Genomic DNA, 57,671 nt, shown 5'->3' on the forward strand with positions numbered 1-57,671 from the left:
TCAGCCCATGATGCCGACCCCGGATCCCAGGCAACCCGCCCGTGCTCAGTTTGCCAACGTCATGAGAGTAATGATTTTCATATGCTGGGGAATCCTGGCCGTTGGCTTTGTCGTCGTTGCATCTGCAGGCCACATGGGCCCCCCGTCCCTGCTCACCTTCTCCGGCGCCCTCGTCTGCTTCGCAGGCGTTTTCTTCATTTTCTTTCGAAGCCTGCCCAAATGGGTTGACGATGGTGCCGGACTCGCCGGCAAGGGACTGGCCCTCCTCTTTGCGCTCCTCGGCGCCACCTTCCTACTGATCGTGCTGTCCGTATTTCTGCGATAGAGCACGCCCAACCAGCAGGAGATCCTTTTATCGTCCGGTTTGTTGGGCGATGGTGTGGGCGAGGCGGTAGGAGTCGGTTCCGGTTTCAATGATGGTGCCGTTGAAGGTCAGGCGGTCCACGATCGCGGCGCACAGGCGCGGGTCGCTGAAGGTCTTGGTCCACCCGGAGAAAGACTCGTTGGACGCGATCGCAATGGAGTTCTTCTCTTCGCGTTCGGTGAGGACCTGGAAGAGGAGTTCGGCCCCGCGGCGGTCCAGTTCCATATAGCCCAGTTCGTCAATACACAGGAGATCAACGCGCCCGTAGCGGGCGATGGTCTTGGCCAGAACTTTCTCGTCGGCGGCTTCGACGAGTTCGTTCACGAGCCGGGTCGCGAGGGTGTATTTGACCCGGTAGCCCTGTTCCGCTGCCGCGGTTCCGAGCCCGATGAGCAGGTGGGATTTACCCGTTCCGGAGTCCCCGATCAGGCACAGGGGTGCGCCTTTGCGGATCCAGTCCCCGGTCGCGAGGGTGTGGATCGTGGCGGGATTGATGTTCGGGTTCGCGTCGAAATCGAAGTCCCCCAGCCACTTGTCCCGTGGAAAGTTCGCGGCTTTGACCCGGCGGATGGAGGAGCGCCGGTCCCGGTCATCGCACTCCGCCAACAGTAGTTCGGCCAGGAAACCCTGGTAGGAGAGCTGTTCCTTCCCGGCGACGGTGAGAGCCTCGTCCAGGACCGCCCGGACGGTGGGCAGTCGCAGTCTGCGGCAGGCCTGGTCCACGGCGGCGACCGCGGCCTGTTCAGTCAGGCCGCGCCGCCGGCGCAGGGTCGGGGTGATGGTGGCGGCCGGTGCGGTGGGACTCATGAGATGTTTTCCTTCGACTCGGTTCCTGCAGGGTGTTCGGCGCGTTTGGCCAGCAGCTCGTCATAGGCGCTGACCGACGGCAGCGGACGGGTATCACGGGGCAGCCCGGCGATGACCGCTGCGGGGTCCATCAGCCGGCGCTGGGTCAGGCTGACAACTCGTTGCACTTTCACTTCAGCATGAGCACCACGATGACGGTCCGAACCGGACCCACCCTCGGCGGCGAAACCGGCCGCGTGTCTGCGGGCTTCGACCGCGACGACGTCGGCGCTGACCGCACCCACGCCCAACGCCGCGGTAATCCCTGCCTCGATGTCTACCGCGTCCATCGAACGATGGAGCAGCAGGACGTCGATCAGTTCACGGGTCCCCTCGGCGTCGCCGTTGACCCGGCGCGAGGCAGACCAGAAAGCTTCATGGGCGCTGGTGAACGCCCCGGACTCCCGCGCCCTGGCCAAAGCGGTGGAACCAGGCAAAGCGCCGGGCTTGGTCTTGAGGACCTCCAGGTAATGGTCCAGCTGGACCGACTGCGCGCCCTTGGCAACGATCCGCTGATGCCTGGCCGCCACCGCGCGGCCGTCGAACACCACAAGCTCCGATGCCCGCAGGGACACCCTGACTCTTCTACCGATGAACCGTGCCGGGACCGAGTACTTCACCATCCGCACCGTGATCATCGAGGACCGGTCCACTCTCGGGTTCAGCAACAGACCGGGATCGAACTCATCGGCAGGCAACGGTGCCAGGAACGGGCGCTCGGCGGCGAGGTCCTGACCGATGGTGCGGATCCGGTCATTGATCCGCCGCTGATCGTCTTGGACCTCCCAATCCCGGATCCGGTCGTTGAGCTCCTCGAGGGACTTCACGACGGGCATCGGGGACAGCCGGTTGCGGCGGAACCAGCCCACTTCCCCTTCGACCCCGCCTTTCTCGTGAGCCCCGGCAATCCCTGGCTGGCAATAAAAAGAATCAAAACCATAGAACGAGCGGAACAACACCCACCGGTCGTTCTCGATGCGGTTCCGGCCCTGCCCGAACACCACGGCCCGGACGGCACGGGTGAGGTTGTCATAGCGGATGTGTTTGACCGGCACGCCGCCGATCTCGTTGAACGCCTCGACATGGCCTTCAAGAAATGCTTCCTGAGCCTGCGTGGGGTAAATCCGGTGGATGGCCTTGCCGGAATGGGACAACCGGAAGATGAACATGTGGCACTTCGTCTTCATCCCGTTCAACACGATCCAGACCTCGCCGAAGTCCACTTCCGCCTCCGCGCCCGGGGCGTGTTCTTGCGGGACGAACACCTCAACCCGGCGGCCGGCCTCGACATCGATCTGCGCCCGGCGGACCCGGACATAATCCCGCACCGTCGAATACGACAGCTCCTCCGCACCGTGCTCCTCAATGAGCCGGGCAAGAATCCTCCGGGCAGTATGGCGTTGCTTCCGCGGCGCCGTCGTGTCCTCAACCAACATCGCATCAATCGCCGGTTTGAACGGATCCAGCCGGGGCGACGACCTCTCGGGCGTCTTCCGCGCCGGAGGGACGGGATCCGACAATGCCTGCCGGACCGTGTCCCTACTAACCTGATACCTCTTTGCCAGACCACGGATCGATAACCCCTCAACACGGGCATCTCTGCGGATCCTGGCAAACAACTCCAAGCGCACCCTCATCCGGACCTCCAAACGTTGCTTTCAACAGATGAAAGCAACACTGAGGGTGGTCCTGATTCAGACCGTCACAACCAACCGGCGAGTCGTGGAGTGGTCCTGATTCAAGCCGTCATACCGGTCCTGAATCAAACTGTCATATTCATGCGGTTCGCCGTCAGCCCTATGAAGGACTCTTTCGCCCTCAGGTTCTACACGGCATGCACCCTCTTTATGAAGGGACACGAGTGGTACGACAACGGCGAAGCCTGCGCCCGTGCCATCGAGGCAGTGGCGGAGGTGGTGCACATGTTCTTGCCCTGAGCTTGCCGGCGCTTCCGGCAACTCACCCATTAGCGCTCGAAACCACCCTCACGTGAGTGGCCGGGGGCGGCTCCGGTGCGTCCTTGCGGCGTGGGGTGGGTGTGTTGCGGGTGCGTGTTTTTCGGAGCCGCAGGGAAGCTGGCGGCCTGCAGTCTGCGCAGCCGTGCCAGGGCCGGGTCAACCTCCACCTCCGTCACTGAAACCTCTGCCGATGGTGGTGGTTTGGGTGGGTCGATGGATGCCTGGAGTTTCCCCTCCAGCTCCGCGCACCTCACGCGCGCTGCGATGAGTTTGTCTTCGTATTTGAACGGCTTGCCGGCCTGGCTCTCGACGTCTGCCAGCACCGCCTGCTTTTCGGTAATGGTCTGGCGCAACTGGGCCTCGTAGTCGGGCAGCCCGGACACTTTGTTCTCCAGTCGGGTGATGATGCCGGCGCTTCCTTCCAGCAGCTCCATGCGGGTGAAGACCAGCGCAGGCGCCGGCACGTCCTTGAGGGTGATCGCGAGATCCTGGTAGGAGCCGAGCCTCGAGTCCTCGGCCGCGTTGCGGACCTGCAGCTCGTGGCCGCCCAGGGAAACCATGGTCCCGTAGTCCTGGTTCTGGCGGTAGTAGTTGCCGTATTCCGGCGTGTGCGCACGGACCCATTCCGAGATGGCGGCCACGGCCTCCGCGCGTTTCGTGTAGTTCCTGCCATCGATGCTCGCAGCAAAGGCCTCCCCCGCCGTCGGGATGATGCGCGGCAGCGCGGCCTGCACGGCGGGTAACTTGCTTTCGGCTTTGGTGATGCTGGTTTCGGCGGCGCCCCTGGTCCAGGCCAGGGTGCTCTGTCCCTTCTCGTGGGCGCGTTTGAGGCGTTCGAGTTTGGTCCGTGCGGCGTCGGCCTCGATCTTCTCCATCACCAGCGGGTTCCCGGAGGTCGCGGCTTTGATCTGCGCCGCGTTCAGGGCCAGGTCTCCGACGTCCTCGATCTCGCGGATATCCAGGCGCCCGCGAAGGACCTGCTGGATCATGGTCGCCTTGCGCTGGATCCCGTCCCACGCGGCGCTGTCGTAACTGCCGACCGTGGCGTACTGGAAGTTGTGGACCTCGGCGTTGGCGTTGCCCTGCCGGATGATGCGCCCGTCGCGCTGGGTCAGGTCAGCCGGCCGCCACGGGCAGGTGACGTGGTGGATCGCTTTGGCGCGGAGCTGGACGTTCGTGCCGGTCCCCATCATGGCCGTGGAACCGATCAGCACGGCCACCTCCCCGGAGCGGCATTGGGCAAAGAGCCGGGCTTTCTGCTCGGGCTTGGGCGAGTCCTGGATGAACCGGATCTGCTCCGCCTGGATCCCGCCGGCCACCAGCTGGTCCTTGAGCTGCTGGTAGGCCGTCCAGACCGGCTTCCCGTCGGGCCCGGTGTTCTTCGACGGCGTGCTCAGGTCACAGAAGATGATCTGCAGCGCCCCCTTGTTCGCCGAGGGGATGCCGGACCGGAAGCCGGTGTCATACTCGTTCTCCCGGTTCTCTTCCCAGACCGCCAGGGTCTTGGCGACAACCGCATCCAGCTTGGTCCCGGATTCGGGTTCGATGCCGACCATGCGCAGATCCAGGGCCGCTTTCCGGCCGTCGTTGTAAACGCTCAGGGCATTGTCCGCGCCCTTCTCCGCCCATCCGGACAGGGAGTCCAGCCGGTCCGCGAGGCCCTTCATGTACTCGGCAAGCTCCGGCGGCTGCGCAATCAGCACCAGCTCCGGTTGCCGCTCCCCGTCCTCGGGCCGGCGGGCCAGGTCCGGGGTTTTCAGGTTCAGGTCCTCGGAAAGCTTCACATCAGCGAAGACATGGAAGGACCGCAGCATTTCGGGGACGTTCTTGAACTTCGCGAAGCGCGGTTTGTTCTTCAGCCGGCCTCCGGCGTCCATCTCGATGGCGGTGACCGTTTCCCCGAACGTCGCGCCCCAGACATCGAAGTTCTCCACCCCCGCGGCGTGGAGCAGGTCCGGGCGCAGGTAGCGCTGCATCACGTGGGCTTCGGTGATGGAGTTGGCGATCGGCGTGCCGGTCGCCATCGTGACGACGCGCTCACCATGGACGCGGCGAAGGTATTCGAGCTTCAAGTGCATGTCCGTGGCCCGGATGGAGCCGGCGATTTCGGCGCCCTTGATGTTGGTGACTGTGCGCAGGTTCTTATAATCGTGGGCTTCGTCCACGAACAGGTAATCCACACCAGTGTCCTCGAACGTCAGTCCCGGGTCCGGGGCGGTGTCCATGAGGCGCTTCATGCGCTCTTCTTCGGCCTGGAGCTTGGTCTCCAGTTTCTTCACCGTGGTCCGGTCTTCGCCCTCGGCCTGGGCGTTGACGATGGTCTGCCGGACATCGGCGATGAGCGCTTCCTGATAGGCCTCAATGGTCTCTGCCTTCACACCGATGCTCTTGAAGGCCTGCTGGGTCATGATGATCCCATCCCAGTCATTCGCCGCGGCGCGGGCGACGAACTGCCGGCGCGCGGCCACATCCCCGCTCCTGGTCTTGATGTCATCGGACCCTGCCGAGAGCAGACGCGCCTGCGGGTACAGTTCAAGCCATTCGCGGGTGAACTGCTCCAGCATGTGGTTCGGGACGACCACCATGGGCTTGGAGGCCATGCCCAGGCGTTTGAGTTCCATCGCGCCCATCACCATCTCGGCGGTCTTCCCGGCCCCGACCTCGTGAAAGAGGCCCACGGCCGGTTCGGAGATGATCCGGGCGACGGCGGTGCGCTGGTGCGGGTGCGGGGTGAAGGACTTCGCCAACCCCGGCAGGCTCAGCCGGTGCCCTTCCTTCGTGTAATCGCGCAGGGCCAGGGAGTTGAAGCGCCGGTTGTACTCATCAAGGAGCCGGCCGGCACGTTCGGGGTCTTCCCAGACCCACTCGGCGAAACGCTCCTGCAGGGCTTCGGCCTTTTCCTGGGCTGCTTCGGTTTCTTCGAGATTGGCGACGGATTTGCCGTCCTCGTCCTTGTCCTCAACCTGGATGCTCTTTTGTTCCAGGATGCTTTGCAGCAGGTCCGGGGCAGGCCTTCGGGCTGTCCCCCACTCATTCGTGGAACGCACCGTTCCCCGGTTGGCTTTGACCCGCCAGATGCCGGCGCCGACGCTGCTCACGCTGGCGGTAGGGTCGGCCAGAATGTCCTTCACGAATTGCTGGTGCTCCTCGGGGGAAATCCAGACCGCGCCCAGGCGCGCCTCGACGTCTTCCATGCCGACCCGCGGCGGCTGGACTTCCTCCAGGGCGGTGACGTTAACGCTCCAGCGTGCCTCCCCTGCCGCGGCGGCCCGGGCAGCGTCGAGCTTGGTCCGCACGTTCCCGGACAGGTATTCCGGTGCCGTGACGAGCTTGCCCGTTTCCGGGTCATCGAACACGAGCGTGCCCAGCCGGTCGCGGGCCTCCTCCTCCGTCACGCCCAGCAGCTCCGCGATCTTCTCCAGTTCCGGGGCGCCATAAGTGTCCAGGGCGATGGCCAACGCTTCGTCAACGGTGTCCGCGCCCATCAGCGGTTTGCGGGCCACCACCTGGCGGTGCCGAAGCAGTGCCGCCGGTGTCGCCGTCTGGGTTTCCTCGTTGAAGTTCTCCAGAGCCGGCGGCAGGGCACCGAAGGGGTCCGTCTGGCGCAGGATCCGCACGGCCGGTGCTGCACGGCGGGCGATGATCTCCTCGCCGGATTCCTTGTCCGTACGGACCGTCTCAGTGAAGCGGTTCAAGGGTCCGTACTTGGCGGCATAGGCCGTGTACTTCTCAGCCAGGGCCGTTCGTTGGGCGGACAGTTCCGGGGTGTCTTCGCTGTCGGAAGCCTCCATCTCCAACAGGGACCGTGCCCCGTCCCGCAGCCCCAACAAAGCATGCAGTTCGGCCGCGTGTGCTTTGGGGACCGGGAAGGGGACCTGTTCCCCTGCCCGTGCCACCATGAAGGTTCCGTCAGGCCCGGCGGTGAGGGTGCCATCCCATTCCAGTCCGGGCTCCGACAGTAGCGCCGCGGGGGTCTTCCCCGGAGCCGGCTCGGCAGGGGCGTGGCCCAGGCCGGCCCCGAGCGCGTCCGTCACGATGACATCGAGCCGTCGTGCGAGCAGCTGCGGGACCGCGGTAAGGTCATCCGCTTTCACGGAGACCGTTTCCTCCCCGTACATGCCGTTTCCAACGGTAATCTTTCCCAGGACGTTCTGCGGGTTAAGGTCAAAGTAGTTGTTGATCTTAACGTTGCGGCCGGCGATGATGACGGGCCCCACGGTTTCCCAGTCCGTATTGGCAGGCTCCCGGCCCGGCTCGCGTTTGCGCAGCAGCAGCAGGTCGGTGAGCGCTTCGGTGCCGGCGGCGCGGCGGTGGGCGCCGGTGGGCAGGCGCACGGCGCCCACCAGGTCCGCCATGGCGCTCATCTCCCGTCTCGAGGCCGGATTGGCGGCGTCCAGGGTGAAGCTGGAGGTCAGCACGGCGACGTAACCGCCGGGCTTCACGGCGGCCAGGCTTTTGAGGATGAAGTGGTTGTGCATGGAGTGCCGGGAGTCGGCGTTGTGGGTCTTGTCGTAGAGCGCGTTCTTACTGAACGGGACGTTGCCGACGGCAAGGTCAAAGGAATGGGACGTGATCGGGGTGTCTGCAAAGGATTCGCTGCGGATGCTCGCGTGCGGATAGAGCTTCCGGGAAATGGAGGCCGTCAGCGGATCCAGCTCCACACCGGTCATCCGGGCGCCTTCCGGGGCGAAGCCGATGAACGTCCCGGCCCCCGACCCCGGTTCCAGCACCTCTCCCCCGGTGAAGCCGAGCCGCTCCACGGCGGACCAGATCTCCTTCACCAGCGCGGCGTCGGTGTAGTAGGCGTTGATCGTCGTCCGCGACGCGGCCGCGTACTCACGCTCGCTCAGGACCCCGGCCAGCTGCGTGCGCTCGGCCGCCCAGTCATCCTTGTCGAACAACTGGGGTACCGCTCCCCAGCTGGACCACTGCGCCAGGGAACGCTGCTCGGCCCCGGTGGCCGGGCGCTGCTGTTCCTCCAGTTCCCGGACGATGCGGATTGCTTCCAGGTTCGCCGCGAACCGGGCTTTCTGGCCTGAAGGGGCAAGGTCGGCCTGCGATGCAGGACGGAAACGTCCGGCCGTCGCCGGCCCAGGGATCTCTCGTTGCTGCGGTCCGGGTGCTAGTCCTGCTCGTCCTCCTGGCGCGCCGAGCTCGGCTCCATGTCCTCCGGCTCGGCGGGAAGGCCGGCGTAGATCATCTCCTGGTACACCATCTCCCGTGCCCGCAGCTTGGCCATGTTCACCAGCCCGATGTACTCCAGCGGCGGCTCCGAACCCCTGATCGGCGTCAGTTCCTCGCTCAGGTCCCGGATCGCCTGTTGAATTTCCTCCCCCAACATCGAAAAGTGCTTCTCCGGATCCACTATCTGCGCGAAGGCCTGCGGATCGTGCTTCTTCATGGTTTCCATGGCGTGTTTGCCGTGCTCGTTCATTGATTACCTCTTCCGGTTCGGCCCACAACGACTCCAGACTCAGCTGACCCTCAATGTGGTTCTTAGATTTCCTCGGTGCCATGTGCGCCGCTCCCCCTCCGTTTGCCCCCACGCTAGCGAAGGCCCCGGAGGACTCACAGTCACACGCTTATTCCTGCGGGGCCTGGAGGCTCTTCCGCTGCCGTGCGAGCTCACGGACCACCGTGGCCTCACTGACGTCGATGGTCTTGGCGATGTCCCGGATCGTCCGCTTTTCGCCGCGCATCCGATGCGCCGTGGCTGCCTTGTCCGGCGTCATCTTGGTCGGCCGCCCGCCCACTCTTCCCCTCGCCTTGGCAGCGGCAAGCCCGGCCATGGTCCGTTCGCGCAACCGGTTCCGCTCGTACTCGGCAATGGCAGAGAAAAAGTGGAACATCAGCACGCCCTGGGACGTGGTCGTGTCCAGCCACGTCTCGGTCAACGACCGGAGCCCGACATGCCGGTCTGCCAAAGTCTTCACGATGCCGGCAAGGTCGGCAGTGTTGCGCCCGAGCCGGGACAAATCGTTGACCACCAGGATGTTCCCGGGCTGCAGGTGATCCAGGCAGTCCTGCCACTGCGGCCGATCAGTCGTCGCCCCCGACGCAAAATCTGTCCAGATCCGGAAGCACCCGGCAGCGTTCAAAGCGTCCAGCTGCAAATCCACCGACTGCTCCGTCGTGCTCACACGGGCATAACCCAGGAGAGCCGGCGTCATGACGCCCCCGAACGTGAGCGTTCGAATTCCTCGAGCAAGTCTTCGGTTGGCGCATCTTTATGTTTTCCGACCCACCGTTGAACCACAACACTGATTACGACACCTGCCATCCCCACCCCGAGCAATACGAAGGACCAACCCAGGAACAACAAGGTAACCTCCCACGTACTTCCTAGATTGTGGATGACGTTAGGGATGTTCCATACGGCACCTCCCAACAGGACAAATATGGAGGCATACATCAATGCGTCGACCCAATGGATCTTCCGCTTGCCCCAAGGAACTTTCCTCAGGCGTGACTGCAACAAATCGAGGTATCGCTCGGTAGCTTTGTTACCCGAGTCCAGGAGGCGGACGCGGAGAGCAGCAGCCTCCTCCTCCTGTACAACTCTTCCCGACAAATCCCCCTGCTCGTACTGCTCGCCAATAGTCTTCGCTAGGGCAAACGCCCGAATGGCAAAACTGTGAGCCCGTATCTCCTGGTCGTTCTCAAACACCTTCCAAAAGGATGTTGCCATCACGCCCAGAGCTGCAATGACAACCCCCGCCACCTTCACCGCATCTACCGCATCCATGTCTCCCCTAACCTCTCATCAAAAACGGTAGCGCCACGGTTTTGACTCATTTTGTTTTCGCAGTCGAGTTATGAGCAAGTGTAACCGATCAAAACAGCTTGCCGAGAGTGCCATTTTCGAAGTCGTCTGCACGGCTACAGACGGTGGACGGGGGACCCCTGAGCGGACATCCCCGGGGCACCGATGACTTCCAGGCCGGCGCGTGCGGGTCCAATCCAAGTGCCGGAGCCCGGAGCGCTCAGCAGCATTTCGCACATCAGCGTTGGGCCATCGCTTGCTCACCAAGGCGGGAAAGGTGAAGGGCGGAGGGCCCCTTAATCCGCCATTACATCGACCTCCAGTCGGGTGACTTCCTGTCTAGTACTTGTCAGGTACTGAAGCGATATAGCGGTCCGGCCACTTTTTTGTTCGATAAATCGGGGTTCTACATCGAGGTATGAATCTCCAGCCAGGTCGCCCAAATTGTGCCACGGAGCCGTGGCCGCTCCCGACCTCGGCTGCGCGAAGCCTCGAAGGATGTCCACGCAACCCTCGGGTTGAATCCGTTCCGTTCTGATTATTAGCCCCTCGACGTCCTCGCCAAGGTTGCTCACCCGGATCAGGGGCGTGCCGTCACTATCTCGGAGGAACTTTGCCTCAAGCCTGTTGAGTGGATCGGAAGTAGGCCCTTGTTGCAGGGCCTCCAGTAGTTTCTCCTTGGCGGTGTTCCGTATGACCTTCATTCGGGGAGGACCGACCGGACCACGGAAAAACGTGCTTAGCAGTCCGTCGACAAGGTCCTTCTGAAACCCTTTGGGTTGCCTGGGCCAGGCCGGGTCTAGAACGGTTAGTGTCCGCGACCCGTCCGCGTTGATCCAATCCCTGATGACGCCGTTGATATGATCGTCACCGAACGAGTATCCGACGATCACAAGCCGATGCGCCTTCTCGAGCGATTCCTGAAAGCTACGCATTAGAGCCAAAGTAGGCCCGTCAGCGGTGAGCTTTTCACGGTCGCCGATAACGATTGCCGGAACTCGATTGTCGGCCGGTTCGCTCGTGGTTACGACCGAAGTTCTGATGAACCTGTTCTCGTCTCCGTTACCTGGAATTCGCGGCTGGTAGGACCAGTCAATGGACCCATGGAGTTTGACCAGGTTCAGTTTGGGGCCAGATCCGGGTTCGAATCCCAAAGGTTTTCCAGGTTCCCAATCGACAATACCCGTATCAAATTCGATCCCGACCTGTTGGCACATTGCTTCGACTGTGAGGTCATAGTTCAAGGTCGCAACGTCCAACACGCCCTGAGCTTCAGCGAGGCTTGCCAAAGGTCTTAGGTAGCTTACGTCGCCGTGGCTGGCCAGCAGAATGCATACCGCTGCCTTTAATTCGCGCTCCAGCCGTTCGTAGATAGCCCCGCTTCCAGGCTGCATCGCCGCACGTGAAATTTCAGCAACTGCCTTGGCCACGCCATCGCCGGATCCGGTACCTGATAGGGCCCGTGCGATTTCTCCAACCATGGAGCTACCTGAGGAGGGAACAGGGTGGTCATCAAAGGCTTCGACGCTGGGCAACCATGCCGTCACGAATGGTGATGCCTCGTGGTCAGACCGGGTTTTGAGTAGTCGAAGCGCCGAGAACATTCGCTCGACGTTAAGGGCACTGTACGGATTGCCGCCTGTATTGCCGCGGTGCCCGATCATCGCGCTGCAGACAAAATTCAACGTCTCCGCCAACCTCCGGCTTTCGTAATTCTGACTCTGTCCCATCAGGTCAATCAGATCTTTGGTCAGCTGGCCGGTCATTGGGAGACCAGCATCCGCGGATGCTCCAGCGCCTAACAGCACAGCGACGCGCGACTCTTTCAAGCTCTGTCCCTCTCTTCTCGGAAGGTCTAGATTCGGTCCCCAGAAATACTGGAAGCCTTCCTATGGATTGCCTCGCCAATTGGCGAGCGGACGGCGTCCTCGCGGCGGGTTTGACGTCCTCATTTCCTCAGGATACGGATCCCTACCGACACGCGTTCGGATTCGGATCGGGGTCTCATGACGTATTGTCGTTTTTCGAACATTCCGTGCAGGTCGAGTTCGAAAAAAGACGATGCTGTCTACGAGACGATGCGGCCGCTTCAAAAACGGTCGATTTTGAACGATGACGAAAACGGTCTGATGCAGGTGTGGCGCGTGCAAAGCAGATTGAGACCTAGAATCAACCGTATGACTGGTCTCGTAAGCGATCCCGCGGATTTACTGCGCCCAATTTCCACTGCAGTCAAAGTTATTGGAGCCCCAATACTGCAGAACGCACGGGATCACGAGAACTACCAACATTTATTGGTGCAGCAACTCGCACCGCTACTGAATGACCTAGAGGCACCTCTGCGCGCGATGAGGGCCGCTAGTCCCTATCTTGACAAAGAGGCAACGGACGAGCTCCACGCGGTAGCCCAGGACCTGAACCGTTTAGCTAGGTCGATGGCGGCACCAGCCTGGTGGAAGAAGCCAGTCTTCTGGATGCTTACAGACTGTCGACCAATCTTCAAGCAATTCACCTCGGACCTGTCTGCGGCGGCCACAGTTGCCATCTCTGCTCAGCCTAAGTTTGCCGACTGGCAAGCAAGCAAACCTCACCCTCAGTACATTGGCGATTTGGACCCACAGACCCTGAAAGAAGCGCAGGAGTTCTGGGCTAAGTCACAGGACTTGGAGGCGCTGAGGCTGGACTTAAACGCCCGAATCGACGCAGCGCGGGCTTCTCGCGAAGTAGCAGACGAGTTCTTCCACGAATGGATGCGAGGTAGAGGGTTCGTTAAGAAGTCGAAGCACTAGCTTCTTTGCGCAAGCGAGTGGGTCCACACACACCATTTCCTGCAGGATCCTGCTCAACGGGACGGAACTCATCAAACAGACATCTACCGGTCGGTACTCAATCGTTATGTGCAACAAAGGTAAGTGACGCATCTAGACCAGACACGAGAAGATGTCGGGCGTCCGAGGCGGGCTAGTTAATCCAGACTTCAGCACCCAATCCGAAGAGCAGATACGGGGGTTTCCACCTCGCAGCATTAACTTGGCCCTGGTCCAACGGGGTGTGGCTTCCTGAAGGTCAAGGTTCTGGTCACCCGTGGATACTCGCGCATTATGTGGACGCTTTTACGGGTGTCTCATGTCGTGGACCGGTGTCGCAAAAAACTACAGCTTTACAAGACACTGCACGCCCTGCCGGCCCAAATGACCAATGCCCCGGAATCACGCGGATCCCACCAGACGGCAAGTGTCTTGCAAAGTCGTCTCAATGCTCATCGTGTCTCGCGGCGTGTTTTGGGTATTTTCGAGACAGGATGGTGAGGTGACACAACTCGGGTACACCAGAATCAGCACCGCCGGCCAGGACGCCCAACTCCAACTCGATGCGCTCCTCGCTGCCGGCGTCCAGAAGCGCGATGTGTTCGCCGACGTCACCTCCGGAAGCAGAACGGCGATCGAGCGTCCCGGAATGAAAAAGCTGCTGGAGTACGCCGAAGACGGCGACACCGTGGTTGTGTGGCGGGTCGACCGCCTCGGCCGGTCCCTGATCGACGTTCTGAACACCGTCAACCTTCTGCGCGAACACGGTGTGCACCTCCGATCGATCTCGGACGGAATCGACCCGGCCACCTCAACTGGGCGGATGATGCTGAACATGCTTGCCACCCTGGCCGAGTATGAGCGTGAGCTGATCGTCGAACGAGTGAACGCCGGAATCGCCGCAGCCAGGCAAAGCGGCACACGTTTCGGCCGTCCGCCCGTCAATGCAGAGGTCATCGCGGAAAAGCTGGCAATCGTCGCCGATGCCCGCAAACGCGGACGCACCGCGGCAGACGCTGCCGCTCTCGTCGGATGGAGCCGCGCGACGCTGTACCGCCACCAGACGGCCATTAGTTCCGCTGGAACCCAGGCAACATAGCGCTGCAATTTCTACGCCATTTATCACTGCGATCCACAGCGAAGGTGGTCTCGTAACTGACGGTAGATGCCCCGATTCCACCAGAAGGTTTCGAGACATGGTTACGGGAATCCCTGACCGGGACCTACCCCGCCGCTTCGCGAAACTGGAATGCCGCCGCCACTGTGATCGCCGGGATTGCGAGACGCCTCGTATCTCGAGGGTTATGAGTCGGTTTCTACCCTCAATGGAAGGATCTGGATAAACATAGTGTTCCATAGTGTTTACATGAAGCACTATGGAACACTAGGCTGGCTCAAGTTAGGCATCATCGACAATGAAGGGTCCACTGCCATGTCTCGCCTCGATCTCACGAATCTGGCTATTACCGCCGCGCAGAACATTCAGACCGCCGATAAAGTCAGTCGTGACCCGGCCGTCGTCAAGGCCGCGAAACAGTTCGCAGAAGACGGCACCCGAGCCGTCCGCTCAGGCGGGGCCCTGATCCGCGAAACTCGATCCTCCTGGCACCGCAACAGCCGCTGACGGAAAGGGTGCCGAACAGATGAGCGATTTCAGCGCAGAGGCATTGGGTCTCGTGATCCACGAGCACCGCCAGGCTCAGACGCCTCCGATGACTCAGGAGGAGCTGGCCAAGCGGGCCGAATACGGCAAGGGGGGCGCGGTCTCAATCTCCCGGATCGAGCGCGGGCTCGTAAGTCCTGGTGAGTACCGTCTGGCTGCCATCGCCCTTGCGCTCCAAATGACGCCCGAATGGCTTAAGCAGGAGGCGAAGGACCTAACCGTGTCCCTCGCTAATCAGCGAGGCCAGCGGCCGGAGAGACTGCGTGACCAGGTCGCCGAGACGAAAAGGCGTCACGCCAGGGTCAACGAGATCGCGGCCGAGCGGTCGAGGATCACCCAAGAGCTGGGCGAGGCATTCAACAAGGTCCACGATGACGCTCGCGACAAGTTCTTCATGGCGTTCGTCGGGCTCGCCGAGAGCATCAGGGATGCGCCCGAACCCGGAAAGCCGAACGAGCAAGAGCTCGAGAGTACAAGCGAAACACCTGCTGCAATCCATATCGGGGCCATGTCGGTGGGGATCGCCAACGCGATTCGTGGTGCCGCCGCTGGTGGTGCGGTCGGGGCGGCCGCCGGCGGCGCCGCGGCCTATGGAGCCTTCGCTGCCGTCGCGATGTTCGGAAGCGCCTCAACGGGCGCGGCCATCTCAACGCTGTCCGGGGTAGCAGCAACCAACGCAACTCTTGCCGTTCTCGGCGGAGGCACCCTGGCCGCAGGTGGCGCAGGCATGGCCGGCGGAGCTCTCCTGCTCACAGGCATGGTCGCCGCTCCTGCGGCTGCCTTGGCCGCCGCAGGCTTCTACGTGTTGAAACAGCGTCGCAACAAGAAGGAGGAGGAGCGGTTACGAACCGAGGTCGAGGCTGCCGAGGAGGCCCTGGGCCAGTCTCAGCAAGGCTTCAACGTGATGATCGACGTGCTGGATCGTGCCGCGGAAATCATGGAATACGTCAGCATCCACGGCACCCACGCCCTCGGGAAGTGGAGGAAAAACCTACCGCCGGAACCCCGGGACTGGGAAGCGCTCGGGCACGATAGGCAGGAGCGGTACAAGGAGTTCCTAACCTTGGCGGGATGCCTCCTCGCCGTGAGCAGCATCAACATCAGCGCCCTCCTGACGGCAAAGCCCGACGCCTTGCGCGAGATGGACAAAGCCATCGATGAAACGCTGCGGTACGCCGGCCAGACCATACGGTCCATCATCTGAGGGCCGCAATTCCGAGTCTCGAAACCTTCCTGCCTCGCCACCCAAGGGATACGAGACGCTTGATGGGTTCCTGGTAGAAACGAAAAAGAAGCCGCCTAAGTCCCGCTAGTCTCATTCAGGTTGAAAAATTCCGCTACCGAAAGAAATCACCCAACCACGCTTAGAGACCAAGGGCCGCTTTTCGTGGTTTGCGCAGGTTGCCTGAGGATCCCGCTAAGTGCCTTTCTCGGCCGCCAAGCCTCCCTATAAACATGGCCTGGGGTCGCTTCCAGGCCGCTCGTCGACGACCTCCTGTCCCCGTGAGGCAACACATTGAGCCGCCAGTGCAGGTCGGCCGTTGTCCTGACCTCAATGTCTGACCTGCGGTGCATAATGAATCAGCGAATGGGGAGAGAGGGGACGTTCCATTGATGGGCAATAAACCTGGTACATATCGAGCTACTTCCGATGCCACCGGTTTCCGGCGGTCGTCCTTCAGTTACCCTCCCGGAAGGTCAGGACTTCAAAACCTCTCGCTTTGGTTCGTGGCTGAAACAGTAACTGGGCACAACGCGTTACCGACTTCAGCTTGCAATCTGGCTGAAATCGAAATTTGAACACACTAATAGAAATATGGGGAACAAATGTCACATCAACAGGGTTACCAGCAGCCGGCACCCGGGCAGCCTGAGCACCCCCCTCTCGCGCAGCCGGGTTATGGGGAGCCAATGCAGCCGCCGAAGCCGACGAAGGCGAAAAAGCAGCTGAACGTCCTCGGGCTCATCGCGCTCATCACAGCGGCGCTCGGCTTCATCTTCGCCTGCATCCCCGGCGCCCTCATCGTTGGCTGGATACTGCTGCCGATCGCATTCGTACTGGCCCTCGTTTCTCTGTTCCTCAAGGACAAGGCCAAGTGGATGGGCATCACCGCCCTGATCACCTCGATCGTGGGAACGATCATCGGCGTTGTCGTTTTCTTTGCCGTCGTCACGACGTCATTCAACAACTCCTTCGGCGGCGGCAACACCACAGTCGTCAAACCATCCGACGGCGCAGCTGCCAGTACTGGAGCAGCAGAGAAGCCGGCCGCCCAAACTGGGACCCGCGAGAACCCTTACCCGATCGGCTCGACTATCACGTCGAAGGACTGGCGCGTCAAGATCAACTCCGTCACCCTCGCAGCCACGGATGCCGTTGTCGCGGCCAACCAATTCAACAAGCCACCGGCTGAGGGGTCGCAATACATTCTTGTGAACTACTCCGCCACCTACATCGGCGATGACCCTAAAGGACAATCGCCTGCCTTCGTTTCAATCGAGTACGTCACAGCAAGCGGCAACACCGTCAATGAACTCGACAATCTCGTCGTCGCACCGCAACCCATCGACACCATGAGCACGCTCTACAAAAACGCCACCGCCACAGGGAACGAGGCCATTCAAGTGCCTACCGCAGCGGCTGGTCAAGGCGTCCTCGCCGTCAGGCCGGGCATGCTCGGCGACAAGATATTCGTCGCCGTTCAGTAACACTGACGGGAAACATGCAAAGCCCCCGGCACATGAACGGGGGCTTTGCCGTGCCGAGGAGCCATGGCCTCCCTGCTTGCGGTTCGCCGCTCCCGAAGAGCGCACGGGACGCAGACCTACCGCCCGACGCAACGTTTCCTGACGATGGCGGCGCGCACGCCGTGTATTCAGTCGCTTCTGTGGTCCCGCACGCTCGGCTCCCCGGTGGTCATAGTGCCTCCTCCGACTCGGCGTTTCGAAACCTCTAGGTCTCGGCCCGCTCAGGTGCGCTGGCCGGGCCTAGAGGTGGAATGAAGTGCCAGCTGCTTTGCCTTTGTAAGCCATGAGTTACGAGGCGGATCGGTTGCGAGACACTCTCGGTTGGGTCGCCTGGGAATTACGCGGCCGGTTTTGCTCGCGGCGTCACCGGTGCTGATGGGCCGGGGTCGGTTCCGCTTCAATAGATCGGTGACCCAGACGATCTTTCCTGTCGCCTTGACAGTGCAGAGAACGAACGTCGAACGGGTCCTTTCCACCTGCGCGACGGTCGAGGAAACCGCTCCTGACTCATAGGCGCGTCCGCGAGTCCTGCATCTTTCTGCAGATGGCAAGTGAAATCTGCTCCCGGCAGTCCGATGATTGGTCTACGTTCACACCAAGCCAAAGGAGACGCCGTGGCCGATCAGGTTGCAGTACTCACAGTATTCGCCGTGCTTGTGGCGGCGGGCTTCGCCGGTGGGATCGGTCTCTGTTGGTACATGTACAGGAACGAGAGCGTCGCATCGCCGCTTCGCCTGCTGGCCTCGAGGATTAGCTGGGGGAGAGTCGAAGAGCCAGCGAATTACGCACGGCTCACGAGGTCGATAAGGGCTGGGCTCAGACGTGCCTACACGATTGACATCGGAGGCTCCAGGTCGGCAGCCGGCGTCTTGTCGGTTTATGTCGCCCCTGAAGCGCGGGATGAGCTGTCACGCCACGAGGTCGCAGATCTCCACGAGCAGATTGCGCGTGCCTACGCCCGCGAGGCGCTTCGGGCGGGCTGGAGGCATCCTCCGGAGGACCAGTTGACCGTCTACGTCGTGGTCGACGAGTCGAGATATGCCAACCACGCCCGCGTTGATTCGCGTCGGCCCAATAACGGGCAGGGCTCGTGCAAGGTTGTGGACCTGCGGGCGGAGACGATCTCCTCCGGGGTCGCGCCTGTAATGGATGGCGGACCAAGTGTGACCAAAGAGTTAGGTGACGACACCACGGTCGACTACTCGGGCACGACTGCGACTCTTGATGATCTGGCCTCAGAAGACACCAACGATCCCCATGACCTTCCGGGCAGTCACGAAGAATCTACGGCGGCCGACCCTGAACGTGCCCTCGTGACGAATGGCGGAGTTGTGCTGGGCCGCGTCACCGTCTCGGGGATGAAGATTGGGAGGTCGTCAGAGACAGACCTCCTCGTAGACGACCGATCCGTGTCGCGGTATCACGCGATTTTGAAGACTGAGGGTCACGACCTGGTCCTAATACCCGAGCCCGGTAGAAGATGCTTCGTCAATGGCGTCCTAATCCAAGGACCGACGATGGTGAACCCCGGGGACAAGCTGAAGTTCGCACGCTCCCCAAAGGTCTTCACAATCGAGGGCGGGCGCGGGTGAGGCATCTGTCGAAGGTGTCGTACTTACGCAATTCCCGCAGGAGCGAATATCCTCACAACATTCGCTATCGGCTGCAAAGGGGGGACTGTGCTGTGAAAGTCTATGTTCGGCTCCAATCGCCCGACAACGGCGGCGGTGTACTTCTCGCAGGCCGGACTTTGCGGATCGGCTCAGATCACGATGCCGGAGGAGTCCCCCTGATCGCTGTATCAGGGCGGCGACGCCTTTCCCGCCGGGCGCTCGAGATGTTCAACACGGGCTCTAAGCTCGTGATCTCAAGCCACCAGCAAGCAAGATCGAGCACCGTAGCCGTCATCGACAGGACCGGCGGAAAAGGCCGTCAAACCTTGGGCAGGCGACCCCTTGAGCTGAGGCCGAGGTTCGACGTCGAAATCGCAATAGAGTTCCGCGATGCAGAGTCAGCTCGGATTCGGATCCGTGCCTTCGACGACGGCGGCGCGCCGCTTCCCGAATTCACAGATCCAAACAGGGACGTCGTGGACGAGAACGAAGAACTTCTCCTGCTAGTCAATGCCATCGCGATCGTGGCCGAGTCGGCACCGGGAAAGCTGCCGGCACCGACCCGCGTCCAAGAAGCATTCCTGCCCGCGGTCGGTAAGAGTGTCCACTCGAGCAACACCTTCCGGAAAGCCACCGAGCGGCTTGCGGGCGAGTATGGGCTGCGGGACCCCCGAGCCTTGGCTGACATGCTCGAACGTGGCCTCCTGAGAGGGCACGTGACCGAAGCGATGAAGGCAAGAGTACGAAAGGCAGGCGACAATGCCTGACCTCAGGCTACGCACCGGAACGGCCCTCGATCTCACGCTCAAAGCGCCGGGCAGCCCCATTACAGCGGGACGACGATTCCGGATCGCCGAGGGGGCCACAGTGGGGCACACCTCGCATTCTGTCGTCAACCGCGTGAGAAATGACGGTGGCACCGCTTCGTTCTTCAAGGTGCCTCCAAGGACGAAGCTGGTCCTCAAGTGGAGCGTTGAATCGAAGTCGATGAGCGGTCGCCGTGAGGCCGCACTGGCCGCGATGCGAGAGCTCAGGGAACGCACCCCGAGGTTGATGGTCGGCCTGGTTCCCGTGTACGGAGTATGCATCCAAACCGATGAATCGTCCCGCCAGAAGACCGCTGGAATTATGGATCCGGTCTCGTTCTACGAGCTCATGCCGCACGCCGGCAAGACCCTCGAGCGCTTCATCCAAGACGAAGGTGTCAAGGGGTGGGGCGGGACAGGGCAGCTTGCCGCGGTGTCGTCGATGATTGCCCCCGCTCGGGCCCTTGTGGAAATCCACGCACTAACAGGAACAGAGTCGTCATTCGGCGGGACCGCAGCACACCGCGACATCAAACCCTCCAACCTGTTCGTCCTGCGCGAAGGCGAACCGGGTTTCAAAGACGGGATCCATCCTTGGACGTCATATAAGGACGCCCATCTGGTGCGGATCGGAGACTTCGGCCTCTTCTACTTCACAAACCGTGACCCCGACGCAACCGAAACCACCAACGCAGCCTTCTCCGGCTACTGGACACCGCCCGAAGTCGTCGACCGCGAGGGACTGAAGAACCCTCAAGCCAGGGACGTGTGGTCGTTCGCGGCAACCCTGTTTTTCGCCCTCACAGGTGAGCACCCGTGGGCGAGCATCGAAAAGGGGCGCTTGAACGGGCTGAGCCGGCTCGAAGCTGCGCACATCATGCGGAGCGAGATCCCCGAGCCGGACTCACCTCGCTTCGACAGGATCAACCCTCGCCTGGCGGAGATAATTCGGAAATGCCTCGGTCCACCCAATCGGCGCCCGCGCATGCCGGAGCTTGTGTGGGTGATGCAGGCCTATGTACGCATCGCAGGCAGAACCCAGCTAGAGCAAGAATCCGCAGCCAGGAGGAAGGCTGCGAGTGCGGCCGACCAGATCCGGAGGCGAGAGCAAGAGAGGAAAGACAAAGCACGCAGGAAGTACACCGAAGGCGCGAAACGGATACTCGCATTCACCGGTGCCGGGGCCTTGGCGATCGGTGCATTGTTTATTATCGGTTCGATTGTCCTTGGAAGCTCTACTACGAATGGGTGGCGCCAGGTTGGTGACACGGCAGATTCCGTCTTGCACGTGATGACCGGTACGAGACCCCAGCCCGCGGACGGATTCGCCTCCACCTCTGATCAGACTTTCTTTTTCAGGTTCCCTATGTGGAAGAACCGTGACTTGTGCCATCCAGGTGACACTTTGTGCGCAAACGTTGAGCTTCAGGCCCGCAATGGGCACGAATGCCCTGATGGAGCAGTGTTTACTGCTGCTCTCCGTGACTCCAAAGGCAACTTCGTCTCGGGTATCGGGATGGTGAGGGAACCTGTGAAGTCGAGCGCGCCGACGACATTCTATGTGGGGTTCACCGGGGACATCCCAGGGGGCAGCGGCGTTGACGTCGCTAGCGCAACTTGCTTGCCTTAGCCCAGCAGCACACCGAGGATACAGCGCGCCCAGGCCTCCTCGAAACTTGGCTGGCTCGGTAAGGCGGACGTTGCCTTTCGGCACAGCTCCTTTTCCACATTCCACTGGGGGTACAAGGCCGACGGCGTCTGCAGTCGAGGTCAGATACGGCTCTGGCCTGTACAGGGCGCCCGGAAGCGAGTCGTCGTCCCACAGGGACGTCTCCTTCACCGGCTGCCGTAGCTACGGCAGCCGGTCGTCGCGAACAGGGCGTCGGTGTCCAGGGCCGGCCCCTGGGGGAGTTACGGTCCAGTGACACTGGCCGGGACGAGAGTAGCTGGAATTTGTCGCCGGTGATGTCATTTCCCTCTTTGGCGCGTCTAGGAACGCGGGGGGCGACGTCTCTCAACCCTTGGGATACGAGCCGTATCACCGACCCGGTGACCCTGCAAGGTTGGTGCTTCCAATTTTCGCGGAGTCGTGCGGGTTCGTCCGCGACCGGCGATTCTTGCAACTATGTCTCGAAACCTCATGATTGAATCGCCCGGCGTATCCACCATTAGTTACAAGACACCGGAGCCGCCCATGACGAAACTGATCGGCTACGCCCGCGTTTCGACGCGCCAGCAGTCCACCGACCGGCAGCAGGCAGACCTTCTGGCCGCCGGCGTCCGGCGCGATGACCTCTACGTGGACCACGGAGTATCCGGGGCACGTGCATCACGACCCGAATTCGATCGTGCACTCGACGCGCTCATCGACGGCGACACCCTGGTCATCACGACACTGGACCGGCTCGGACGATCCACCCAGAATATGCTCGCCTTCGCCCACGAACTCCGCGCCCGGGGCGCGGGCCTGCGCGTTCTGAACCTTGGCGGTGGCGACGTGGACACGAAAACACCCATGGGATCGATGCTGTTCACGATCATGGCCGCTCTCGCGCAAATAAAACACGAGATCAAACGCGAACGCGTCACCGACTCCATCAGCAAACGCAGAGAAGCCGGAAAGGACCTCGGCGGCCGACCGCGCCGGATCACCGACAGCCAGATCCGAAGCGCCCTCCGCCTCGTCGAAAGCGGTGAACCAGCTGCGCAGGTTGCCCGCGACCTCGGAATGTCACGCGCAACGTTTTATCGACGGTCCCGGGCACTCACTGCCTAGTTCTCGTTCCGACGCTGTATCCTGTGCTACTTCCCGCCGCATGTCCCTGGTCCGGGCGCTGCTCGGTCGTGGCTAGGGTTCAAGCATGGAAAGGGACGTGTCCGGGGAACTGCAAGGGCAGGGCTCGATCAGCGGGCCGCTCGAGGAGCCCGTCGGCAGCCCAGCTGTGAGGATTCAATCACCGTCTTTGGCGACAACACACGTGCACGAGGAAGATACCGGGGTGTCGGCGACCGGAACATCCCGCTCCTGGTTGTCGTCCGGTTTGAGTCTTGTCCGAAGGGTCGCTGCCAATTTTGACGATGAAATGGAGTAGATGCGTCTCCGGCCCTTCACTACGGACTCGACGACCCCGAATCCATGAAGTGCGGCCAGATGGTTCGAAGCTGTTCCTTGTGAGACCTGCAACTCGATGGCGAGTGAACATGGGGTTGTCGGGTGTTGTAACAGAATCCGGAGGATCCGGACCTTTGGCTGGCTGGAGAAGACGCGGTCAAGGGCGCCCTCTGCATTGATTTCCAAGAATTCTCCGATCGTCTCGTCGCGCCTTGAGAGACGCCAGATTCCCGAAGGGGCGGCGTCCGGCGGCTCAAGCGGCTTGGTCGGCAGTGATGACGCGGACATTGGCGCCAGCAAGTGCTTTTGCGATCGCGGGTGGCAGGGGTGCGTCGGTGACGAGGGTGTCGACGGCATCGAAGTCCATCAGATGGACGATGGCCGGGTGGTTCATCTTGCCGCTTGTCGCGACAACGACCACGTGGTCCGCTGCCCGGATCAAGGCCCTTTTGACAGGTAGTTCCAAATCCCTGTCGACATACAGTCCGTCTGCATGGAGGGCGGCAACGCCGAGAAAGGTCTTCTGGGCCCGCAGCCGGGTGACTGCAGCTACCGTCATGTCCCCGGCGAATGCCTGGCTGTCCTGGAGCAGTTCGCCTCCTAAGCAGATGGTTCGCGCGGATTTGAACTGGAGTCCTTGCTGGATCACAGGCGCCGAGTTGGTGATGATCGTGCCTTGGAAATCGTTGGGGAGCTGGTGTGCGACTTCGAAGCAGGTAGTTCCCGCGTCGATGATGATGCTTTCCCGTGGAGAGATCAGGGCTTGGCATGCGATGGCTATGCGTTCTTTGGCGTCTGCTTCATTACTGGCTCGTTCGGCGAAGTCCGTGGTGTGGAGGGCGCCGTGGGGCAAACTGACTCCGCCGTGCACTACCTTGACGATTCCGCGGGTTGCCAGGTCCCTGGTATCCCGTCGGATGGTCATGTCCGACACAGACAGCGACGTAGCAAGCTCGGCGGTTGAGACGAACCCGTGTTTGCCGAGCCTGTTGATGATCTCGGTCTGCCGGGAGCTTAGTCCCACCGTGTTGCTCATAGCGACGCTCCATGTCCGGATTGTGTTGAGGTTCAGGATATCCGGATCAACAAGGAATGTTTGAAGATCAACATTCCTTGTTGACCAGAACCGTAAGTACTAGCGGGAAAAGTTCAGTTCGACTGCTTTGCCTTCACGTGCGGATTGTTCCGCGGCAAGGCCCATCCGGACGGCACGGAGCCCGTCTTGCACGGTGACCTCGACGGCGGATTCGCCGAGGACGGCGCTACGGAAGCCGAGGTGCTCGTAGTAGGTCGAGCCATGGTGACCGCCGGCGGCGAGGATCTTCTCGTCCACTTCGATGGCCTTCCGTATGGGGCCAACCGGATGGCGGGGGCTGAGTACGATTTCGGCGGGAACGTCTTCGTGGCCGGGCCAGTGCTCAGGTGCGACGGGGACAAAGCATTCGACCTTTGCTTTGTCGCCGATGATTGAGAGGTGCTCGTGGAATTCTGATCCTTCTGCGAACATGCACAGATCAAACAGTGCGCGGGTTCCGCGTTCGAAGTCCACGATCACGTATGCGTTGTCGATGATGTCGGGAACCCGGCCGTCGTAGTTTTCGTCCTGATGGTTGACGTCCGCGGCTCCGGAGGCGTAGATGCGGACAGGTTCGTCTTCGAGGACATATCGCATGAGGTCGAAGAAGTGGCATGCTTTTTCGACCATGGTGCCGCCGGTGCGCTCGTTGAACCGGTTCCACTGCTCGACCTTGTCGAGGAAGGGGTGCCGGTGCTCGGTGAGGGTGAACATCCGTACACGGCCCAGCTCACCGCTCCTCACCGGCTCGAGCATCGCCTGGACGGGCGGCATGTAGCGGTATTCCATGGCAACCCACACCGGCGCTCCATAGCCCGCCGCCGCACTTTCGAGTGCGTCGCATTCCTCCGTGGAGGAGCACAGGGGCTTTTCGATGAGGATTGGAATCTTCCTCCCGCTTGCAAAAATGTCCTTCAAGATCGCCCAGTGCGTGTCGTTGGGGGTAGCGATGACCAGCGCGTCCACTGATTCCGAGTCCAGCAGCTCCCGGTGGTTGCGGTACTCCGCGACGGGATGGCCCAGTTGCCTCAGGGCCTCAGCGCGCGATGATTCGGCGGGATCCGCGATTGCCACGACTTCACTACCGGGAATCAGGGCAAGATTGCGGATATGTTCCTGGCCCATGCATCCGACGCCGATCAGCCCGTACCGCAGTGACCGCGACTGTTCCTCAGTTTTGGGTTCCGTAGGCATTTCCGTCCTGTCTCTCAGTTCTTGTCTGGAGTGGTCCAGCTCACATATCTAGATATACACATAAAATGTTGATTAGCCAACATAAAGTGTGATATTCATTACTCATGTGTTGCAGATCACGCCAGGACGCCGAACGTCGGATGGGCAGGCAGCTCTCCGATGAGGGTCCTGAGCTGGCGAGGAACGCGGCCCACCCCCAGTTCCCTTGCCTGGGGTGCGTGTAATTGTTTGTGCTCCCTTATTTAAGGATTGACAATGAAGTCTCGTTTAGCGTTCGTCGCGGCCGCTGCCGCTCTCTCTGTTTCCTTGGCCGCCTGTGGTGGCGGCAGCGCCAACTCCGGCGCGTCCTCCACTTTGGAACTCCAGACCGGCGTTGCCGCCGACACGAGCGAGATGGCCACGCTGAAGTCCATCGCCGCTGATTTCGAGAAGGCCAACCCCGGCAAGAAGATCAATCTTGTTGCTGCCGGAACGAACTATGAGAACGACATAAAGGTCCGGTTGTCCTCGGGAAACATCCCTGATATCTGGATGACCCATGGCTGGTCCTTGCTCCGGTACAGCAAGTTCCTCACCCCGTTGCAGAACGAGCCCTGGGCCAAGAACGTCGCCCCGGCCCTGGATCCGGTCATGAAGGACAAAGACGGCGCGTTGTACGCGATGCCCACCAACGTGGACATCACCGGCATCATGTACAACAAGGACGTGCTGGCAAAGGCAGGGTACAAGCCCGAAGACATCAAGACCTGGGATGACTTCATGAAAGCATCCCAGAAGGCGAAGGCCAACGGGGCCTCAGCGATTTACGCGGGCGGCAAGTCGATGGCCGGCACGATCCTGGACCACGTGATTTCCGGGGCCTACAGCCAGGATGACCTGGCAAAGATGACCTCTGGCACCTTCGTCGGCGACAAGTACGCCCAAGCCCTGGACCTGATCGCCAAATGGCGGGACGCAGGACTGTTCAACCCGGACTACTCCTCGGCCACGAAGACCGACATGTCCAAGGCCCTCGCACAGGGCCAGGCACTGTTCGAATTCGGTCCCTCACCCATCGCCGACGATGCCCTGAAGTTCAACCCCAAGGCGAACATCGGGTTCATCCCGATCCCGGCCCTTAACGGTGGTCCGGCTTACCTGGACACCGGGGAACGGACCGCTTACGGCATTTCGAAGACCTCCAAGGACGTTGCGGGTGCGAAAGCCTTCCTCGCATTCCTGGCCAAGCCGGAAAATGAAACCAAGATGGCCGCGGCGTCCGCGGCCCCTCCCGGGCTGACGGACGCCAAGATGTCCGAGGGTCCGCTCAACTCCAGCTATGACGCTTATGTCACGCAGGCGAAGACGCCGGCGGTGCCGTACTTCGACCGGGTCTATCTCCCCAACGGTGCATGGAGCACGATGGGCAACAACGCGGACTCCATCATCACGAAGCAGTCCGACGTCAACGGCGCGGTCCAGCAGATGGAAAGCACCTACAAGAGCCTGTTCGCCCAAGGCAAGTAAGGCCCAGTCCCGCCTCGGGGAGGGGTGTCGGCGACGTCCGGAGCCCCTCCCCCGAGAATCGATCATCCTAAGGAATCAGTCGCATGACTCAAGTTCTTGCCGCAGGAGCCGCTCAGGAAAAGCAAACCCGGCCCGCGCCGCGGCGCCGGCGACGCGGCGGTCTGGTCAACCTGCTGTACGCGCCCGCGCTGCTCCTGTTCGCTGTCTTCACCGTCTACCCGCTGCTGCGGGGTGTGGGCTTGTCCTTCACCAACTGGGATGGCTACAGCCCAGACCAGGCGTTCGTCGGCATGGCCAACTACCTGCGGCTTCTCACAGATTCCACGTTCCACGCTGTCCTGCTCAACACCCTCATCTACGGTGTGGGCAGCACGATCATCCAGCAGATCCTGGGGCTGGCCCTCGCGGTGGCTTTGGACCGTCCGACACGGAGCCGGAGCGTCGCCAGAGCCATCATCTATCTGCCGGTACTGGTATCTCCGGTGATCATGGGCACGATGTACTATCTGCTGTTCCAATACAACGACGGGACCTTCAACGACATCATGGTTGCCCTGGGCGGCCCGCGCACCGCATGGCTCAGCAACCCCGGAGTGGCGACCGCCATCATTGTAGTGGTGAACAGCCTCCAGTTCACCGGAATCTCGATGATCATCTACCTGGCCGGGCTCCAGTCCATCCCCGGCGAGTATTACGAAGCCTCCAGCCTGGACGGAGCGACCGGGTGGAAGCAATTCACCAACATCACCGTTCCGCTCCTGCAGCCTGCTTTCGCCGCCAGCATCGTGCTGAACCTGATCGGCGGCCTGAAGCTCTTCGACGTCATCAAGGTCCTGACCGCCGGCGGCCCAGGCTATTCCACCAATTCGGTCTCGACGCTCATCAGCGTCGCGTACTTTGATGACCAGACAGCAGGGTACGCCTCCGCCATGGGAGTGGTCTTGTTTGCCCTGATCATCGTGGTCAGTCTCAGCGTCAACGCAGCACTGAACCGCCGCCGGCTGGAGGCATGATGCAACTCACCAAGAAACGTCTCGCGGTCGCAGCCGCAGGAGCGGCTCTGCTCCTGATGGTCATCGTTCAGCTCCTTCCCTTCTGGGTGGCACTGACCACGGCGCTGAAACCGGTGACCGACCTGTCCCCGCAAATGTTCCTGCCTACGGAGATCTACCTCGGCAACTTCGCCACCGCCCTGGAGGACGGCAATATCCTCCAGGCCGTGCTGAACAGCGTCCTGGTCACGGGCGTGTCCACGCTGCTGGTCTGTTTCCTTGGCGCTCTGGCCGCCTACCCCCTGGCCCGCCGACTCACCCGGCTAAACAAGGGGGTCATGCTGTTCATCCTCAGCCTGCTGATGATCCCGCCCTTGAGCATCATGGTCCCCCTCTATTCCATGCTGACCCAGCTTCACGGCGTGAACACGTATTGGGGAATCATTCTGGTCATGGTCACCGGTCACCTTCCGCTGAGCGTCTTCCTGTATGCGTCCTTCCTGCGCAATGTTCCCGTGTCCCTCGAGGAGGCTGCGACCATCGACGGCGCAAACCTGATGCAGACCCTGTTGCGGATCGTGTTCCCGTTGCTCAAGCCGGTCAGTGCCACGGTGGCGATCCTGGCAGGGGTATCCATCTGGAACGACTACTCCCTCTCCGTGTTCATCCTCACAGACCCGGCTGTCCGTACCATCGCACCGGCCGTGGGGACCTTTTTCTCCCAGGAAAGCAGCAACCTGGGAGCAGCGGCCGCCGCTTCCTTGATGGCCTTGGCGCCGGTACTGATCGCCTACTTGTTCCTCCAGAAGTTCTTCATGAAAGGTATGGTCGCCGGTGCTGAAAAGTAATCCGCCCCGTAAAACTTCCCCACATGGACGCGGTCCGGAGCCGCGCGCCCTGACGGAGCGTGGCTGATGGACAACCCGGGCAAACGAACCCGTTCCGCTCTCGTCACCGGGGGCGCGGCAGGCATCGGCAGGGCCGTCGTTGAACGCCTCTGCCGAGACGGCTGGGCCGTCTCGTTCGCCGACATTGACCGGGCTGCAGGTACAGAGGTCGCCCGGATCATCACAGCGCAAGGCGGCACATGCCGGTTCCATCACATCGACCTGGCCGACCGGGCTCAGCGCGGATCACTCGTCAGCTCGGTGGCCCAGGAGTGGGGCGGCATCGATCTGCTCGTCAACAACGCCGCAGTGGTGGGCAAACGCCTCAGCCTCCTGGAGCTTACCGAGGAAGACTGGGATTCGGTCATCGAAACGAACCTCACGGCCACCGCCTTCCTCAGCCGGGACGCCGCCAGGAAGATGGCGGAGGCCGGGAACGGCGTCATCATCAACATGGCCACCATTCAGGAACGCCTGCCCCTGCCGACCCACGTGTCCTATGTCTCCAGCAAAGGCGGCATATCGGCGCTGACCCGTTCACAGGCCATCGAACTCGGGCCGTTCGGGATCCGCGTGAATGCCGTCGTGCCCGGGGTGATCCAGACCGAAGGCATGGCTGGAGAACGACTGCACGTTGGCCTGCAGTCCGAACCGGGCATTGAAACGCCTCCGACGCTTCTGCCTCGAACCGGCCGACCAGAGGACGTCGCAGCGGCGGTGGCTTTCCTGGCCTCCGAGGACGCCTCATTCATCACCGGCTCGACAATCACGGTCGACGGCGGCCGGAGCCTGAGCCGCAAGACAGACCAGCTCGCAGCCGGGCTGTTCAACCGCTCCTCCGCCGACCGGAACCAGTCCCGCCCTGCAAGTCCAGAAGGAGCCCTCCAGTGAGCGCCGACCAGATCCTGTCCGTTACATGCCACCCCGTGGCCCCGCGCTGGTTGTTCATCCGGCTCGAAACACGCCAGGGGCTTGTCGGCTGGGGCGAGGCCATCGTTCCCAAGCGCGCCCGCGCCGTCGCCGGCGCCGTGGCGGACCTCGCCGACAACATCGCCGGCTCCGACCCGGACCGCATCGAGGAACTGATCCTGAGGATGCGCAATGGAGGGTTCTTCCGGGACGGTTCCGTCCTGGCTGCCGCTGCCGCGGGCATCGAACAAGCCCTGTGGGATGTCAAGGGCCACCGGTACGGGCTCCCGGTGTACGAATTCCTCGGCGGTGCCGTCCGGGACCGCACCCGGCTGTACGCGTGGATCGGCGGCGACCGCCCACGCGGCGTCGTCGAGCATGTGCACCAGCGCATCAGCCAAGGCTTCACGATGGTGAAAATGAACGCCACCGAAGAACTGGACTTCATTGACACCCGGCCCCGGATCTCAGAGGTCATCGGTCGGGTCGGGGCCATCCGGGATGCGGTCGGCGACCAGGTCGAGATCGCACTGGACTTCCACGGACGCGTACACCGGGCCATGGTCAAGGTCCTGATCCGCGAGCTCGAGCCCTTCCACCTGGCCTGGATCGAGGAACCGGTGGCCCCCGGCTTTGAAAGCGAACTTGTCCACCTGATCTCCCCCGACTGCTCCATCCCCATCGCCACCGGAGAACGGCTGACCCACAGGACAGATTTCCGCACCCTCCTGCAGCAAGGAGTCGTGGACATCATCCAGCCCGACGTTTCGCTGACAGGAATCTTCGAACTGGCGAAAATCGGCCACATGGCCCAGGCCTACGACGTCGCCGTGGCACCACACTGCCCCAACGGCCCCATCTCCCTGGCAGCTTCCCTCCAGGTCGGATTCGCCGCCAGCAACGTCGTCGTTCAGGAACAAAGCGTCGGCCTGCACTACAACCAAGGGTATGGCGGCCTGCCCGCAGCAGAGATGTTCGACTACCTCTCCGACCCGGCACCCCTGACACCCGTCGACGGGCACTTGGCCCTGACCACCGGCCCGGGCCTGGGGATCACGGTCGACGAGGCGGCGGTCAAGGACTCCCCCGGCTGGTCGCTGCGCGACCCGGACTGGCGCCACGCCGACGGGAGGATGGCCGAATGGTGACCGCACCACTTCCCGCAGGAGCCATGGTGGCCCTCGCCACGCCCGTCAACCCCGACGGCTCGCTCGATCCGGAGGGCTTGGAACGGTTGCTCGGCCATGTCGTGGCCGGCGGGATTGCCGGAATATCCCCCTGCGGCTCCACCGGAGAAGGAGCACGACTCACCGCCGACCAACGCCAGCGCGTCGCCCTGCAGGTCCTTGAACAGGCCCCCGGCCTGCCGGTGATCCCGGGCGTAGCCGCGACCTCACTGGGCGAGGCCCGACGCGAGCTTGACCTCCTCGGTGAGCTCGGCGCGACGGCGGCACTGGTAGCGCCGCCGTCGTACTTTCCCTCAACGGATGCCGAAACCGAGGACCTGTATGTCCGGCTCGCGGACGAATCCCCCATCCCCCTCGTCCTGTACAACATCCCCCAGTTCACCAAGGCACCGGTGCGCCCGTCCGTCGTCGGGCGTTTGATGCTCCACCCGAACATCATCGGCATTAAGGACAGCAGCCGCGACCTGGAATACCTGCAAAACGTGATCAGTGCCACCGCGGAGGCGAACCTGATCGGGGATTTCCGCATCTACACCGGGACAGACACGATGCTGGTCGCCAGCGCCCTGGCGGGGGCGGACGGGACCATCGCCGCCAGCGCCAACCTCGTTCCCCACTTGGGCGTGCGCATCCTGGAACTTGTCTCCACGGACCTGCCGCAAGCATTGGAGCTGCAAAGGGAACTGGGAATCATAGTGGCCGCCTGCCGGAAGGGAAGTCCGCCCGCAGGATGGAAGGCAGCTCTGTCCCTGTCAGGCATTTGCGACCGCACCCTCGTCCCCCCCGCCAAGGGCCTATCCGAAGACCAAGTCGAGGAAATGTGGCGCAAGCTGCAGCAGTCCGCCGTATTCGCCTCCGGCCTTGGGGGCCCCAGTTGAGCGAATCATTGGAGGTCGCCCTCGACGCACACGCCCTTCTGGGGGAATGCCCTGTGTGGGACGACCGGACCGAGACGCTGCTATGGGTGGACATCCACCGCAACGAAGTTCACCGCTTCTCACCATCCACCGGGAGCGACCAGCGCGTCCTCCTCGAAGCAACACCCGGCGCCGTCGCCCTCCGGGCCGGGGGCGGCCTCGTTGCAGCCGTCGGCATGGGCTTCGGCGAGCTTGACCAAGACTCCATGGTCTACACCGAGTGGCAACGGGTAGCCCGCGGAGACCGGATGAACGACGGCGCTTGCGACCCGGCCGGCCGGTTCCTGGCCGGAACCCTCACCGAAGCACAAATCCCTGGGGCGGCATCGCTGTTCGCCCTTGATCCAGTCTCCCGGCAGGTGCGCGAAATACTCCCTGGAGTGACCCTCTCGAACGGGCTCGCGTGGAACCGGGACGGGACCACCCTCTACTTCGTGGACACGGTGCTGGAACGGATTGACGCCTTCGACTACGACGTCGGCACCGCACGCCTCAGTGCACGGCGCACCGTGGTGAACCTTCAGGATGCCGCCGGTCGCCCGGACGGGCTGTGCATCGATTCGGAAGGCAACCTCTGGGTAGCCATGGCCCAGGGCCGGATGATCCGTTGCTACGGCACCAACGGTCGGTTGCTGCATCTCGTGCGGGTGCCGTCGCCGATCGTGACCAGCTGCACTTTCGGCGGCCCGGGACTCGCGGACCTCTACATCACGACCGGCGAATGGCCCGCCTCCACGGACCAACTCCGCCGCTATCCGCACGCCGGCGCCGTTTTCCGGTTGGCCGGCACCGGATCCCACGGTCTCCCGGCACACCGCTTCGCAGGTTGAACAAACCGCCACTGCTGATCCTTGCCGCGGTAGATGGGGCCAGACAGCCTGGCAGAAATGAATGCCAGACTCTCAACAGTTTATGTTGATATTCGCACATGCACTGTGATATTTCTTACTTACCGTACCTATCGACTCCACGAGGGGATCCAATGAAAACACCAACGTCAGACGGGTTGCCGCTTCTGGTGTTCATTGGAACCGCGACGACGGACACCGTCGCCCTCGTCGAAGATTACCCGGAGCAGGACAGCCGGACGGTGGCCGAGGATCTGGTCATCGCCGGCGGCGGCCCTGCCGCCACCGCAGCGGTCGCCGCGGCTCGAACCGGTGCACGGACGGCTTTCATCGGAACTGTCGGGACCGACAGCGACGGGGAACGCATCGTTGCTGACCTTGAAGCCGAGGGCATCGACGTCAGCGCCGTCACCCGCTCAACAAGCCATCCATCCGGGGCCAGCATCGTGGTGGTCGCCCGGACCGGCAGCAGCCGTTCCATCATCACCCGTCCCGGCCCGCCCTTGGACCTGACCCGGGATGCTGCCCACGCCCTGATGTCCAAAGCAGCATGGATCCACGCCGATCACATGGGCTGGCCCGCCCTGGCAGGCCGCAAAGACATCGAAAGATCCTTCAGGCTTAGCGTGGACGGAGGCAACCCCATTCCCGGTTTCACACCGGACGGCGTTGATCTCTACGTCCCGACCATCGAACAGTTGGCGAAGACCTTTCGGGAAAAACCTTCTTCCGATCCAGACGTACTCCTTCGCTCGGCCCGGAACGCAGGCGCCCGGACGGTCGTGGCCACCGGAGGCCGCCACGGCAGTTGGGGCCTCGGGCCAGACGGCGCAATGGTTCACGTCCCCGCCTTCGCATCGAGCATCCGCTCGACCCTCGGCGCAGGGGACGTCTTCCACGGCGTCCTGCTTGCCTCCCTTGCGGCCGGACACAGCCTGCCGGAAGCGATGCAGGACGCGAGCGAGGCGGCGGCGAAGTCCTGCGAAGCTCTGGACGGACGTTCGGGAATACCGCGCCGTACTCACCCGCCCGTCTTCCAGTCAGAGCCGGCCAGCGGACAGCCGGGAGCAAGCCGTGCTGGATAATTCACGCCTAACTCAACTGCAGCGGCCATCAGGGGCCTTCGCGATGCTGGCAATCGACCAGCGCGAAGCGTTGCGGAACATGCTGGCCGACCACCGGCAGCGGACCATCACCAATCAGGAAGTGCAGGCCTTCAAACTCCAGGCTGCGCGCACACTGACCCCCTTCGCGTCAGCTGTGCTGATCGACAAGCAATTCGCCCTCGACGAAGCCATCGACCAAGGAGCCGTTTCGCCCGGCTGCGCACTGATCGCGGCGGCAGACCATTTCGAGAGCGCCCACGGCGAACTTGTCGGGCGGACACACATCGACCCCACTGTGAACCCGGCCAAATACGCCGCGCTCGGCGTCAAGGCCTTGAAGCTCCTGGTCATTTACCGGCCCGATGAAGAACCCGACCACCGCGTGTCAATGGTCCAATCGTTTGTGCGCGGATGCCGGGAGGCCGGACTGATCAGCATCATCGAACCCATCTCGCGCAAGCCCCTCGCCGGGACCGATTTCGACCGGGACGCCGGCATCATCCAAGCCGCCGCCGAACTCGGCAATCTTGGAGCCGACCTATACAAAGCGGAAGTCCCCTACCACGGCCAGGCACGCGAGACCGAAATCCGGAGCGCCTGCGCCCGGCTCACCGACCTGATCGCCAGCCCATGGGTAGTGCTCTCCTCCGGCGTTCCCGAACACCTCTTCCCGAGCGCCGTCCAATGGGCTTGCGCGGAAGGCGCCTCGGGCTTCCTCGCCGGCCGCGCAGTGTGGGCATCCTGCCTGGCACAGCCAGACGTCACGCATTCACTCGCGACCGACGCCGTCGACCGACTGAAACGGCTCTGCGAGATCGTGGACCAAGCCGTGCACGTCTGACCCGACGCCCCCACGGACACTCATTTTGCATTCAGCACACTCCGGACCGAGGCAGGGACCTGATCGTCCGCGATCAATGCCGCCACACCCAAAAGAAGGAACACCATGATCTACGCCAACCAATTGATTGAGGGACGCTGGGAACCGGCCGACAACGCGAAGCCCGTCATCGATCCGGGGGACGGTTCCCAGGTCGGGGAAGTCGCATGGGGTGACGCGATGGACGCCGACCGAGCAGCAGATTCCGCGGCCAAAGCCTTTGACTCATGGTCACAGACCACAGCCCGGAAACGGGCCGATATTCTCAGGGACGCCGCCGCCCTTCTGGCCGAACGCCGGAACTCCCTCTCCCTCGTCCTTGCCCGCGAGGCGGGGAAGAGGCTCCCCGAGGCACAAGGAGAAATCGACTTTTCCGTCGAATACCTCCGTTGGTTTTCCGAAGAAGCGCGCCGATCAAACGGCACCGTGCTCGCCCCCGAAGCCGACGGCCGCCACCACCTCTCAATCCGCCGCCCCTCAGGCGTCGCGCTCAGCCTGACACCCTGGAATTTCCCGGTTTCCATCCAGGCCCGCAAACTGGCGCCGATGCTTGCCGCGGGCTGCACAGTCGTAGGCCGTGTCGCCGAGAAAGCCCCGTTGGCTGCCACCGAACTGTTCCGCGTCCTCGTCGACGCCGGCGTACCGGCCGGAGTACTGAACCTCGTCCACGGACCCTCAAGGGAAATCACCGCCACCCTGCTGGACCATCCTGCAACACGTGTCGTCAGCTTCACAGGGTCCACCCACGTCGGCGCAGCCGTCATGGCCCAAGCCTCCAAACGCATCGTCCGGCCCCTGCTCGAACTGGGCGGCAACGCTCCCTTTATCGTTTTCGACGACGCTGACCTGGATGACGCCATCGAGGGCGCCATCCTGGGCCGGCTAAGGAACACCGGCCAGTCCTGCGTGGCCGCGAACAGATTCCTTATCCACGAAAGCGTGGCCGAAGAATTCGGCACACGCCTGGCCGCCAGATTCGACTCGCTCAGCATCGGCCACGGCGTTCCGTCCGACGGCAAAAACATGCCGGACCTCGGACCGATGATCGACACAGGCAGGGTGGCGGAGGTCCAGGACCTGGTAAACGACGCTCTCGAGAGAGGAGGGAGGCTTCTCACCGCAGACCGGCAGGTCCCCACAACCGGCGCCTACATTGCTCCTTCCCTCGTAGCCGATGTCCCGCAGGACGCCCGGCTGGCAAAAGAGGAAGTGTTCGGACCGGCAGCAGGAATATTCACCTTCGGCAGCGACGACGAAGCCCTCGCAATGGCCAATTCAACAGAAATGGGGCTCGCAGCCTACGTCTGGACCGCCAACGCGGCTCGCGCATGGAAGTTTGGCGAGTTCCTTGAAGCAGGAATTGTAGGCATCAACGACCCACTGCCGTCCGTCGCATTCGCGCCGATGGGCGGAGTCAAACAGTCCGGCCTCGGCCGCGAGGGTGCGTCCGTCGGTCTCGAGGAATTCCAGGACACCCGCTATCTCGCCTGGCGTCCCTGACCGCCGTGACCGGAACGCTTCTCATCCTCGCGGTGCTCATGGGATCCGCGATGCAAAGGCTCACCGGACTCGGTTTCGCACTTGTGGCTGCCCCGTTTCTTGTCCTGCTTATCGGGCCTGTCAACGGAGTGATACTTGTCAACATCTGCGGGGCCGTGACCTCGGCGTCGGTCCTGGTCAGGGTCTTCAGGCACGTGCAATGGCGCAAATACGCCGTCCTCGCACCCTCCGCGCTGATCGGAATCATTCCCGGCGCGGTAATCGTCCACTACGTGCCGGGAGCGTGGCTCGAACTGTCCGTCGGGGCGTTGGTCATACTGAGCCTCACGATCGGTCTCACACTCCGTTCACCCCGCCGGCGCAATGGCCTCCCGCCGCTCGTACTCGCCGGATCCGTGAGCGGTCTCATGAACACCACCGCCGGCGTCGGCGGACCCGCCCTCAGCGTCTACGCGATCATGACCCGCTGGGAGCAAATCCCGTTCGCCGCCACCATGCAGCCCTACTTCCTGACAATCGGAATAACCTCCGTCACCGCAAAACTCCTCGCCCAACCATCCTCGATGCCACAACTGCCGCCATGGATATGGGTCTCAATGGCCGGCGCCATCGTCCTCGGACTCTTCGCGGGCGAAGCCCTCGCCAAACGAATGCCTGCGAAATCGGCGAGACGGCTCATGGTTCTCCTCGCCTACATCGGATCCATCGCCGCAGCAGCCCGAGGCATCTGGGAGCTCCTCGGGCTCTGACACGCGCCCACGATACCAATGCTTGAAGCTTGAAGCTTATGGATCCACAGTTGACAACATGGCATTGCACACTCCACCGGCCGCAACTGAACTCTGACCGCGGGAGACGAGATACCCAGGCAGGAGTCGCCGGTCAGTGTAATGACTTCGGCATGATGGACGAGGCGGTCGATCATTGCGGCTGCAATGACGTCGTCGGAGAAGATCTCGCCCCACCGAAGGGCATGTTTGAAGTCGCCAAAAGGGAGCCTTGTTCATAGCGGGCAGCGACCAGCTGGAAGAACAGGTTGGCCGCGTCGTGATCGAAGGCCAGGTAGCCGATTTCATCAATCACCAAAAGCCGGTAGCGTCGTAGGCGTTTAAGTTCCTGCGCGAGCCGGCCGCTGTTATTGGCCGTGGTGAGACGGCTGGTCCAGTTGGTCGCGGTATCGAACAAGACCGGGAAGCCGGCCTGGGGCGCCTTGACCCCGAGGCCGATCGCCAGGTGGGTTTTGCCGACCCCCGGCGGGCCGAGCAGCACCAAGTTCTCGGCCTTGCCAATCCACGTCGTCGTCGAGAAATGCGCCAGGATGTCCCGGCGCAGCGAGGGCTGGTGGTTGAACTTCTCCAGCGTTCTGACTTGCAGGAAGTAGGCCCCGCCGATGCGCTGCGCCGTGCCGTGGGCTTGGAACTGATCACCGTTAACTTGTTTGGACCTCCCGGGTTTGAATCGGGCCCACTCCGTGCTGCTTCTGAGATCATCGTGGGTATGGTTTCTTCCGGATTGCCCGAGCTCGATGTTGCCCGCGCCCGCCGCTGGTGCGCTGAACGGGTGCCCGCCAGATTCAGGGATGAGATGCGCGTGGAGTGCGATGTCGCTACCCGTCACATCACGATTCTTGAATGCCGCCCGTCCTGGGATGAGACCGGGGAAACGCAGTGGTCTCGGTTCCCCATAGCGCGGATGTGTTTCACCAAGAAAACAGGCCTGTGGACCTTGTTCTGGCGAGACCGGCATCTGAAGTTCCATCAATACCGGTTCCTCGCTCCGAACCCGAACCTTCAGGTCCTCCTGGATCATGTGGATGGAAGCGGAGATCCCATTTTCTGGGGATAGCAGCCATCAGGACATTCATCCCGGAGCTGCTCGACTTTCGGAGGGGCAAGCCGGCCTGGCTCATCTCCAAAGGAAATCTCCGCCCACTTCTCCGACGAGCCAAGATCGACATGAAATCCGGATTCGACGCCCCGCAGATCCAGCCAATGGATCCTTTGACAAGACACTCTGGCCGTAGCGTTTGAGGCACCCTCACCGGTCAGTTCACCGGACTGGTCATACGGGACGGCCGCGGCCCGGTGCCTCAGGAGGACCGGTCAGCGTCAGTGCTGTCCGGTGGAGGACCGGCTAACGGGACAGACTGGGCCGGCGGGTGTTCGAGGAATCTTTGTGGTTAATGGATGGTGCCATTGCTCCGGAAGCATTACTCGGCGGGAGGCGAGACGTGGATACTGTTCCGCGGCGCGGGCCTGGCTTGGTTGCCAGGTAGGCATGACAGGCACAGAATGAACCCACAACTGCTGCTAGGGGGACCACACATGTCGGGTAGGGGAGCATCACTGGCGCTGGGCCTGCTGGGAATCCTTGCCGGCCTCGCACTGCAGCTGCTCATAGGCGCGAGCTTGAACGCTCTAGGACTGTTCCTCATTGCTCTGGCCACTACATTGGCCCTGATAGTTCCGGCCATCGCAACGATGCCGCTGCGCCGTGCTCGGATCGCCACGTCCCCCGCGACTCGCAAAGCTGTATATATCGCCCTGGCCGTAGCGTTGTTTTTCGCATGGATAATCCTGATAGCAGTCAGCATAATGAGTGCCGTGCAAGGGTTCCGGATAATCGTGGGGCTCGCGCTGCTCGGGATCACCCCGCTCGCATGGATCATTATGAGTTTCAGTCTCGGGTCAAGGCCACGCCGCAATACGAACAATGCCTAAGAGACCGCAGTTAGAGTCACAGCGTCCGCCGGCGTCCGGTAGAGGATCCCCCTAAGCGCTGACGGTGACAAATAGCGCTGCGAAAAGCCGGCCATTTATCGCTGCGAGTCACAAATCGGGGGTCCACCGAATCTTTTGGAAGATCCTGCTGGCTTGTAGCAGATACGGTCGTTATTGATCACTACTGGAGCAGGAGATACTGCAAGGCAAGCAACTATGCCGATATTGCGGATGGGCCGCGACGGTCGGGCCCATCCGGTTCGGAGCGGGATTGGTACGCTGCAGGGACGGTATCCGGGGTCATGCCATACTTTCTGCTCCTACCACCCAAGCAACACCCGGACTGCGACAGCCACTTCGGAAGGTGGTTCATCCGCTATCGGAACAACATATTCATCGAAGTCGGCGTCCTCCAGGATCTGGTTAAGCTCAGGACCCCGGCGCAGATACCAGGACAGATCGGTGGCATCGGCCTTGTCCCGTTTCGTCAGCCGTTCATGAACGGCTGAAAGGGATGGCTTCAACCGAATCACCGTCAGCGTCCCTCCATCAAGCGCTGCCCGGTAGCGTTCCACGTCCGCGGGGTGCTCAATGACGCCAGCCAGGATCAGGCGCTGCACGCCAGCTTCCCGATAATTAGAGGCAACAGCACGCAGGTTCCTCAGCTCCAGTTCGTTATTGAACGGATCCTCGCGCGGCACGGGCCAGCTGCGCCGCAGGTCATCCAAATCAATAACGGCGTTGCCAACCCCATCAGCGATTAGAAGCCGCTGAAGGGCAGCGGCAACGGTCGTCTTTCCGGACCCGACAGTGCCGTTGAGAAATACACTCTCCAAATTTGATGACATTCAAAGACCCTATCCCCCTGCCCGAAAACTCGGTACACGTTCATGGAACACGGACGGAACCCATGCCAGGCAAGACGACCGGTGCCGCAAATCGCCATATTGAGTTGCGATTTAACCGCCATTTTGAACGGACTGTCACACCCGAATCACGCGGTTCTCACCCGGCAAACCAAGGGCCGCTACAGCGGCCGGTGGAGGACCGAGGCTTACGGGCAGCCATGATCGGCCCTTGGTTGACGAGTCTGTTACGCGGGAGCGTCCTGAGGCTGCCACGTGGATGGTTGCTGGGCACCCCGGCGCACTGGCGCCCTTAATTCCTCGGTGGCCTCCGATCTGATCTGCAGGAATACTGCGCACGGCAAAAGTACATCGTCGCAGCAATGGTTCTTGTCGGGCTTGGCAAGTTTTCCGTGGTCGGGCAGGGACGCAGGATACGCCGACCGCAGATAGGCTACGGGTGTGAATCTTGTATTCCTACATGGACAGGCAGCTTCCGGGAAACTGACGACTGCCCGCGCACTTTCCTCCCTACTGGGCTATCCCGTCTTCCACAATCATCTCGTTGTGGATCTGCTCTCCGGCATTTTCCCGTTCGGTTCGGAACCATTCGTCCGCCTCCGCGAGCAAATGTGGATGTCAGTATTCGCCGACGCGGCCGAGACTGACAGGTCGATTATTTTTACTTTTGCCCCTGACCCCACGGTGGCCCTGGGCTTTCCAGCCCGAGTGCGCGAAGAAATTGAATCCCGGGGCGGCCGAGTCATCTTCATCCGACTCCTTGTCAGCGAGGCCGAACGCGAAAGACGTGTGGTCGATGACAGCCGGAAGGAGTTCCACAAACTCTCCGACGTCGAGACCCTCCGCCAGCTTCGAGGCAACCCTGCCAAGGGCGAGCAGCCCCCGGTTGAGCTCGAAATTGATACTGATTCAAGCAGTGCCATGATGTCCGCGCGGACCATCATCGACCAGTTCGACCTTCAGCCCCAGCGCGCCCCGGAACGCTTCCCGGCAGTTTGACCTCACCGCACCGCGGTCTCTTGCGTCGTGGATGCTCGACGGTGGGGATCCACGGCGGATTCTGTGCTTACGACTTCGTCGGTGCAACACTGCGTTGATGAAGGGCCGACTAGCGATTGATATGTTCCGCCGCGTTCCGCTGACCGATCAGCTTACGCCACACTGAAACCGCCAAACCGGGCTGTGAAAAAGCCGCCATTCTGAACGAACAGTCACAGATCAATCCGCATTGCTTGCGCGGCCCGGCCGCCCGTAAGTCGATCCCCTTGCGGACAACGGCCAGTTCCTCTGGCCACCGGGAGAGATTCGTAATACGATTGTCTGCATGGAACGGAAGATGCACGGACGGGAAGTCTCGCAGACCGAGATCGATGGGTGGGTCGAGGAAGCCGAGTCCGGTTACAACCTTGAGGACCTGAAGTCGCGGATGGGGCGTCCCGCCCGGGGCGCGGAGGCATCTCAGGTCGTTCCCGTACGGCTGACGGTCGACGAGCTTGCAGCGGTGATGGCACGGGCCGAGCGCGAGCACCTCAACCGGTCCGAGGCGATCCGCGCCGCCCTGGCCGCTTGGTCGCACGCGGCGTGAACGTCCGCCGCTCCGCACACAAGCACGGGATCAGCTCCGCTGACGGGATCGAGGCGGCGACCTGGCCGCTGGTATCAGTCCCCTTGGACGATGACGACCCGCGCAGGTTCCTCCGCCTCGGCTTCGACACCCACGGCCGACTGCTGGAACTCGTGGTGCTGGTCTGGGACGACGGTAGCGAAGAACTCATCCACGCGATGAAATGCCGCCCCCAATACCTCGGGATGCTCGGCTAGCACTATCTCGCCAGAGCATCGAGACCGACTTCGATTGCGCGCTCACCGATCCCCAACGCGAAGCAGAACTTGCCATCTCCCCGTCCTGCCTGACCAGGCGGAAAGTGGGTCGTCCGAGGCACCCATTTGCGGCGGGTTCGTCCCTACAATTAATTGTCGGCTTCCGTGTCATTCATTTCGCGGGAGAGCGTCCACATAAGGAGAACAGCCATGGGCTTGGGAGATAAGATCCACAACGCCGCTGAGAAACTTCACGGCAAGGGCAAGGAAGCCGCCGGTGACGCCACCGGCAACGACCGGCTGAAAGCCGAGGGTAAAGGCCATCAGGTCAAAGCCGATCTCAAGCAGGCCGGCGAGAAAGTCAAAGACGCCTTCAAGAAGCACTGAGACAAACAGCAGGATGTAAGCGCGGCGCACGGCTCGCAGACGCTCCCCCTTCCGGGGGAGTTAGAGCATCGCCGCCGCAGCGGTTGCCCGGTCGACGAGACGCCCTACATCCCAAGGGTTACGAGACGATTAGTGCTGACTCGCCATGGGTAGGCAGTGAGTGAGGCCCCCCGCTCTCAGGACGCCACTCGCTGGTCTCCGTAGCCCCGCGTCCCCGTTGTCGGACTTCACTGGTGCGGCTTTTGTCCGAGGGACAAATCTTCGGCTAGTCCCTGCGATTTTTGGGGCCAGCGAAGAGGCCGACCCGTACCCGCAACGCGCGACGGCAGACAGTGGTGCCCAAGACGCCCGGCGCCGGGCATGACGGCCGCGGTTCGACGGCGAAGCGTCAGGGTCTTTCCGTCCACGAGCGGTCCGTCAGTTTTAGCGCGGCCCTTCCTAGCCTCAAGCTTGGGACCGGCCCCCTCGTCAACCACCCGGTACACGAGGGATCGTAATTCGATCCACCAATGCTAAGAGCCGCGCCCTTCCGTGTTAGCTCGGCGTGGTGTCCCCATACCCCGCCGAGCCGGGGGCGGGTGGTCTCATCTCCTGACCACCACGCCGGCGTCTACGGAGTGCGTCAGCTCGCGTTATCGGAGCACGGGATGGAGCCGCGCCCGCTCAGCGGATCGTGGTAGAAACCGGCTTGAGGAAGAAGAGGTTCTGAGTCGCGTTGTAGTCTTCGACTTGGGCGACCAGATGAACATTGTCTCCCGTCTTAACCAGAGGAAGACCAGTGCTGGCGAGATGTAGGTCAAACATGCTGACGCCGCTGAATTGAAAAGCGGGACCCACCTGATGCGTCGTGCTGTAGTCTCCGGCGATAACCAACATGTCATAGATCATCTTGTAGTTATCGTGTTGGGCTACGTCGGCGACGTTGGCATCGAATTCAATGGCCCGACCTTGATATTTGGTTGCGAAGACTTGAATCTGCTCCGAGCTGGGTTCCGGCGCAGCGAGAAGCGCTGCGAGATCCGCGTTGTTCTGGACCGTCAGATTCTGCCTACCTGCTGAGGGCACGGACGCGGCCGTCATTTGTGCCTTCGACGGCGAGCTGGACGGCTGCGTGGTCGCTATAGCTGCGGCGTTGCTCACTGATGCCGTGGGCGCCGCGGCTCCCCCGCCTCCATGGCTTACACCGACGACGATACCGACGATGGAGAGAATGAGGAGCAAGCCGGCCCCCGCTCCCACGAGCTTCAACGGCAGCTTGGGTTTCACGCGTCGGAACGACAGCTTCGTCCTAAGTAGCTCCTGGTCCTGCTCGACGAACTCCCAGCCTTCCTCCTCCCACTTCGCCTTCGTCCTGGCTTCCATGCCCCGGACCGTCTGCACGGACTTGAACTCATAGCGCGGCGCGTCATTGTCAGCCATGCAGCCATCCCCCAACCTCTATCGTCACTACTGATGCTGCCTCATCGTTTCATAGCCGCGATCCGGACTAGATATCGTTCTGTCCCGCCGCACCCACGTCGGGCAAATGCGAGGGGGTCCGGGAACGTACTGTGAAGGATCTAACGGGCGGCGCGCCACATGTCTCTTCGAGAAGGCCAGATAGCGCTGAGCCACACAGCGGCTGGACGGGTCTCATGCCTGGCTGCTACCTGCTAACCAAAGAATTGGGGAACCGTGGAACTGCCGGACATCCTGACTGAAGAGAACATCGAAAAGGCCGCCAACCTGGTCCGCCGCTACTACCTTGTCCCTGTCCCCAAGACCGGCCTCCTGGGGGCTGGAAGTCAGTTCGATGACTGGGGCGCCGACGAAGCCCTTGAGCGGCAGTTGCTCGGTCGGGACGCATGTGCGTGGGTAGGGCGCGGCGTCGGATCCCCGTGTTCGGGTCAAGAAACGGAGTGAGTGAGCGTAGCTGTGTAGGTGTCGGCTAACGCTGTGGGGGGGATGGTGAATTGGATGGTTTCGGTCCAGGTGGCTGTGACGGGGGTGGCCACCGTGCTGGTTACCTGAGTCGCCTTTTGGACGGGCTGTGGCGTGCCGTGTAGTGCGGTGGCCTGCGCGGGCGTGACGGCCGCCGTCCCGGTCCCGGTGAGGGTCGCTGTCGTCGGGATGACCTTGACATCGGGGGCGAATGTGCCTCCGGTACGTGTGCCGGTGAACTCTTTGATGCTGACGCTGGCATCCCAGTTGGAGAGAGAGTCGTTGCGGGCGTCGGTGACGGTGATATTCCCCGTGGTACCCGTGACATTACTGCCGGGACGGACAGGGCTGGCATCGGACGTGGTAAGGGTGAGGGCGGTGGGCGCTGTGATGGTGAGGCTACCTCCTCCAGGGAGGGTCACCGCATTCGCCTGCCCGGCAGGAGCAAGGGCGACGACGGCGGCGGTGGCCCCTCCGAGCAGGAGCGCGCCGATCATTGCGGCGACGGGTCGGGCGTGGGGCCCCCGGCGGCCTGTCCTGGTGCTGTTCATGTTCGAAAGGGTACGGGCCAGTGACCCTCGGTAACCCGATTGATGCGTGGTTGACGGCTCGGGCGGGTCATAGGGTTATTTCTGCGCGGTGGCTTTGGGGCCTGCTTCTCCGTCGCTGCAGCAGGAACCAAAGGAGCAGTCCGGCGCCGAGGAGTGCAATGGCCGCGATCATGATCATCAGCCACCCGGGGATGAGGGGATCGGTGCTGACGGGCACGTTGTTGCTTTGGCCGGCCTGGGGGAAGGTCAGCTGGGTGGTGGCCGTGTGTGTGATGAGGCCGCTGTGGAGGGTGATGGTAACAGTCCAGGGGCCGTTTGGGATCGTTGGTGACAGGGCGAGAGGGACTGCGCCTTGGGACCCTGGCGGGAGGGTTATGGTTTTGGGTGTCGGGAACGGGCCCGCGGATAATCCGCCGGGGCCTGCGGTGAGCATGACTGTCCCGCTGAGATCCAGCGCCCGCCCCCCACTGTTGGTGACTGCGGCGTCGATGCTCGGCGCGCCGGATTTATCCCGGCTGGCAGTGACTGAGGTGATGGAGAAATCTGCGGCGGGTCCGTTACCCGGGCCCACGGACAGGTAGACCCGTACTCCGGCCCTGCTTGCGCTGACGATGTGCGTTTGAGGGTCCGCGGGCGCGCGGATCTCGGCCCAGATGGCCGCGTATTGTTCCCCTTCAGGGGCGTCCGCGGGCACGGCGATGGTGGCCGCGACGTCCGCCTTGCCACCGGGCGCCATGGTCAGGGTCGGGTGGTCCAGGCTGGTCCATGTCGTGAGCATGTTCTTCGCTGCGCCGTCGTCGCCGACGAACGAGTTGTCCTGGATGTGCGCTGCCCCGGCGTAGACCTGAACGGTTTGCGTTGAGCTTGTATTGTTTTGCACCTCGACGCGACGGTGGATGGTGGTTCCTGGCGGCAGGTTGTCAATGATGTAGGAACGGGCCCGGGGATCGGTCTGGGTTGCGGCCGGGACATCAAGGAGCCGGATACCGATACCGGTGCCGCTGCCCGGAGTGGACGTGCTCGACGGTGTGTTGTCCGCAGCGAGGGCAATCGCCGGGGCGGAGGTGAGCGCCAGGGCAAGAAGCAGCCCGGCGGTGGTCAGCAGGCGTCGAAACACGTGAATCCTCATAAAGTTAACTGTTGGACAAGGCCTACATGGAGGACAAAGGGTGGGCCGCCGTGTCCACGGCGGCCCACCCTTTGACAAGACCTTAGGAAACCGAGCTGGTTATTGTGGCTTCGTAGTCGGAGGCCGCAAGCGCGTCAGAGGGGATCGCCACGCTGAGTGCGTCGTCCCACGTCGCGGTGTTGTTGCCCGTCACCGCAGTGGCAGACATGACCTGGCCGCTCCCGGTACTGGCGGTCGGGGTCAAAGTAGAGGTTCCGGTGTGGGCGGTCACCGTCGGGGTGTAAGTGATGGCCGCCGTCATTGTCTGGGCCGGGGTCCCAACCGAGGCAAATGCGGTTGCTGAAACGCTCGATGTCCAACCCGTGGTGCTGGCCGTAAGGTCGGTAACCTGGACGCCCGTGAGCGCGCCCGTCGCAGTTCCGCCCGGAGCGGCAGCGGTCAGGCCGACGCTGACCGGCGCCGTGATGCTCAGTCCACCGCTGCTAACGGTCACAGTGGCGGTTGTGTCAGCGGCTGAAGCGGGCAGGGCGGAAGCGGCACTGAAGACAGCGACAGCACCGAGGGCAAGAGCAGCGCTTGTGAATTTACGCATAAGGATTCCTTCTTGGGTTTCAGATCGGTCCGGCGCCGCCCCAATCTCGGGCGAAAGACCGATTACCGTTCTCGGGGAGGGCATTTACACAAATGGTTCCCCGCGGAAAGACGGCCGACAGGGGCAACCCGTCGTCCGCGACCCGTGAGACCCCAGATTTTGGAACTTGCGAAACCCCAGACTATGAGACCTGGCGAGACAACATGAACCTAACATCACACAAACATTAAAAACAAGAAGATCGACGATCAACCTTTAAGTAGCCTTCATAAGACGCGTGTTCTTACCGTGATGTTCTTAGGCCTGCGTTGGACAAAAGGGCCTTCCTAAGTGGCCCTCGGATGGGATCGTTGACTGTGCTTGGACGGCAAGTACTCCGCTGAGAGACGTGGCCCTGTTACCCTTTTGCAGGGGACTCAAGTAGCTCGGTATTCAAGAGGATGAGATGACGGCGATAGCCATGACCCCGGAAAAGCCCCAGATGACAGAAAGAGATCAGTTGCGGGCCATAACAATGGGCCTGCGGCACCTGATCCAGACCGGGGAAGGATTCCGGAACAACTACGCCAAAGAGCTGGGACTGGGAACAAGCGACCTGGTCGCCCTGGGATACGTGCACAAGCACGGTCCTACCCCGCCCGGGGAAATGGGTGCATGGATGGGAATGACCTCCGGCACCATCACTGCCCTGCTGGACCGGATCGAAAAAGCCGGGTTCGTCGTGCGCAGCAACAACCCCGCTGACCGTCGAAGCCTGTTGATCAGGATCACACCTGCAGGGCGGCACGCCATGGAATGGGTGTACGAGCAATTCGATAACGCCCTCGAAGACAGCCTGGCAACCATCCCCGGGCCGCCCATCGATCAGCTCGCATCGATCCTGGAACACCTCAGCCAGGCACTGGAGAACCACGGCAAGCAATAGCGGCGATATTGGGGGCGCGGAACATATGAAGCAGGCCAAATTGCCCCGACCCTGACGGCGGAACAGCCAGGATCAACCGGACGCGGACGGCCCGGCCTGCGCTCATTTGGGGGGGACAGACCGGTCGGTATCGTTATAGGGTTCCATCACGGTCCACTGTGCTTCCAAGCAAGGGTTTCCTGGAAGCGCGGTTGCCGGACACGGTTTCCGGACTCGGCCGGATACCGGGGAACAAAGGAATTGCCAATGTCGATCGAGCCGCAGCCCTTACCCCCTCGCGACGGTTCTGCGCTCCGACCCGAACCGTCGACTCATCGCCTCCCTGACGAGCAGAAACCGGCGATCCGCCGACAGGCCGCGGAGATCATCGAATCGGTCCTTTCGGGGTCGGGTCCGGAGCAGGCGGAGATCAGGGAAGAGTTGCGTGCGTGTGTTGCCGCGCACCCTGGACGTCCCGAAGCTGCATTGCTGGAACATCTGATGCCCATCAGGGCCGTGGCCAGGTTCCGTGACCGCATGCAGGACACCGTGCCCCAGGACGGCACCCCCGGGGCGCGGCAGCTGACAGGATCCTTGTTCCCGCGCTCGGAGGCAGCGGTCAGGTCCCGGATAGAGGAGGTTCTGGAAGGCAGGATGTTGGTGACGGCGTTCCAGCCGATCCGCGACCTCGCCGTCGGCAATGTTGTCGGGGCCGGGGCGCTGACCAGGTTCCTGGGCGAGAGCGGCGATAGCACCGGGGATTGGTTCGACGACGCGAAGCACGCCCGGCTAGCGGGTGATCTTGAATTCGCAGCCTTGGAGTCCGCCCTCGCGGCCGCGGCGGAGCTGCCCGTGCACCTGTATGTTGGGCTGAAATTGTCCCCCGCCATCTGCCTGGATCCGCTTCTTCCCGTGCTGCTGGAGGAAGCGGCACTGGATCCGGGCCGGATGGTCCTTGAACTGACAGAGGCGATGACCAGGGAGCAGCCCGCTCCGCTTGTTGCCGCGCTGGCCCCGCTGCGTCGAAAGGGTCTACGCCTGGCCATTGATCATGCGGGCTCGTTCTTTACCTCGATCCGGCAGATCAGGCACGTCCGGCCCGAGATCATCAAGCTTGACCGGAACCTCATCGCCGGCATTGATACGGATTCCCTCCGTTCTTCCCTGGGCGAAGCTTTGGTCGGGTTGGCCGAACAGATCGGCGCGGTAGTGATCGCCCAGGGCATCGAGACCGAAGAAGAACTGGCGACCGTCACCGGTCTGGGCATGAGCGCAGGACAGGGATATCTCCTGGGCCGGCCCACTACACGCCACGCAGACTGGAAAGAATGGAGTCCCGCTCCGCGAGGGAAGCCGGGCCTGCTGCGCATCGAGGGAGGCTGGCGATGATGATCTGTCGCGGGCCGGCGCGGACGGTTCGTCCGTAACACGTAGTGTGGGCTCAGGGGGGAGTGGAATGGTGCAGCGATATAAAGGAATGATCCCGTCGTTTCTGGGCGGTCGCTTGCTGTTGGTCATCGTGTGTGTCCAAATTGCCTTCGCTGCTTGCATCGCGGCGGCCTTGGGCTCCGGGATCCTGACGATGGTTTCTCCCGTGGGGGCCGTGATCCTGGTTTCCTTCGCGGGAAGCCTGATCGTGCTGGCGGTCCTTGTATCTGTGAAAGGGATCCGCGCCCATCACGCGGAGCGTTCCCGCGCGAGGAACGCGTTCGGTCTCATCGAAACCGTGGCCCACACGAGCCAGGAGTGGCTGTGGGCCGTGGATGAGGAGGGGACGTTCCTCTTTTCCAGCCGGTCCAGCAAGGCCCTGCTTGGTTACGAGCCGTCCGAACTCGTCGGCCGGCCCTGCCGGATGGTGATTGATCTGGACGATCTGGCCAGAGCACGGCAGTCGGTCGTTGCAGGCGTAGATGCTCGCGGAGCGGGCTGGGATGGTGTTGTTGTCATCTGCCGCCACCGCAACGGTGCGCCGGTCTGGATGGAGGTGTCCGGACGGGCGCGCCCGTCCGGGACTGGGTTCGAGGGCACGAGCCGGCCCGTTCCTGCCCAGAGCGCCCGGGCGCTCCTGAAACAACGCATCAGGGACCGGGTGGAGCTCACCCTCCGCGGCAGGGTAATCTTGACGGCGTTCCAGCCGATCTATGACCTCGCCGGCAGGACGATCATCGGAGTGGAGGCATTGGCCCGATTCCCCAGCGAAGACGGCAAGGGCCCGGAGCACTGGTTCAACGAAGCCAGCACGGTGGGGCTGGGCGGGGAACTGGAATTCGCCGCCCTTGAAGCGGCGCTCGAAGCCGCCGGAAGGCTGCCGGCCCGGCTTTATGTGGCGCTGAACCTGTCCCCTGAGACATGCCTGGATCCCCGGCTGCCCGGGTTCCTGGAGAATGCAGCCCTGGCAGATGACCGGATCGTCCTGGAACTGACCGAGAACCTTGCCGTGGACGAATACGCACCTTTGATGGCGGCACTGGCGCCCCTGCGTCGGCGAGGCCTCCGGATAGCGGTCGATGACGCCGGGTCCGGATTCGCCTCGATGCGGCATATCCTCCAACTGCGGCCGGACATCATTAAACTCGACCGGACCCTTATCGCCGGGATCGATGATGACCAGGCCCAGCAGGCCCTGGGCAAGGCCATGGTCGAATTCGCAAAGCAGATCGGCGCCACGATCGTCGCCGAAGGCATCGAAACCCGGGAGGAACTGGCCGCCGTCACCGAACTGGGAATGAACGCAGGGCAGGGATACTTCCTTGGCCGCCCCACGATCCGCCCGGCAGAATGGGAGACCTGGGGCCACCTGCCGCGGAACGATTCCGATGAAACCGCCGAGGCACGCTGAGGCGGGGCCGACATCATAAGGGCCGACTGAGATGCTTCTCGAAAAGCGCCGCTTGGGACAGAGTCTATCCCGCCACGCTTAATGGCCTGCTGTAGGCGCGGCGTCGGCGGACGCGCAAGAGGTATCAGACACGGGAAAGCCCCTCGGACGAGGGGCTTTCAACGGATAAGTCAGTGGTAAGTAGGTCTGGGTCAGCGGTGATCTGCTCCTCCTTCCCGGACGCCTGACGCGCCCATGCCGGACTGTGGACAAGATTTTAGTAACGGATCCCCCGATCCGTCCAGAATCAATAGCAGCGTTTCGCCAACCCGGACAAAAACCGGGCCCCGCGAACCAGCAGCTGCGGACTCCGCTGCTTGACGAAAAATATGGGGGTGTGCGGTGGCCGGCGACGGCGCGCCATGGGCCCGGCAGCCGGCCGCGAAGCGGACGCCCCGGCACGGGTTGAGCAGCAGCGGAAACCTGGGCCTTGGTGCGCGGGGTTGTGCCCCTTGTGGTCCGGCGGAGCCCTCCGCGCGGCTCAAGGCTGTCCACACTGTGCACAACCCCAGGCCCAGCCTTGAAAGAACCGGCTGCCGGACGCGCCCTTCGGGGCAAGCAGCTCCCCGTTCCCGGGTTCCCGCGAGTCGGTAAAAAAGAGCCGTGGGCATGGCCTCCCTGAGCAGGAGCAGAACATCACGTGTCTATCTTGGACCTGATTTATCCACCGGATGGATACGGTGTTTGCCCGTGGCAACAGAATGGGGGATGATGCACGGACGGAAGATCATGGTGCACGCTCACGAGGACGTTTCACCGCGGAATTTGACGGCACTTACGGCGCGGGGGCCTGATCCGGACCCGGTGCCCGGGTACCGTCCGTAAAAGGGACCATCGTCCTGGGCTGGGGAGGTCAGCGATGGCTGGCATGTTTGAACTGTTCATTGATGCGCAGGCGCGGTACAGGTTCCGGTTGAGCGCCCCGGACGGGACCGTGATAGCGGTCTCAAAGGGCTTTGATGACAAGGCCGCGGCCGTGACGGGAATCCGTGAGGTACGCGCGTACGCGGGCATGGGGCTGATCACCGATCTGTGCCCCGGCGAGCCCCCCGCTTCCGGGGCACCGAGCGATGGCGCCGCACCCGTCATCGCGGGGGCAGCGGTGTCCCCGTTCCGGAGCGGGTCCGGAGATCGTTCCCTACCCGTAGGCGCCCCCGGATCGGCGCGAGGAGTCCGGTCAATGACTGAGACTCTTCCGGACACGAGAGCCCTTTCGTACCGTGATCTGCTCGAGGGGTCCCCGGACGCGCTGCTGATGATCGATTCCGCCGGCGCGATCCGATTCTTTAACTCCGCTGCGGAGACCCTTTTCGGGCATCGGCGGGGGTGGTTGCTGGGCCGGCACTACCGGACCCTGCTGCCCGGCAGGTTCCAAGAACACCATGAAGGCCTGCGGGAGGTCTTCGCCAGCGATCCGCGGATGCGCCAAGTGGGGACGGATCTGGAACTTTTCGGGCTGCGCCGTGACGGCACCGAGTTCCCCATGGAAGTCAATCTCGCACCCGCAACGGCTTCCGTGACCAACATCGTGGCCACCATCCGGGACGTCAGCGAACGCAAACGCAGCGACGCCGCGCTGCGGGAAGCGCTGTCCCTGGTCAGCGCGACACTGGAGTCCACGGCCGACGGGATCCTGGTCGTCACCGCAGACGGAAAAATCGCCGGGTCCAATGAACGCTTCGCCACCATGTGGGACATCCCGGCGGATCTTCTGGCCTCCCACGACGACGGGAAAGTCATGGGTTTCGTCCTGGACCAGCTCACGGACCCGGAAGCGTTCGTGACGAAAGTCCAAGACCTGTACGCCGACCCGGGAGCCGAAAGCCTGGACCTGCTGCAATTCCGTGACGGCCGGACCTTTGAACGTTATTCACGGCCGCAAAGGGTGGCTGACACCATCGTGGGGCGGGTCTGGAGCTTCCGGGACATCACCGCCCGCACCCGGGCGCAGGACCAGGCCCGGACGGCGCTGGCCGAACTCGCCCGACAGACCGAAGAGCTCAAGCTCCTTGCCTTCCGCGACCACCTCACCGGTCTGGCCAACCGTGCCCTGTTCCGTGACCGTCTCGAACACGCACTGGCCTCCCGGGACCGTTCCGGCATCCACGTGCTGCTCCTGGATCTGGATGATTTCAAGGAAGTCAACGACGTCCTGGGCCACCAGGCCGGGGACGAAATGCTCATCGAGACCGGCCGCCGGCTGCTGCACTGCGTGGCCGAGGAGGATACCGTCGCCCGCCTTGGCGGGGACGAGTTCGTCATCCTCCTCACCTCCACCCCGGACCCCGGCACCGTGGCCTCCCGCATCGTGGCCGCCCTGAACGAACCCTTCACCCTGCACGGGCGCGAGCTGCGCCCCGGCGTCAGCCTCGGCCTGATCAGCGCCGATGAAACACTGCATGCTCCGGACCTGATGCGGCGCGCGGACATCGCCATGTACGCGGCGAAAGCCGCCGGGAAGAACCGCTGCCTGCGCTTCCACCCGGACATGATGACGGCCCTGCTCGCCCGCAATGACATGGAAAGCGGTCTGCGGACCGCGGTGGAGCACGGAGAAATCAGCGTGCACTACCAGCCCGTCGTTGACACCGCCTCGGCCACCGTCACCCAGGTCGAGGCCCTCGTCCGCTGGGAACGCCCGGACCGGACCGTTTTGCCCTCGGATTTCATCCCCGTATCCGAAGCCTCAGGGCTGATCAACGCGATCGGCCAGGAAGTCCTGACCCAGACCTGCGCCCAGCTCCGGCCCTGGCTGCGCGAGGACGGCAACCGTGCCGTGGCCGTGAATGTCTCAGCCGTCCAGCTGCGCGAACCCGGCTACGCCCGCACCGTCCTGGACACCCTGGCTAACGCCGGAATCAAGGGGAACCAGCTGATCCTGGAAGTCACCGAAAGCGTCTTCCTGGACCCCGCACCCCACATCACCGCCCAGCTGGTGCTCCTGCGCTCCCACGGTATCCGCGTTGCCCTGGACGACTTCGGCACCGGCTACTCCTCCCTCGGACGCCTCCAGAACCTGCCCGTGGACATCCTTAAAATCGACCGCTCCTTCGTCGCCGTCATCCACACCGGAGAAGAGGACCTGCCGATCCTGGACTCCATGACGGCCATGGCCCACCACCTCGGCCTCCACATCACCGCCGAGGGAGTCGAAACCCCCGAACAAGCACAACACCTCCTACGCCTCGGCGTCGACTCCCTCCAGGGCTACCTCTTCTCACGCCCGGTACCAGCCCAGGAGCTGCCCGCCGCCATCCACCACGCCACCGAACCCATCGAAGCCCTCCACCACCGGAACCAGCAAGATCCGGCACACTCCACGCACCAAAGCGACGCCTGAACGCCGGCCCCCAGTCCCAGTCACCCGTCCCGGGTCGTGAGGCCACCTGCCGAGCAAGGTGCCGGGGACGGGCCTTACACCCGTACATTTGTCCCGTACCGGGCTGTGCAGGGTTCGACACTGTCCCTGCGTCGAGTCATCCGTGTCGGTGCCTCCACCGCAGCCCGCCGGGCAACCACCCACGCTTCGCTGGCAGGACCCCGTAAAGCCGGCAGCCTGCCAGACTGTAAGTCCAACCCTCAATTGAACAAGGTGGATCAGTGCAGGCCGGATCTCAACGGACAAACAGGCCCGTGACAGCGTCACGGTGGGGTCTTGGGCGTCAAGTCGCGGTTCTCTTGGGATTTCTCACTCTCTCCTACATGGTGTCGTTGCTGGGGTCGATGGCCATCCTTGGCAATGCCTCCGGCTGGTACGCCACGGCCGACAAAGCGCCCTGGACGCCTCCGGGCTGGATTTTCGGGTCGGTCTGGACAACCCTGTACACGGCGATGGCCGTAGCCGCGTGGCTGGTCTGGCGCCGGCCGTCGGCGCAGACCCACGCGGCCATGACGGCGTACGGCGTCCAAATGCTGCTCAACCTGGCGTGGGCCCCTACTTTTTTCGGCATGTATCCCATGTGGGGTGCTACCGCATTGTGGCTGGCCCTTCTCCTGATCGCCGCCCTGATTGTGGCCGTGGCAGCCACCGTCATCCGATTCGGCCCCCTAAGCAGGACAGCAGGACTACTGATGCTGCCTTACCTTTCCTGGGCCGTGTTCTCAGCCAGCCTGAACTTCTACGCCGCCACCAACAACTAACAACCCCGCCGAAACGGGATCCTGGCCCTCCCCTTTGGACAGGCAGAAGAGCACCCGCTCGAAGACGAATGTCCACGGCACGGAGGCCCGTTCCCGGAGCAGATTTGCCGTTGTCATGCCGGCGCTGCAGCCGGCGGATCTTCCTTGAGCGTGGCAGCCTCGATCAGTTCCGAGACGGAGGCCTATCCCCCGAGATGGCCGGCGGCCGCAAACGCCGCCCGGACCTGGCCGGCGTCAACGGTCGTGAAGTACAGGGAAAAGCTCCCGGGCTTGGCCTTGCTCACTCCCCCGCGCCCTTGGTCTCCGGGGAGACCCGCGCCAGCAAGGCGTTGTGGACCTGCTCAAGGGTAGTGGCACGGACCTCGGCCTTCGCCAGTCGGCGTGCCGCATCCGCGGCTTCCTTGGCGGCGGCCCGCTCGGACTCCCGGGAATCCTCCAGCTGCTTACCTACCACAGCGAGCTGGCGCTCCAAAGCCGCCCGTTGGGCCTCCAACCGCGCGATCTCCCCGGCGTGGGCTGCCGCGGCAGCGTCTTTGTCGACGCTGGCCTGGTCCAGGTCGGCGACGAGTTCGGCGATCTCCTGGTCCTTGTCTTTGCGTTCCTGCGCCCAGACCGCTTCCACGGCCGCATGCCGTTCAGCGGCCAGGGCGGAGGCTTCCGCCCAGCAGGCCCCGGCCAGGCGGGCTGCCTGCTCCAGCACGGCCGCGGGAGTGGCGGCGACCTGCCCGCCGGCGGCCTGTTTTTCCTCGGCCCATTCCTTCAGATACCGGGTGGCGTCGGCATTGGACACGCCCGCCGCCGCGCGGACCGTCGACACGGTGGGCCGACGCTCGGCACTGATCTGCTCGGCCGCGGCATAGACACGGTCCTTCACGCTCGACGTCATCAAAGCACCTCTTCGGATCTTGATAGTAGTAGGAGTCGTAGCGATACTACTCCTACTACTATGGGTTGTGAAAGTTAGAACGGCGCCCCGGAAGTCGGGGCCGCTGCGCCACGTGCCCGGCAGACCGGTAGACGGTGCCGGACTACCCCACGGATTTAGGGCATGGGATCGGAGCGCAGCGGCTTGAGGAACGGGTTATCCCCACTGGCGGTCAGGTGGAGCCCTCCGCACAGCTCAAAGCTGTCCCCATTGGGTATAACCCGTTCCTGTCCGTGCCCACGTTTCGGCCACCTGCCGTGGTGACCGCCAGGAATGCAGACGGGACCCCTGACCGGCTGCACACCATCGCCAGGGATGACGGCTCGCCCGGGAGATGGCGGCTCGCCGGGTCTTTTCTGTGGATGGCCGGGCCGCCGGCTGTCCACAGCGGCGGGCGGCCGGGCACTAGGGGCTGTGGGCAACACGTGCACAAGCACCCCTGCCTCGAAGATTCGGCCGCAAGGCTGTCCCCTGCTGGCTTCTAGGATGGATCCCCCACGTAGGCGAGGGAGAAGAGGGAAACATGGAAGATCAACAGCGGCCGCGGGCCAGCGCCTGGCAGATCGCGGGTGTCTGGATCGCAGCTGCAGCGCTGCTGCTGACGGCGGCACGAATGGGTCTGGACCTGTGGCAACTGATCGGACACTAACCAGCCGGCGGGGGCGTTCCGCGGCAGCAGACGCCCATGGTGCAAGCCCCTCCACGGGCACGTTTGAATCGCCCACTTCATGGACACGGGTTCTCTCTGTGTGGCGGTCAGGTGTTCGTCGTGTGGCGCCCAGCAGAGTGGTTCTACCGGGCCTCGTCCGGCGAAGCTGCGGCGCGCATTCCGAACGACGCTGTCCTGATAACAGGCAAAGCCGCGGTGTCGAAGAACCGGTATTCCATCGTCGGAACGCGGATTATGGTTCCGGCGGCCTCCGCTTTCTCCCGGATAAAATCACGATCGTCCCGGGAGAGGACAAGCTGCCCGTGCGGATCACGCGCAAGGTCCCCCTGTGCGTCCTTGCTGACCTTCGCCGACATGGCAGGGGGCAGGACCAGACATGCCGGATTTTCCAAAAGCCATCTCCGGGTCTCGGAATCGAGCCGGTCCCACTCGTCTTTGAGGCTCACGCTCGTCAATACCGCCTTCTGTCTGGCCTTGCCTGAATGAATTCCGTCCAGATTACCCCTGACGCCACGCCGATGACAGGACGCCCCCTGCACATTCCCGGCGTGCCTTGTTATCGTCGGAGCGTCCCGCCTGACCCCCCCATCAGGCGGGACTTTCCCCTCTCTCCTGAAGTTCCTGGCGCTGCCATAGGATCAGAGCAACCCTGAGGAGGAGCGGCATGTGTGGACGCTACGTGATGTCCCGGGCAACGGGTGACCTTCTGGCCTACTACGACGCGACGGAGGCCGCGGGCAGTGCGCCCGGGCCGTCCTGGAACGTTGCACCGACGCAGAATGTGCCGATCGTGGCGGAGAAGCTCTCCGAGGATGTGCTGGAGCGCCGGCTGTTGACGGCCCGCTGGGGTCTGGTCCCGTCATGGGCGAAGGACGTCAAACTGGGTTCGAGGCTGATCAACGCCCGCAGCGAGACGATCCTGGAGAAGCCCTCCTTCCGGAAGGCCGCAGTGAAGCGCCGGGCCCTGGTCCCGGCCGAAGGCTGGTTCGAGTGGGAGAAGTCCCCTGACGGGAAGAAGATCCCGACATACCTTCACTCCGAGACCGAGGACCTGCTGAGCCTTGCCGGGCTGTACGAGTTCTGGCCGGACCCGTCCCTGCCCGAGGACGATGAGAACAAGTGGCTGCTGTCCTGCACGATCCTGACCACCACGGCACAGGATTCCCTGGGGCACATCCACGACCGGGCCCCGCTCATTGTCCCGCGGGACCTGCACGCCGATTGGCTGGACCCCATGACAACAAGTGCCGCGGACGTCCAGCACCTCCTTGACGCCATCCCCGAGCCGGTGATCACGCCGCGGATCGTGAGCGACCGCGTCAACTCGGTACGGAACAACGGCCCCGAATTGGTGGAACCGGCCTGAAACCGGGTCTCTGGGGCGCTCCTGGACCGGCCCCGCTGCTCATGACGCCGCTGCTCAGGATGCTGTTGCCGTCCGTGGCAGGGTGAGGTCGGCGAGGTCCCAGGCGTTGCTGGCCTGGAGGGACATGCCTCGTGGGCCGGTGCGGCGGGTGGTGCCTTCGATGAGCAGCAGGTTCGTGGAGAACAGGATCGGCGGGGCGACTCTTTCCTGGGCGTCGCTGAAGAACGTGGCGTCGACACACCCGGTGCCGTCGTCGATGCTGATGAAGACGACGCGTTTGCCGCCGCGCATGGGCGGGGTCTGGGTGGCGACCCGGATCCCCGCAACGAGGACCTTGGAGCCGTTGCGCAGGTCCAGGAGGTCTCGGGCTTTGGTGACACCGAGCCTGTCCAGGACCGGCTGGTAGGAGTCGATCAGGTGGTGGGTGACGTCCAGGGCCAGGATGTCCAGCTCTTCCCGGGTGATCTCCAGGCCGCTCAGCTCGGGGACGCCGGCCGGGATATTTGGTGCGTCGATGGCCGGGAGCGGGAGGGCGAGCTGGCCGGGGATGACCTGCAGCCGTTTCGCGGTGCGGGTGGCCTGATTCCGGGCGGCCATCGCCGGGCGCGTCCGTCTGCTCTGCCCCGTGTACAGAGAATCCAGGGCCCCGACCAGGGCCAGGCTCTGCACGGTGGAGGCGCGCAGCCGGGCGCGTTCCCTCAGATCCGCCATGGAGTCGAAGGGCCGCTCGGCGAGGATCCGGTGGATTTCCCTGGCCTGGATGCCTTTCACGTCCGCCAGGGACATCCGGATCCCCAGACGCCCGTCAGTGGTCGGCTCGGTGACGTATTCGTCGGTGGAGCGGTTGACGTCCAGTGGCAGGATGGGGATCCCGAGGCGGCGGGCTTCGGCGACGAGCAGGCGTTTGGGGTACATGCCGGGGTCATGCGTCCAGAGCCCGGCCATGAACTGCACCGGGTAGTGGGTTTTCAGCCAGGCCGACTGGAAGGTGGGTTTGGCGAAGGCGGCCCCGTGGGCGCGGCAGAACCCGAAGGACCCGAAGCCTTTCACGACGCCCCAGACCTTCCCGACCGTCTCGGGTGCGTAGCCGCGCTCGGCGGCTTTGTCGTGGAAGAACTTCT

At 62.9% G+C, this 57,671-nt stretch carries 53 protein-coding genes and 1 pseudogene (1 of these 54 only partly in view); 35 read left to right on the forward strand and 19 right to left on the reverse strand.

From position 1 onward, the window contains the following. The first annotated feature begins 70 nt into the window (after positions 1–70). The gene (locus tag OIT41_RS20085) at positions 71–325 is read left to right on the forward strand and encodes a hypothetical protein (protein ID WP_241710053.1); all 255 of its coding nucleotides are present in this window, start codon (positions 71–73) and stop codon (positions 323–325) included. Between the two features lie 27 nt (positions 326–352). On the opposite strand, the gene istB (OIT41_RS20090) is transcribed toward OIT41_RS20085, so the two are convergent. Together istB (OIT41_RS20090) and istA are read right to left on the reverse strand one after the other, a co-directional pair. Beyond that, positions 353–1,171 (reverse strand): IS21-like element helper ATPase IstB, encoded by an 819-nt coding sequence (gene istB, locus OIT41_RS20090; RefSeq protein ID WP_241710052.1) that lies wholly within the window; start codon positions 1,169–1,171, stop codon positions 353–355. Next, a complete protein-coding gene (istA, locus tag OIT41_RS20095; RefSeq protein WP_264638082.1) occupies positions 1,168–2,847 on the reverse strand; it encodes an IS21 family transposase in 1,680 nt (559 codons plus the stop codon). The genes istB (OIT41_RS20090) and istA overlap by 4 nt, the downstream gene beginning before the upstream one ends. Before the next feature lie 162 nt (positions 2,848–3,009). Here istA and OIT41_RS20100 point away from each other — a divergent pair, with 162 nt between their 5' ends. Then, positions 3,010–3,147 carry a hypothetical protein gene (locus OIT41_RS20100; RefSeq protein ID WP_264638083.1) on the forward strand — a complete coding sequence of 46 codons (138 nt, stop codon included), beginning with the start codon at positions 3,010–3,012 and terminating at the stop codon, positions 3,145–3,147. A 29-nt stretch (positions 3,148–3,176) separates the two neighbouring features. Here the strand turns inward: OIT41_RS20100 and OIT41_RS20105 are convergent, their stop codons facing one another. From OIT41_RS20105 to OIT41_RS20125, 5 genes are all read right to left on the reverse strand, one after another. Further along, positions 3,177–8,069, reverse strand: coding sequence for a helicase-related protein (locus OIT41_RS20105; protein ID WP_264638084.1), 4,893 nt, complete (start codon positions 8,067–8,069; stop codon positions 3,177–3,179). A gap of 221 nt (positions 8,070–8,290) precedes the next feature. After that, on the reverse strand, positions 8,291–8,602 hold the full coding sequence (locus OIT41_RS20110) for a hypothetical protein (protein ID WP_241710785.1): 312 nt from the start codon (positions 8,600–8,602) through the stop codon (positions 8,291–8,293). Positions 8,603–8,750: 148 nt separating this feature from the next. Continuing rightward, positions 8,751–9,338 (reverse strand): recombinase family protein, encoded by a 588-nt coding sequence (locus OIT41_RS20115; protein WP_241710784.1) that lies wholly within the window; start codon positions 9,336–9,338, stop codon positions 8,751–8,753. After that, a complete protein-coding gene (locus OIT41_RS20120) occupies positions 9,335–9,913 on the reverse strand; it encodes a hypothetical protein (protein WP_241710783.1) in 579 nt (192 codons plus the stop codon). The genes OIT41_RS20115 and OIT41_RS20120 overlap by 4 nt, the downstream gene beginning before the upstream one ends. Before the next feature lie 314 nt (positions 9,914–10,227). After that, a complete protein-coding gene (locus OIT41_RS20125) occupies positions 10,228–11,697 on the reverse strand; it encodes an SIR2 family protein (RefSeq protein WP_241710782.1) in 1,470 nt (489 codons plus the stop codon). 411 nt (positions 11,698–12,108) lie between these two features. Between OIT41_RS20125 and OIT41_RS20130 the strand changes: the two genes are divergently transcribed. The 9 genes from OIT41_RS20130 to OIT41_RS20170 all read left to right on the forward strand — a co-directional run bounded on the left by OIT41_RS20130 (position 12,109) and on the right by OIT41_RS20170 (position 22,344). Beyond that, complete coding sequence (locus OIT41_RS20130) at positions 12,109–12,720, forward strand: hypothetical protein (protein ID WP_264637996.1); 612 nt, start codon at positions 12,109–12,111, stop codon at positions 12,718–12,720. Between the two features lie 520 nt (positions 12,721–13,240). Then, positions 13,241–13,837 (forward strand): recombinase family protein, encoded by a 597-nt coding sequence (locus tag OIT41_RS20135; protein WP_264637997.1) that lies wholly within the window; start codon positions 13,241–13,243, stop codon positions 13,835–13,837. A gap of 267 nt (positions 13,838–14,104) precedes the next feature. Beyond that, the gene (locus tag OIT41_RS20140; RefSeq protein WP_264637998.1) at positions 14,105–14,362 is read left to right on the forward strand and encodes a hypothetical protein; all 258 of its coding nucleotides are present in this window, start codon (positions 14,105–14,107) and stop codon (positions 14,360–14,362) included. Between the two features lie 19 nt (positions 14,363–14,381). Then, a complete protein-coding gene (locus OIT41_RS20145; RefSeq protein ID WP_264637999.1) occupies positions 14,382–15,605 on the forward strand; it encodes a helix-turn-helix domain-containing protein in 1,224 nt (407 codons plus the stop codon). 707 nt (positions 15,606–16,312) lie between these two features. Further along, entirely contained in the window at positions 16,313–17,110 is a 798-nt protein-coding gene (locus OIT41_RS20150; RefSeq protein ID WP_264638000.1) for a DUF4352 domain-containing protein, read from the forward strand. 653 nt (positions 17,111–17,763) lie between these two features. Then, positions 17,764–18,741, forward strand: a complete 978-nt coding sequence (locus tag OIT41_RS20155) for an FHA domain-containing protein (protein WP_264638001.1) — start codon at positions 17,764–17,766, stop codon at positions 18,739–18,741. 92 nt (positions 18,742–18,833) lie between these two features. Next, the gene (locus OIT41_RS20160) at positions 18,834–19,529 is read left to right on the forward strand and encodes a hypothetical protein (RefSeq protein WP_264638002.1); all 696 of its coding nucleotides are present in this window, start codon (positions 18,834–18,836) and stop codon (positions 19,527–19,529) included. After that, entirely contained in the window at positions 19,522–21,198 is a 1,677-nt protein-coding gene (locus OIT41_RS20165) for a protein kinase domain-containing protein (RefSeq protein WP_264638003.1), read from the forward strand. The genes OIT41_RS20160 and OIT41_RS20165 overlap by 8 nt, the downstream gene beginning before the upstream one ends. A gap of 564 nt (positions 21,199–21,762) precedes the next feature. Further along, entirely contained in the window at positions 21,763–22,344 is a 582-nt protein-coding gene (locus OIT41_RS20170; protein WP_264638004.1) for a recombinase family protein, read from the forward strand. Between the two features lie 174 nt (positions 22,345–22,518). On the opposite strand, the gene OIT41_RS21040 is transcribed toward OIT41_RS20170, so the two are convergent. From OIT41_RS21040 to OIT41_RS20180, 3 genes are all read right to left on the reverse strand, one after another. Continuing rightward, entirely contained in the window at positions 22,519–23,037 is a 519-nt protein-coding gene (locus tag OIT41_RS21040; RefSeq protein ID WP_413542340.1) for an ArsR/SmtB family transcription factor, read from the reverse strand. Further along, positions 22,934–23,716, reverse strand: a complete 783-nt coding sequence (locus OIT41_RS20175) for a DeoR/GlpR family DNA-binding transcription regulator (protein WP_264638005.1) — start codon at positions 23,714–23,716, stop codon at positions 22,934–22,936. The genes OIT41_RS21040 and OIT41_RS20175 overlap by 104 nt, the downstream gene beginning before the upstream one ends. 99 nt (positions 23,717–23,815) lie before the next feature. Further along, on the reverse strand, positions 23,816–24,949 hold the full coding sequence (locus OIT41_RS20180) for a Gfo/Idh/MocA family protein (protein ID WP_264638006.1): 1,134 nt from the start codon (positions 24,947–24,949) through the stop codon (positions 23,816–23,818). Between the two features lie 255 nt (positions 24,950–25,204). Here OIT41_RS20180 and OIT41_RS20185 point away from each other — a divergent pair, with 255 nt between their 5' ends. The 11 genes from OIT41_RS20185 (at position 25,205) to OIT41_RS20235 (ending at position 36,430) form a co-directional block, all read left to right on the forward strand. After that, positions 25,205–26,455: an ABC transporter substrate-binding protein gene (locus tag OIT41_RS20185; RefSeq protein WP_264638007.1), complete on the forward strand. Its 1,251-nt coding sequence runs from the start codon at positions 25,205–25,207 to the stop codon at positions 26,453–26,455. Positions 26,456–26,538: 83 nt separating this feature from the next. After that, on the forward strand, positions 26,539–27,468 hold the full coding sequence (locus tag OIT41_RS20190) for a carbohydrate ABC transporter permease (protein WP_264638008.1): 930 nt from the start codon (positions 26,539–26,541) through the stop codon (positions 27,466–27,468). Further along, the gene (locus OIT41_RS20195) at positions 27,465–28,295 is read left to right on the forward strand and encodes a carbohydrate ABC transporter permease (RefSeq protein WP_264638009.1); all 831 of its coding nucleotides are present in this window, start codon (positions 27,465–27,467) and stop codon (positions 28,293–28,295) included. Before OIT41_RS20190 ends, OIT41_RS20195 begins: the two co-directional genes overlap by 4 nt. A gap of 66 nt (positions 28,296–28,361) precedes the next feature. Beyond that, complete coding sequence (locus OIT41_RS20200; protein WP_264638010.1) at positions 28,362–29,225, forward strand: SDR family NAD(P)-dependent oxidoreductase; 864 nt, start codon at positions 28,362–28,364, stop codon at positions 29,223–29,225. Continuing rightward, a complete protein-coding gene (dgoD, locus tag OIT41_RS20205) occupies positions 29,222–30,391 on the forward strand; it encodes a galactonate dehydratase (protein ID WP_264638011.1) in 1,170 nt (389 codons plus the stop codon). Before OIT41_RS20200 ends, dgoD begins: the two co-directional genes overlap by 4 nt. Then, positions 30,385–31,308 carry a dihydrodipicolinate synthase family protein gene (locus OIT41_RS20210; protein ID WP_264638012.1) on the forward strand — a complete coding sequence of 308 codons (924 nt, stop codon included), beginning with the start codon at positions 30,385–30,387 and terminating at the stop codon, positions 31,306–31,308. Before dgoD ends, OIT41_RS20210 begins: the two co-directional genes overlap by 7 nt. Beyond that, positions 31,305–32,177, forward strand: coding sequence for an SMP-30/gluconolactonase/LRE family protein (locus tag OIT41_RS20215; RefSeq protein WP_264638013.1), 873 nt, complete (start codon positions 31,305–31,307; stop codon positions 32,175–32,177). The genes OIT41_RS20210 and OIT41_RS20215 overlap by 4 nt, the downstream gene beginning before the upstream one ends. Before the next feature lie 152 nt (positions 32,178–32,329). Next, positions 32,330–33,280, forward strand: coding sequence for a carbohydrate kinase family protein (locus OIT41_RS20220; RefSeq protein WP_264638014.1), 951 nt, complete (start codon positions 32,330–32,332; stop codon positions 33,278–33,280). 43 nt (positions 33,281–33,323) lie between these two features. Beyond that, positions 33,324–34,142, forward strand: coding sequence for an aldolase (locus OIT41_RS20225; protein ID WP_264638015.1), 819 nt, complete (start codon positions 33,324–33,326; stop codon positions 34,140–34,142). A 105-nt stretch (positions 34,143–34,247) separates the two neighbouring features. Next, positions 34,248–35,681: an NAD-dependent succinate-semialdehyde dehydrogenase gene (locus OIT41_RS20230; protein ID WP_264638016.1), complete on the forward strand. Its 1,434-nt coding sequence runs from the start codon at positions 34,248–34,250 to the stop codon at positions 35,679–35,681. Positions 35,682–35,686: 5 nt separating this feature from the next. Continuing rightward, a complete protein-coding gene (locus OIT41_RS20235) occupies positions 35,687–36,430 on the forward strand; it encodes a sulfite exporter TauE/SafE family protein (RefSeq protein ID WP_264638017.1) in 744 nt (247 codons plus the stop codon). Positions 36,431–36,552: 122 nt separating this feature from the next. Here the strand turns inward: OIT41_RS20235 and istB (OIT41_RS20240) are convergent. Continuing rightward, positions 36,553–37,097 (reverse strand): annotated as a pseudogene (gene istB, locus OIT41_RS20240) (IS21-like element helper ATPase IstB); the annotation flags it as partial. Between the two features lie 276 nt (positions 37,098–37,373). Here istB (OIT41_RS20240) and OIT41_RS20245 point away from each other — a divergent pair. Beyond that, entirely contained in the window at positions 37,374–37,526 is a 153-nt protein-coding gene (locus tag OIT41_RS20245) for a DUF3024 domain-containing protein (RefSeq protein WP_264638018.1), read from the forward strand. Positions 37,527–38,721: 1,195 nt separating this feature from the next. Here the strand turns inward: OIT41_RS20245 and OIT41_RS20250 are convergent. Further along, a complete protein-coding gene (locus tag OIT41_RS20250) occupies positions 38,722–39,249 on the reverse strand; it encodes an AAA family ATPase (RefSeq protein ID WP_264638019.1) in 528 nt (175 codons plus the stop codon). A gap of 459 nt (positions 39,250–39,708) precedes the next feature. On the opposite strand from OIT41_RS20250, the gene OIT41_RS20255 reads away from it, so the two are divergent. The 4 genes from OIT41_RS20255 to OIT41_RS20270 all read left to right on the forward strand — a co-directional run bounded on the left by OIT41_RS20255 (position 39,709) and on the right by OIT41_RS20270 (position 41,475). Further along, positions 39,709–40,266: a hypothetical protein gene (locus OIT41_RS20255; RefSeq protein WP_264638020.1), complete on the forward strand. Its 558-nt coding sequence runs from the start codon at positions 39,709–39,711 to the stop codon at positions 40,264–40,266. Between the two features lie 325 nt (positions 40,267–40,591). Continuing rightward, positions 40,592–40,852, forward strand: coding sequence for a ribbon-helix-helix protein, CopG family (locus OIT41_RS20260; RefSeq protein WP_264638021.1), 261 nt, complete (start codon positions 40,592–40,594; stop codon positions 40,850–40,852). Next, on the forward strand, positions 40,849–41,088 hold the full coding sequence (locus OIT41_RS20265; RefSeq protein ID WP_264638022.1) for a hypothetical protein: 240 nt from the start codon (positions 40,849–40,851) through the stop codon (positions 41,086–41,088). The genes OIT41_RS20260 and OIT41_RS20265 overlap by 4 nt, the downstream gene beginning before the upstream one ends. Positions 41,089–41,298: 210 nt before the next feature. Beyond that, positions 41,299–41,475, forward strand: coding sequence for a CsbD family protein (locus tag OIT41_RS20270; RefSeq protein WP_234754158.1), 177 nt, complete (start codon positions 41,299–41,301; stop codon positions 41,473–41,475). Between the two features lie 663 nt (positions 41,476–42,138). Here OIT41_RS20270 and OIT41_RS20275 read toward each other — a convergent pair. Further along, entirely contained in the window at positions 42,139–42,894 is a 756-nt protein-coding gene (locus OIT41_RS20275) for a DUF4839 domain-containing protein (RefSeq protein WP_264638023.1), read from the reverse strand. A gap of 255 nt (positions 42,895–43,149) precedes the next feature. Here OIT41_RS20275 and OIT41_RS20280 point away from each other — a divergent pair, with 255 nt between their 5' ends. Further along, positions 43,150–43,377, forward strand: coding sequence for a hypothetical protein (locus OIT41_RS20280; protein WP_264638024.1), 228 nt, complete (start codon positions 43,150–43,152; stop codon positions 43,375–43,377). Here the strand turns inward: OIT41_RS20280 and OIT41_RS20285 are convergent. The 3 genes from OIT41_RS20285 to OIT41_RS20295 all read right to left on the reverse strand — a co-directional run bounded on the left by OIT41_RS20285 (position 43,362) and on the right by OIT41_RS20295 (position 45,667). Continuing rightward, a complete protein-coding gene (locus OIT41_RS20285; RefSeq protein WP_264638025.1) occupies positions 43,362–43,946 on the reverse strand; it encodes a hypothetical protein in 585 nt (194 codons plus the stop codon). The genes OIT41_RS20280 and OIT41_RS20285 overlap by 16 nt on opposite strands. Before the next feature lie 67 nt (positions 43,947–44,013). Then, complete coding sequence (locus OIT41_RS20290) at positions 44,014–45,075, reverse strand: DUF916 domain-containing protein (protein WP_264638026.1); 1,062 nt, start codon at positions 45,073–45,075, stop codon at positions 44,014–44,016. Positions 45,076–45,157: 82 nt separating this feature from the next. Beyond that, a complete protein-coding gene (locus tag OIT41_RS20295; protein WP_264638027.1) occupies positions 45,158–45,667 on the reverse strand; it encodes a hypothetical protein in 510 nt (169 codons plus the stop codon). 481 nt (positions 45,668–46,148) lie between these two features. On the opposite strand from OIT41_RS20295, the gene OIT41_RS20300 reads away from it, so the two are divergent. From OIT41_RS20300 to OIT41_RS20320, 5 genes are all read left to right on the forward strand, one after another. Next, positions 46,149–46,592: a MarR family winged helix-turn-helix transcriptional regulator gene (locus OIT41_RS20300; protein WP_264638028.1), complete on the forward strand. Its 444-nt coding sequence runs from the start codon at positions 46,149–46,151 to the stop codon at positions 46,590–46,592. Between the two features lie 246 nt (positions 46,593–46,838). Next, positions 46,839–47,960 (forward strand): EAL domain-containing protein, encoded by a 1,122-nt coding sequence (locus tag OIT41_RS20305; protein ID WP_264638029.1) that lies wholly within the window; start codon positions 46,839–46,841, stop codon positions 47,958–47,960. Positions 47,961–48,048: 88 nt separating this feature from the next. After that, the gene (locus OIT41_RS20310) at positions 48,049–49,410 is read left to right on the forward strand and encodes an EAL domain-containing protein (RefSeq protein ID WP_264638030.1); all 1,362 of its coding nucleotides are present in this window, start codon (positions 48,049–48,051) and stop codon (positions 49,408–49,410) included. An 898-nt stretch (positions 49,411–50,308) separates the two neighbouring features. After that, positions 50,309–52,789, forward strand: coding sequence for an EAL domain-containing protein (locus tag OIT41_RS20315; RefSeq protein WP_264638031.1), 2,481 nt, complete (start codon positions 50,309–50,311; stop codon positions 52,787–52,789). A gap of 293 nt (positions 52,790–53,082) precedes the next feature. Beyond that, the gene (locus OIT41_RS20320; protein WP_264638032.1) at positions 53,083–53,589 is read left to right on the forward strand and encodes a TspO/MBR family protein; all 507 of its coding nucleotides are present in this window, start codon (positions 53,083–53,085) and stop codon (positions 53,587–53,589) included. Between the two features lie 280 nt (positions 53,590–53,869). Here OIT41_RS20320 and OIT41_RS20325 read toward each other — a convergent pair whose 3' ends face one another. Further along, positions 53,870–54,475, reverse strand: a complete 606-nt coding sequence (locus OIT41_RS20325; protein WP_264638033.1) for a DNA-binding protein — start codon at positions 54,473–54,475, stop codon at positions 53,870–53,872. A 562-nt stretch (positions 54,476–55,037) separates the two neighbouring features. On the opposite strand from OIT41_RS20325, the gene OIT41_RS20330 reads away from it, so the two are divergent. After that, positions 55,038–55,163 carry a hypothetical protein gene (locus OIT41_RS20330; RefSeq protein WP_264638034.1) on the forward strand — a complete coding sequence of 42 codons (126 nt, stop codon included), beginning with the start codon at positions 55,038–55,040 and terminating at the stop codon, positions 55,161–55,163. 143 nt (positions 55,164–55,306) lie between these two features. Here the strand turns inward: OIT41_RS20330 and OIT41_RS20335 are convergent, their stop codons facing one another. After that, on the reverse strand, positions 55,307–55,630 hold the full coding sequence (locus OIT41_RS20335) for a hypothetical protein (protein ID WP_264638035.1): 324 nt from the start codon (positions 55,628–55,630) through the stop codon (positions 55,307–55,309). 218 nt (positions 55,631–55,848) lie between these two features. Here OIT41_RS20335 and OIT41_RS20340 point away from each other — a divergent pair, with 218 nt between their 5' ends. Then, entirely contained in the window at positions 55,849–56,550 is a 702-nt protein-coding gene (locus OIT41_RS20340) for an SOS response-associated peptidase (protein ID WP_264638036.1), read from the forward strand. Between the two features lie 54 nt (positions 56,551–56,604). On the opposite strand, the gene OIT41_RS20345 is transcribed toward OIT41_RS20340, so the two are convergent. Beyond that, positions 56,605–57,671 carry the final stretch of a DNA polymerase III subunit alpha gene (locus OIT41_RS20345; RefSeq protein WP_264638085.1) on the reverse strand. Its footprint extends 2,173 nt past the window's final position, so only the last 1,067 of its 3,240 coding nucleotides appear in the window; its start codon lies off the right edge, out of view; it ends in the stop codon at positions 56,605–56,607.

Source organism: Arthrobacter sp. YA7-1 (assembly GCF_025960325.1).
GTDB lineage: Bacteria > Actinomycetota > Actinomycetes > Actinomycetales > Micrococcaceae > Arthrobacter > Arthrobacter bambusae_A.

Excerpts from the sequence above, each read along its gene's own strand:
- OIT41_RS20140 (WP_264637998.1), top strand. The coding sequence starts at position 14,105 with ATGAAGCACTATGGAACACTAGGCTGGCTCAAGTTAGGCATCATCGAC.
- OIT41_RS20175 (WP_264638005.1), bottom strand. The coding sequence starts at position 23,716 with ATGAGCAACACGGTGGGACTAAGCTCCCGGCAGACCGAGATCATCAAC.
- OIT41_RS20200 (WP_264638010.1), top strand. The coding sequence starts at position 28,362 with ATGGACAACCCGGGCAAACGAACCCGTTCCGCTCTCGTCACCGGGGGC.
- OIT41_RS20290 (WP_264638026.1), bottom strand. The coding sequence starts at position 45,075 with ATGAGGATTCACGTGTTTCGACGCCTGCTGACCACCGCCGGGCTGCTT.
- OIT41_RS20270 (WP_234754158.1), top strand. The coding sequence starts at position 41,299 with ATGGGCTTGGGAGATAAGATCCACAACGCCGCTGAGAAACTTCACGGC.
- OIT41_RS20315 (WP_264638031.1), top strand. The coding sequence starts at position 50,309 with ATGGCTGGCATGTTTGAACTGTTCATTGATGCGCAGGCGCGGTACAGG.
- OIT41_RS20110 (WP_241710785.1), bottom strand. The coding sequence starts at position 8,602 with ATGAACGAGCACGGCAAACACGCCATGGAAACCATGAAGAAGCACGAT.
- OIT41_RS20100 (WP_264638083.1), top strand. The coding sequence starts at position 3,010 with ATGAAGGACTCTTTCGCCCTCAGGTTCTACACGGCATGCACCCTCTTT.
- OIT41_RS20245 (WP_264638018.1), top strand. The coding sequence starts at position 37,374 with ATGTGTTTCACCAAGAAAACAGGCCTGTGGACCTTGTTCTGGCGAGAC.
- OIT41_RS20225 (WP_264638015.1), top strand. The coding sequence starts at position 33,324 with ATGCTGGCAATCGACCAGCGCGAAGCGTTGCGGAACATGCTGGCCGAC.
- OIT41_RS20210 (WP_264638012.1), top strand. The coding sequence starts at position 30,385 with ATGGTGACCGCACCACTTCCCGCAGGAGCCATGGTGGCCCTCGCCACG.
- OIT41_RS20295 (WP_264638027.1), bottom strand. The coding sequence starts at position 45,667 with ATGCGTAAATTCACAAGCGCTGCTCTTGCCCTCGGTGCTGTCGCTGTC.
- OIT41_RS20325 (WP_264638033.1), bottom strand. The coding sequence starts at position 54,475 with ATGACGTCGAGCGTGAAGGACCGTGTCTATGCCGCGGCCGAGCAGATC.
- OIT41_RS20130 (WP_264637996.1), top strand. The coding sequence starts at position 12,109 with ATGACTGGTCTCGTAAGCGATCCCGCGGATTTACTGCGCCCAATTTCC.
- OIT41_RS20250 (WP_264638019.1), bottom strand. The coding sequence starts at position 39,249 with ATGTCATCAAATTTGGAGAGTGTATTTCTCAACGGCACTGTCGGGTCC.
- OIT41_RS20300 (WP_264638028.1), top strand. The coding sequence starts at position 46,149 with ATGACAGAAAGAGATCAGTTGCGGGCCATAACAATGGGCCTGCGGCAC.
- OIT41_RS20185 (WP_264638007.1), top strand. The coding sequence starts at position 25,205 with ATGAAGTCTCGTTTAGCGTTCGTCGCGGCCGCTGCCGCTCTCTCTGTT.
- OIT41_RS20220 (WP_264638014.1), top strand. The coding sequence starts at position 32,330 with ATGAAAACACCAACGTCAGACGGGTTGCCGCTTCTGGTGTTCATTGGA.
- OIT41_RS20125 (WP_241710782.1), bottom strand. The coding sequence starts at position 11,697 with ATGACCGGCCAGCTGACCAAAGATCTGATTGACCTGATGGGACAGAGT.
- OIT41_RS20145 (WP_264637999.1), top strand. The coding sequence starts at position 14,382 with ATGAGCGATTTCAGCGCAGAGGCATTGGGTCTCGTGATCCACGAGCAC.
- OIT41_RS20190 (WP_264638008.1), top strand. The coding sequence starts at position 26,539 with ATGACTCAAGTTCTTGCCGCAGGAGCCGCTCAGGAAAAGCAAACCCGG.
- OIT41_RS20310 (WP_264638030.1), top strand. The coding sequence starts at position 48,049 with ATGATCCCGTCGTTTCTGGGCGGTCGCTTGCTGTTGGTCATCGTGTGT.
- OIT41_RS20170 (WP_264638004.1), top strand. The coding sequence starts at position 21,763 with ATGACGAAACTGATCGGCTACGCCCGCGTTTCGACGCGCCAGCAGTCC.
- istB (WP_241710052.1), bottom strand. The coding sequence starts at position 1,171 with ATGAGTCCCACCGCACCGGCCGCCACCATCACCCCGACCCTGCGCCGG.
- OIT41_RS20150 (WP_264638000.1), top strand. The coding sequence starts at position 16,313 with ATGCAGCCGCCGAAGCCGACGAAGGCGAAAAAGCAGCTGAACGTCCTC.
- OIT41_RS20115 (WP_241710784.1), bottom strand. The coding sequence starts at position 9,338 with ATGACGCCGGCTCTCCTGGGTTATGCCCGTGTGAGCACGACGGAGCAG.
- OIT41_RS20260 (WP_264638021.1), top strand. The coding sequence starts at position 40,592 with ATGGAACGGAAGATGCACGGACGGGAAGTCTCGCAGACCGAGATCGAT.
- OIT41_RS20180 (WP_264638006.1), bottom strand. The coding sequence starts at position 24,949 with ATGCCTACGGAACCCAAAACTGAGGAACAGTCGCGGTCACTGCGGTAC.
- OIT41_RS20230 (WP_264638016.1), top strand. The coding sequence starts at position 34,248 with ATGATCTACGCCAACCAATTGATTGAGGGACGCTGGGAACCGGCCGAC.
- OIT41_RS21040 (WP_413542340.1), bottom strand. The coding sequence starts at position 23,037 with ATGCCGTCGACACCCTCGTCACCGACGCACCCCTGCCACCCGCGATCG.
- OIT41_RS20195 (WP_264638009.1), top strand. The coding sequence starts at position 27,465 with ATGATGCAACTCACCAAGAAACGTCTCGCGGTCGCAGCCGCAGGAGCG.
- OIT41_RS20120 (WP_241710783.1), bottom strand. The coding sequence starts at position 9,913 with ATGGATGCGGTAGATGCGGTGAAGGTGGCGGGGGTTGTCATTGCAGCT.
- OIT41_RS20330 (WP_264638034.1), top strand. The coding sequence starts at position 55,038 with ATGGAAGATCAACAGCGGCCGCGGGCCAGCGCCTGGCAGATCGCGGGT.
- OIT41_RS20275 (WP_264638023.1), bottom strand. The coding sequence starts at position 42,894 with ATGGCTGACAATGACGCGCCGCGCTATGAGTTCAAGTCCGTGCAGACG.
- OIT41_RS20305 (WP_264638029.1), top strand. The coding sequence starts at position 46,839 with ATGTCGATCGAGCCGCAGCCCTTACCCCCTCGCGACGGTTCTGCGCTC.
- OIT41_RS20165 (WP_264638003.1), top strand. The coding sequence starts at position 19,522 with ATGCCTGACCTCAGGCTACGCACCGGAACGGCCCTCGATCTCACGCTC.
- OIT41_RS20285 (WP_264638025.1), bottom strand. The coding sequence starts at position 43,946 with ATGAACAGCACCAGGACAGGCCGCCGGGGGCCCCACGCCCGACCCGTC.
- OIT41_RS20085 (WP_241710053.1), top strand. The coding sequence starts at position 71 with ATGATTTTCATATGCTGGGGAATCCTGGCCGTTGGCTTTGTCGTCGTT.
- OIT41_RS20340 (WP_264638036.1), top strand. The coding sequence starts at position 55,849 with ATGTGTGGACGCTACGTGATGTCCCGGGCAACGGGTGACCTTCTGGCC.
- istA (WP_264638082.1), bottom strand. The coding sequence starts at position 2,847 with ATGAGGGTGCGCTTGGAGTTGTTTGCCAGGATCCGCAGAGATGCCCGT.